Annotated in this window: 59 protein-coding genes and 1 tRNA gene (1 of these 60 only partly in view); 23 read left to right on the forward strand and 37 right to left on the reverse strand. The window is 65.1% G+C overall.

What is annotated here, in order from left to right:
• Positions 1–302: 302 nt before the first annotated feature.
• The 4 genes from DID96_RS28080 to DID96_RS28095 all read left to right on the forward strand — a co-directional run bounded on the left by DID96_RS28080 (position 303) and on the right by DID96_RS28095 (position 4118).
• Positions 303–1520, forward strand: a complete 1218-nt coding sequence (locus tag DID96_RS28080; protein WP_124602500.1) for a DUF2863 family protein — start codon at positions 303–305, stop codon at positions 1518–1520.
• Between the two features lie 197 nt (positions 1521–1717).
• Positions 1718–2554, forward strand: a complete 837-nt coding sequence (locus DID96_RS28085; RefSeq protein WP_124602501.1) for a response regulator transcription factor — start codon at positions 1718–1720, stop codon at positions 2552–2554.
• Between the two features lie 82 nt (positions 2555–2636).
• Positions 2637–3311: an energy-coupling factor ABC transporter permease gene (locus DID96_RS28090; protein WP_124602502.1), complete on the forward strand. Its 675-nt coding sequence runs from the start codon at positions 2637–2639 to the stop codon at positions 3309–3311.
• 150 nt (positions 3312–3461) lie between these two features.
• Complete coding sequence (locus DID96_RS28095; RefSeq protein WP_124602503.1) at positions 3462–4118, forward strand: BspC domain-containing protein; 657 nt, start codon at positions 3462–3464, stop codon at positions 4116–4118.
• 101 nt (positions 4119–4219) lie between these two features.
• Here the strand turns inward: DID96_RS28095 and DID96_RS28100 are convergent, their stop codons facing one another.
• Both DID96_RS28100 and yaaA read right to left on the reverse strand, forming a co-directional pair.
• A complete protein-coding gene (locus tag DID96_RS28100; protein WP_124602504.1) occupies positions 4220–5374 on the reverse strand; it encodes a M14-type cytosolic carboxypeptidase in 1155 nt (384 codons plus the stop codon).
• Positions 5375–5515: 141 nt separating this feature from the next.
• Complete coding sequence (yaaA, locus tag DID96_RS28105; protein WP_124602505.1) at positions 5516–6298, reverse strand: peroxide stress protein YaaA; 783 nt, start codon at positions 6296–6298, stop codon at positions 5516–5518.
• Between the two features lie 57 nt (positions 6299–6355).
• Between yaaA and DID96_RS28110 the strand changes: the two genes are divergently transcribed.
• Entirely contained in the window at positions 6356–6853 is a 498-nt protein-coding gene (locus tag DID96_RS28110; protein ID WP_124602506.1) for a putative toxin-antitoxin system toxin component, PIN family, read from the forward strand.
• Between the two features lie 33 nt (positions 6854–6886).
• Positions 6887–8059 (forward strand): pyridoxal phosphate-dependent aminotransferase, encoded by a 1173-nt coding sequence (locus DID96_RS28115; protein WP_124602507.1) that lies wholly within the window; start codon positions 6887–6889, stop codon positions 8057–8059.
• A 143-nt stretch (positions 8060–8202) separates the two neighbouring features.
• Here the strand turns inward: DID96_RS28115 and DID96_RS28120 are convergent, their stop codons facing one another.
• On the reverse strand, positions 8203–8859 hold the full coding sequence (locus DID96_RS28120) for a glutathione S-transferase (RefSeq protein ID WP_124602508.1): 657 nt from the start codon (positions 8857–8859) through the stop codon (positions 8203–8205).
• 205 nt (positions 8860–9064) lie between these two features.
• Between DID96_RS28120 and DID96_RS28125 the strand changes: the two genes are divergently transcribed.
• The 5 genes from DID96_RS28125 to DID96_RS28145 all read left to right on the forward strand — a co-directional run bounded on the left by DID96_RS28125 (position 9065) and on the right by DID96_RS28145 (position 13815).
• Positions 9065–9856 (forward strand): oxepin-CoA hydrolase, alternative type, encoded by a 792-nt coding sequence (locus tag DID96_RS28125; protein ID WP_124602509.1) that lies wholly within the window; start codon positions 9065–9067, stop codon positions 9854–9856.
• A 7-nt stretch (positions 9857–9863) separates the two neighbouring features.
• The gene (locus DID96_RS28130) at positions 9864–10580 is read left to right on the forward strand and encodes a histidine phosphatase family protein (protein WP_124602510.1); all 717 of its coding nucleotides are present in this window, start codon (positions 9864–9866) and stop codon (positions 10578–10580) included.
• A gap of 26 nt (positions 10581–10606) precedes the next feature.
• Entirely contained in the window at positions 10607–11716 is a 1110-nt protein-coding gene (locus tag DID96_RS28135) for a phosphotransferase (RefSeq protein WP_124602511.1), read from the forward strand.
• 75 nt (positions 11717–11791) lie between these two features.
• Positions 11792–13009, forward strand: coding sequence for an acyl-CoA dehydrogenase family protein (locus tag DID96_RS28140; RefSeq protein ID WP_124602512.1), 1218 nt, complete (start codon positions 11792–11794; stop codon positions 13007–13009).
• Positions 13010–13122: 113 nt separating this feature from the next.
• A complete protein-coding gene (locus DID96_RS28145; protein ID WP_124602513.1) occupies positions 13123–13815 on the forward strand; it encodes a glutathione binding-like protein in 693 nt (230 codons plus the stop codon).
• Positions 13816–13885: 70 nt separating this feature from the next.
• Here the strand turns inward: DID96_RS28145 and DID96_RS28150 are convergent, their stop codons facing one another.
• From DID96_RS28150 to DID96_RS28285, 28 genes are all read right to left on the reverse strand, one after another.
• Positions 13886–14380, reverse strand: coding sequence for a MaoC family dehydratase (locus DID96_RS28150; protein WP_124602514.1), 495 nt, complete (start codon positions 14378–14380; stop codon positions 13886–13888).
• Complete coding sequence (locus DID96_RS28155; protein ID WP_124602515.1) at positions 14377–14838, reverse strand: MaoC family dehydratase; 462 nt, start codon at positions 14836–14838, stop codon at positions 14377–14379. The genes DID96_RS28150 and DID96_RS28155 overlap by 4 nt, the downstream gene beginning before the upstream one ends.
• A 37-nt stretch (positions 14839–14875) precedes the next feature.
• Positions 14876–16009 carry an acyl-CoA dehydrogenase family protein gene (locus DID96_RS28160; RefSeq protein ID WP_124602516.1) on the reverse strand — a complete coding sequence of 378 codons (1134 nt, stop codon included), beginning with the start codon at positions 16007–16009 and terminating at the stop codon, positions 14876–14878.
• A 10-nt stretch (positions 16010–16019) separates the two neighbouring features.
• Positions 16020–17216, reverse strand: coding sequence for an acyl-CoA dehydrogenase family protein (locus tag DID96_RS28165; RefSeq protein ID WP_124602517.1), 1197 nt, complete (start codon positions 17214–17216; stop codon positions 16020–16022).
• Positions 17217–17271: 55 nt separating this feature from the next.
• Positions 17272–17694 (reverse strand): DUF1178 family protein, encoded by a 423-nt coding sequence (locus DID96_RS28170; RefSeq protein WP_124602518.1) that lies wholly within the window; start codon positions 17692–17694, stop codon positions 17272–17274.
• A gap of 133 nt (positions 17695–17827) precedes the next feature.
• Positions 17828–18418, reverse strand: coding sequence for an NUDIX domain-containing protein (locus DID96_RS28175; RefSeq protein ID WP_124602519.1), 591 nt, complete (start codon positions 18416–18418; stop codon positions 17828–17830).
• 50 nt (positions 18419–18468) lie between these two features.
• Complete coding sequence (locus DID96_RS28180; RefSeq protein WP_124602520.1) at positions 18469–18765, reverse strand: DUF2818 family protein; 297 nt, start codon at positions 18763–18765, stop codon at positions 18469–18471.
• Entirely contained in the window at positions 18765–20219 is a 1455-nt protein-coding gene (nuoN, locus tag DID96_RS28185) for an NADH-quinone oxidoreductase subunit NuoN (RefSeq protein ID WP_185732381.1), read from the reverse strand. Before nuoN ends, DID96_RS28180 begins: the two co-directional genes overlap by 1 nt.
• 39 nt (positions 20220–20258) lie before the next feature.
• Complete coding sequence (locus DID96_RS28190) at positions 20259–21749, reverse strand: NADH-quinone oxidoreductase subunit M (RefSeq protein WP_124602522.1); 1491 nt, start codon at positions 21747–21749, stop codon at positions 20259–20261.
• An 18-nt stretch (positions 21750–21767) separates the two neighbouring features.
• A complete protein-coding gene (gene nuoL / locus DID96_RS28195; protein WP_124602523.1) occupies positions 21768–23822 on the reverse strand; it encodes an NADH-quinone oxidoreductase subunit L in 2055 nt (684 codons plus the stop codon).
• Between the two features lie 17 nt (positions 23823–23839).
• Positions 23840–24145, reverse strand: coding sequence for an NADH-quinone oxidoreductase subunit NuoK (gene nuoK, locus DID96_RS28200; protein WP_004185739.1), 306 nt, complete (start codon positions 24143–24145; stop codon positions 23840–23842).
• 16 nt (positions 24146–24161) lie between these two features.
• On the reverse strand, positions 24162–24815 hold the full coding sequence (locus DID96_RS28205; RefSeq protein WP_124602524.1) for an NADH-quinone oxidoreductase subunit J: 654 nt from the start codon (positions 24813–24815) through the stop codon (positions 24162–24164).
• A gap of 115 nt (positions 24816–24930) precedes the next feature.
• Positions 24931–25419 carry an NADH-quinone oxidoreductase subunit NuoI gene (gene nuoI, locus DID96_RS28210; protein ID WP_010091199.1) on the reverse strand — a complete coding sequence of 163 codons (489 nt, stop codon included), beginning with the start codon at positions 25417–25419 and terminating at the stop codon, positions 24931–24933.
• Positions 25420–25434: 15 nt separating this feature from the next.
• Positions 25435–26499: an NADH-quinone oxidoreductase subunit NuoH gene (gene nuoH, locus DID96_RS28215; RefSeq protein WP_124602525.1), complete on the reverse strand. Its 1065-nt coding sequence runs from the start codon at positions 26497–26499 to the stop codon at positions 25435–25437.
• Positions 26500–28827, reverse strand: a complete 2328-nt coding sequence (gene nuoG / locus DID96_RS28220) for an NADH-quinone oxidoreductase subunit NuoG (RefSeq protein WP_124602526.1) — start codon at positions 28825–28827, stop codon at positions 26500–26502. It lies immediately after the preceding gene.
• An 83-nt stretch (positions 28828–28910) separates the two neighbouring features.
• A complete protein-coding gene (gene nuoF, locus DID96_RS28225) occupies positions 28911–30233 on the reverse strand; it encodes an NADH-quinone oxidoreductase subunit NuoF (protein WP_124602527.1) in 1323 nt (440 codons plus the stop codon).
• Positions 30230–30715, reverse strand: coding sequence for an NADH-quinone oxidoreductase subunit NuoE (gene nuoE / locus DID96_RS28230; protein ID WP_009694121.1), 486 nt, complete (start codon positions 30713–30715; stop codon positions 30230–30232). The genes nuoF and nuoE overlap by 4 nt, the downstream gene beginning before the upstream one ends.
• A gap of 183 nt (positions 30716–30898) precedes the next feature.
• Positions 30899–32152 carry an NADH-quinone oxidoreductase subunit D gene (locus DID96_RS28235; protein WP_059613076.1) on the reverse strand — a complete coding sequence of 418 codons (1254 nt, stop codon included), beginning with the start codon at positions 32150–32152 and terminating at the stop codon, positions 30899–30901.
• 9 nt (positions 32153–32161) lie between these two features.
• Positions 32162–32764, reverse strand: a complete 603-nt coding sequence (locus DID96_RS28240; protein WP_124602528.1) for an NADH-quinone oxidoreductase subunit C — start codon at positions 32762–32764, stop codon at positions 32162–32164.
• Between the two features lie 21 nt (positions 32765–32785).
• Entirely contained in the window at positions 32786–33265 is a 480-nt protein-coding gene (locus tag DID96_RS28245) for an NADH-quinone oxidoreductase subunit B family protein (RefSeq protein WP_006398799.1), read from the reverse strand.
• A gap of 62 nt (positions 33266–33327) precedes the next feature.
• Complete coding sequence (locus DID96_RS28250; protein WP_124602529.1) at positions 33328–33687, reverse strand: NADH-quinone oxidoreductase subunit A; 360 nt, start codon at positions 33685–33687, stop codon at positions 33328–33330.
• 154 nt (positions 33688–33841) lie between these two features.
• Positions 33842–33926, reverse strand: a tRNA-Leu gene (locus tag DID96_RS28255).
• Positions 33927–34037: 111 nt separating this feature from the next.
• On the reverse strand, positions 34038–34415 hold the full coding sequence (gene secG / locus DID96_RS28260) for a preprotein translocase subunit SecG (protein ID WP_124602530.1): 378 nt from the start codon (positions 34413–34415) through the stop codon (positions 34038–34040).
• Between the two features lie 73 nt (positions 34416–34488).
• Positions 34489–35244 carry a triose-phosphate isomerase gene (gene tpiA / locus DID96_RS28265; protein WP_124602531.1) on the reverse strand — a complete coding sequence of 252 codons (756 nt, stop codon included), beginning with the start codon at positions 35242–35244 and terminating at the stop codon, positions 34489–34491.
• A 117-nt stretch (positions 35245–35361) separates the two neighbouring features.
• Positions 35362–36381 (reverse strand): NAD(P)H-quinone oxidoreductase, encoded by a 1020-nt coding sequence (locus tag DID96_RS28270; protein ID WP_124602532.1) that lies wholly within the window; start codon positions 36379–36381, stop codon positions 35362–35364.
• Between the two features lie 174 nt (positions 36382–36555).
• Positions 36556–38703, reverse strand: a complete 2148-nt coding sequence (gene pnp / locus DID96_RS28275; RefSeq protein WP_124602533.1) for a polyribonucleotide nucleotidyltransferase — start codon at positions 38701–38703, stop codon at positions 36556–36558.
• 291 nt (positions 38704–38994) lie between these two features.
• Positions 38995–39264: a 30S ribosomal protein S15 gene (rpsO, locus tag DID96_RS28280; RefSeq protein WP_006398792.1), complete on the reverse strand. Its 270-nt coding sequence runs from the start codon at positions 39262–39264 to the stop codon at positions 38995–38997.
• A gap of 106 nt (positions 39265–39370) precedes the next feature.
• The gene (locus DID96_RS28285; RefSeq protein WP_124602534.1) at positions 39371–40630 is read right to left on the reverse strand and encodes a branched-chain amino acid ABC transporter substrate-binding protein; all 1260 of its coding nucleotides are present in this window, start codon (positions 40628–40630) and stop codon (positions 39371–39373) included.
• 174 nt (positions 40631–40804) lie between these two features.
• Here DID96_RS28285 and DID96_RS28290 point away from each other — a divergent pair, with 174 nt between their 5' ends.
• Positions 40805–41317 (forward strand): hypothetical protein, encoded by a 513-nt coding sequence (locus DID96_RS28290; RefSeq protein WP_124602535.1) that lies wholly within the window; start codon positions 40805–40807, stop codon positions 41315–41317.
• Between the two features lie 112 nt (positions 41318–41429).
• On the opposite strand, the gene DID96_RS28295 is transcribed toward DID96_RS28290, so the two are convergent.
• From DID96_RS28295 to DID96_RS28325, 6 genes are all read right to left on the reverse strand, one after another.
• Entirely contained in the window at positions 41430–42974 is a 1545-nt protein-coding gene (locus DID96_RS28295) for a 2-isopropylmalate synthase (protein ID WP_124602550.1), read from the reverse strand.
• Between the two features lie 345 nt (positions 42975–43319).
• Entirely contained in the window at positions 43320–44192 is an 873-nt protein-coding gene (gene pssA / locus DID96_RS28305; protein WP_124602536.1) for a CDP-diacylglycerol--serine O-phosphatidyltransferase, read from the reverse strand.
• A 15-nt stretch (positions 44193–44207) separates the two neighbouring features.
• Positions 44208–44852 (reverse strand): phosphatidylserine decarboxylase, encoded by a 645-nt coding sequence (locus tag DID96_RS28310; RefSeq protein ID WP_124602537.1) that lies wholly within the window; start codon positions 44850–44852, stop codon positions 44208–44210.
• A gap of 127 nt (positions 44853–44979) precedes the next feature.
• Positions 44980–45996, reverse strand: a complete 1017-nt coding sequence (gene ilvC / locus DID96_RS28315) for a ketol-acid reductoisomerase (RefSeq protein WP_124602538.1) — start codon at positions 45994–45996, stop codon at positions 44980–44982.
• Between the two features lie 95 nt (positions 45997–46091).
• Positions 46092–46583, reverse strand: coding sequence for an acetolactate synthase small subunit (gene ilvN / locus DID96_RS28320; RefSeq protein WP_006398781.1), 492 nt, complete (start codon positions 46581–46583; stop codon positions 46092–46094).
• A 109-nt stretch (positions 46584–46692) separates the two neighbouring features.
• The gene (locus DID96_RS28325; protein ID WP_124602539.1) at positions 46693–48456 is read right to left on the reverse strand and encodes an acetolactate synthase 3 catalytic subunit; all 1764 of its coding nucleotides are present in this window, start codon (positions 48454–48456) and stop codon (positions 46693–46695) included.
• A gap of 350 nt (positions 48457–48806) precedes the next feature.
• On the opposite strand from DID96_RS28325, the gene DID96_RS28330 reads away from it, so the two are divergent.
• The 11 genes from DID96_RS28330 to DID96_RS28380 all read left to right on the forward strand — a co-directional run.
• Complete coding sequence (locus tag DID96_RS28330; protein WP_124602551.1) at positions 48807–49370, forward strand: RNA polymerase sigma factor; 564 nt, start codon at positions 48807–48809, stop codon at positions 49368–49370.
• Positions 49367–49795, forward strand: coding sequence for a DUF3619 family protein (locus tag DID96_RS28335; protein ID WP_124602540.1), 429 nt, complete (start codon positions 49367–49369; stop codon positions 49793–49795). The genes DID96_RS28330 and DID96_RS28335 overlap by 4 nt, the downstream gene beginning before the upstream one ends.
• Positions 49796–49823: 28 nt before the next feature.
• A complete protein-coding gene (locus tag DID96_RS28340) occupies positions 49824–50576 on the forward strand; it encodes a DUF3106 domain-containing protein (RefSeq protein WP_124602541.1) in 753 nt (250 codons plus the stop codon).
• Positions 50577–50581: 5 nt separating this feature from the next.
• Complete coding sequence (locus DID96_RS28345) at positions 50582–51079, forward strand: RDD family protein (protein WP_124602542.1); 498 nt, start codon at positions 50582–50584, stop codon at positions 51077–51079.
• Positions 51080–51295: 216 nt separating this feature from the next.
• On the forward strand, positions 51296–52231 hold the full coding sequence (locus DID96_RS28350; protein WP_124602543.1) for a UDP-2,3-diacylglucosamine diphosphatase: 936 nt from the start codon (positions 51296–51298) through the stop codon (positions 52229–52231).
• Positions 52232–52257: 26 nt separating this feature from the next.
• Positions 52258–53292, forward strand: coding sequence for a glycosyltransferase family 1 protein (locus DID96_RS28355; RefSeq protein ID WP_124602544.1), 1035 nt, complete (start codon positions 52258–52260; stop codon positions 53290–53292).
• A complete protein-coding gene (locus tag DID96_RS28360) occupies positions 53289–53837 on the forward strand; it encodes a diacylglycerol kinase (protein ID WP_124602545.1) in 549 nt (182 codons plus the stop codon). Before DID96_RS28355 ends, DID96_RS28360 begins: the two co-directional genes overlap by 4 nt.
• Before the next feature lie 175 nt (positions 53838–54012).
• On the forward strand, positions 54013–54756 hold the full coding sequence (locus tag DID96_RS28365) for a TetR/AcrR family transcriptional regulator (RefSeq protein WP_124602546.1): 744 nt from the start codon (positions 54013–54015) through the stop codon (positions 54754–54756).
• Positions 54753–55334, forward strand: coding sequence for a TIGR00730 family Rossman fold protein (locus tag DID96_RS28370; RefSeq protein WP_124602547.1), 582 nt, complete (start codon positions 54753–54755; stop codon positions 55332–55334). The genes DID96_RS28365 and DID96_RS28370 overlap by 4 nt, the downstream gene beginning before the upstream one ends.
• A 16-nt stretch (positions 55335–55350) precedes the next feature.
• Complete coding sequence (locus DID96_RS28375; RefSeq protein WP_124602548.1) at positions 55351–56112, forward strand: SDR family oxidoreductase; 762 nt, start codon at positions 55351–55353, stop codon at positions 56110–56112.
• Between the two features lie 228 nt (positions 56113–56340).
• On the forward strand, positions 56341–56367 hold the 5' portion of the coding sequence (locus DID96_RS28380; RefSeq protein ID WP_124602549.1) for a glycosyltransferase family 39 protein. The gene runs 1866 nt beyond the window's last position; 27 of the gene's 1893 nt are visible here — the first part of the coding sequence; it begins with the start codon at positions 56341–56343; its stop codon lies beyond the right edge, outside the window.

Consider the following 56367-nt stretch of genomic DNA (forward strand, 5'->3'; position numbering starts at 1 on the left):
TCGCAGTTCGTCAACAACTTTCTTTACTACCTCGTTGCGACTGCGGGGTTCATCTTCCTTGGCCAGCCAAACGTCTAACAAGACATCCGGCCAACTTCGCTTCCCCTCTCCCGCGCCGCGTTGCCGTTAGCGCGAAAGAGGCGTGATTGTAGGCATCTGCCCCGACGTGTGCAAGGGGGTGACGCAGTTTTTCACATTGTTCAGCAAGCTGCCCGAACATCATGCTGCGGTGCGAGACCGCGTATAGCGCACAGAACGGACTAGAATAAGAGGTTCACCGCCCCTTTCTATACGTATTTAACATGCGCCAGCGAATCGCCAAACGTCTCCCTCCCGATGCCGACAAACTGGTCGGCCTGTCGCTTGCGCTCTTCGCATCCGGCAGCCGCATCGAGGACCGCTTCTGGGAAGCAAAGCTCGATGCGCTGCTCGCAAAGATCGTGCGCAACGGTAACCAGACCACGCTCGACGCGGCCCTTGATCATCTGCAGCAGAACCATCCCGACGCGTATGGCGCACTCGCCGACATGGCCGAGACGCACAGCGAGTCAATGGTGGTCGAGCACGACGGCCAGCCGTACGACGCGCTGCTGGTCGCGGTGCCCGTGCTGGCCTGGACGCGCTACATGATCCCGTCGGGTCCGCTCAAGGGCGATGTCGTCGATGCCCTGCGCACGCATCTGCAGGCGCACGTGCTCGCCAGCGGCACGCTCGTCGGGCTTGCTCCGTTCCTCTACAGCATCGACCAGTTGCCACGGCACCACGTCGAGACCTACCGGCTCGCGCAGCAGCTCGCGCACGCCGCGCTTGGCCAGCACGCCGCCAAGATCAATTACGGGGACCTGCCCGAAACGTCGCCGATCCTGGCAGACCCGCGCTTCCTGCTCGCGGTCGTGGCCGCTCCCGCGGGTGCGTCGCTGTTCCGCTGGCAGGAAGAAGAGCATGGCGCCCGAATCGAGCGAGGCCAATGCCTCGAACAATGGACAGCGCAAGGTGGCCCCAATCTCGCGCTCGCGTTGCCAGGGTGCGAGTTCGAATGCCTGCTTCCGGACGCGTACTATTCGGCGTGCCGCGATGCGGACGAACGCGTGCGTCCGCACACCGTGCGAACCGCCATTCGTTATCTTTTCGACACACTTGGTGCAGCACCGCAGGAACTGCGTGCGGTGGTCGCCGGATTCGGCGAGCGCCGGATCGACGAGTACCGGGTCGGATTCACGCGCCGCGGCAATAACGACGTGATCTATGGCGTCGTCTGGCCGCTTTACGGCCGCGAAAACGGCGATGTTGCAATCGACAACGCGACGCTCGAAAGCGACATGCCGATCGAAGGCCCGCTCGAGGAAATCGTGAGCCTGCTGAAGGAATGCGGTGTAACGGACGTCCGCCGGCATGCGGGCCGCTTCGAGCCCGAATACTGCGACGATTGCGGCGTTCCGCTGTACGCGGATCCGCTCGGCGAAATCGTCCACGCCGAAATGCCGGAAGACGCGTCGCCCGCGCAACCGCACTTCCACTGACACGCACGCACGGCCCAAACGGCCACCCGTCGCAAGCCGCTCCAGGTCACTGCCGGAGCGGCTTTTTTCTTGCCCACAAATCTTTCGGACTTATCCTAAGCCATTCAGCCAAGCAGACATCATGTAAGGTATTTGTCATCATCAAGCCCAAGGCATGACGCCGGCAGCTCAATGACTCACCCTTATGGAGGCTGAATATGCGGTTCCTGGTGCTCAACTCAGACGCGGAGCGGCGTGACGGACTGAAGGTCTTGTTGCGGCAGATCGATCGCCACGCCGGATACAACGAAGCGCCTGACGGCTTCCAGGCCCGTCGGGTATTGCGCAGTCAGCGTTTCGATCTGGTCGCGATCGACTGGCAGGACGTCGGCCGGCTCAGCGAACTTCAGGCGCTCTGCAGCGCCTGCGCCCCTGCCCCCGCCGCAGTGCTGATCGACGAGCCCACGCCGGAAGTCGTGCGGCGGCTCTTCAATTGCGGCGTCACTGGCGTGATCCCGCGCTCCACGCGGCCCTACCTGATCGTGCGCGCACTCGAGATGGTTCTGCTCGGCGGACATTACATCCCGCCGATCGCCCTCAACCTCCTGCCATCGTCGTTCGCGGCCCGCCATGACTCACATCTCGAGGAACTCGCCGGATCGATTCCCCGCCGCCCGCCATCCCGGATCCTGTCGCCACGGCAAGCGCAGATCATGCGTTTCGTCCACATGGGCAGCACCAACAAGATGATCGCCCGCACGCTCGGCATCAGCGAAGGCACGGTGAAAATTCATCTCGCGAGCATTTTCCAGCAGCTCGGCGCAGCCAATCGCGCCGCCGCGGTCGCGATCTACAACGGCTGGCTGTCCCCGCATCTCGAGGTGCTGTTGTCGAACCGCGACAGCACACGCCGGCCGTCGCTCGGCGAGCGCGGCCCGATGCCGCTGCGTGCAATGTGCGCCGACCGCAAGTACCCGTCGCCTGCTGCGAACGACGGCCTTCAGAACACTCCACAGGCCGCCGAGCCGCCGGCGCGGTTCCGCCGCGATCGCTAGCCGGACGGGACAGTCTCAATATTGCGACGGTCGATGCTCGTGTGGATTCCCACCTTTGATGTTCAACGAGTAATATGGACGCATGGGTTTCCTCTTCACACCGCTTCCGCTCTGGGTTGGCGTCGGTGGCTGGATCGCCGCCGTGGCGTTGCTCGCGCTGGCGATATGGAATCGCCCGTTCGTCCGGCTTCAGGACGCGACGCTTCAGCACGTCTGGCTTGCGCTCGTCACGGCGATCATGGTCCTCTGGGCGTCGAACGCCTGGCTCGAGGACGGGCTCGTCATGCACCTGCTCGGCGCGACCCTGCTCGTCACGTTGTTCGACTGGACGCTTGCGCTGATCGCGATGGGTGCCGTCACGGCGGTCGCCGCGATCATCTTCGACGCACCCTGGCAGGGCATCGGGCTGACATACCTGATCTACGGCGCGTTGCCGGTCGTGGTGTCGTCGTTGCTGCAGCGCGCCGCGATCGCGTGGTTGCCGCACAACCTGTCGTCGTTCATCACGGGCCAGGGGTTCCTGTCGCCGGCGATCACGATCGTCGTGGTGGCAGCGGCAGCAGCCGGCGTGCAGCTCGCGCTTGCGGACGGCGCCGCGATCGTGATCCCGTCCGGCTACCTGTTGAACACCACGTTGCTCGCCCTCGGCGAAGCCTGGTTCACCGGCCTCGCGACTGCACTCATCGCCGTCTATCGTCCGGCCTGGGTCACGACGTTCGACGTCCGCCGCTATCGCCTTGGCGGACCGCGCGCATAAGTCTCCGTCGGTCGGCGATCTGGCCGCGATGCCGTTGAGTGTCCCGACGCATCGCTTGCGCGGCACACGAGAGTGCCCCGTCTACTGCTGCACGATTTTTTTGCGCTAAGATTGAACTCCTGCTCTTCATCGGGCCTCTATACGTGCCCGATGTCTCATTCGCTCCTCACCAATAACCAGATGGACAGCTCACCCGCCTCGCTCCGGATTTTCAGAGCGTTCGGCAAGCTGGCAGCCTGTGTCGCGGGTCTGTCGCTTGCGCTCCCGGCGCCGGTACTCGCCGACCTACTCGACCAGCGCTCCGAACTGATCAACAAATTCGTCAACGACATGCACGCCGACCCGCTCGTCGCAGACTGCGCGGCACACGGCAGCTTCATCGCCAGCACGTCGTCGGCCTTCGATCGCGTCGATTTCCCGTCGAATGCATTCGACAACGGCAACGCAGCGATCACGCCATGGAACGACTCGTTCGATCAAGGCAAACAGCGCACCAAGGTCGACAATATCGTCACCGTCGACGGGCTCGGCATTCGCAAGGACGGCGGCGCCCCCACACCGTTGAAGTTCCGCTGCGGCTACGTCGGCCAGCAGATGCTCGCGTTCAGCTGGAACGACCCGGTTCCGCCGCTGAAACCGCGCGTCGAACGGCCTGCGCCGACGACGAAGAAATTCAAGGGCAAATCGGCCAAGGGCAAGGCCAAGGCAAAAGCGACGGGCCGCACCACCAGGCAGGCTGTCGCAATGAAGAAATCCACCGGCCAGAAGAAAGCCGTGAAGAAGAAATCGTCGGCGAAAAAGTCCTGACACGACCGACGACCGGTCGACAACGACAGACGCAAAAAAGTCGGGGCATCAAACGATGCCCCGACTTTTTTTCTTGCGTTCGACAGCTGCCGAGTATGCGCTTACGCGAAGGTTTCGACCTGACGCAGGATCGCAGCAAGCATCGCCGCGCCGAGCGCCGCGCTGCGTTCGCCGTTCCAGCCGACACGCTCGTCGGGCAGGTTCGCATTGTCCTTGAACGGCATCTCGAGCGTCAGCGACAGGCAGCCGAACTGATGCCCGATGTATTTCGACGCAAGCTTGAGCGCATCCTCCTTGTACTTGCTTGCCGCGTAGCCGTGCTCGTCCTGGAAATCAGGGCTCGCGACCTTGAACGCGTCGATGAAGGCCGTCTGCGCCTTCCCCTGCTGCTCGGTGAAGCTCGGCAGCATCTCCGAGCCCGCGACGAACACATAGGGCAGATCCTCGTCGCCGTGAATGTCGAAGAACATGTCGCAGCCGATCGCATGGATCGCATTGCGTACGACCAGCACTTCGGGGCTGCGCATCGCGTCCGGCTCCATCCATTCGCGGTTCAGGTTCGCGCCGGCCGCGTTGGTACGCAGGTTGCCATGCACGCTGCCATCCGGGTTCATGTTCGGCACGATATGGAACGTCACTTGGTCGTAGAGCTTGCGCGCGACCGGATCGCCCGCCCAGTCGCCCCACCCGGCCAGGCGCTTCACGAGCCCCTCGACGAACCATTCGGCCATCGTCTCGCCGGGATGCTGACGCGCGATGATCCACACGTTTTTCTTCGGCGCGCCGCCGGTCTCGGGCGTGCCGAGCGTCAGCAGCGACATCGGTCGCCCTTCGACGGTCCGGCCGAGCTCGGTCACGCTCGCGTGGGGCAATTGCTGGACCGCGCCGAGAAACGCTGCATGCCGCTCTTCCGAGTACGGCTCGAAGTACGCGTAATGGATGCTGTCGAATTCGGGCGTATGGTCGATCGTCATCGTCGTGCCGTCGAACGTCGTCGGCACACGGAACCAGTCGACGCGGTCGTAGCTCGCGACCGCGTGGTAATTGCGCCAGCCCGACGGGTACGCGCATTCGGCTGCGTTTTCGAACGTCATCACGCACCGCTCGCCGCGCGCGCCCGTCACGCGGTAGTAGAACCATTGCGCGAACTCGGCCTGGTTGTCGCCGCGCACGCGCAGACGGATCGCGTCCGGGCGCTCGCACGACACGACGTCGATCGCGCCAGCGTCGAAATTACTGGTGATTGAAAGGGTCATCATCTCTCCTTTGTCGACCAGAGTTAGCGCTTTAGCGCTTACTCTGATCCCATGCTTCGCGGTCGACCGGACTTCATGCTTCAGCACTTGCTCCGGCTCCATGCACAGCTGCCCCGGCAGTCTCGTGAATTGCCCGGGCGATCACTCGCCGACACGCCGGCGATATACGTAAGTTGAATCGTTCGACGCGGCGTCGTCGAACGCATAGCCTTCCACCGCGAAATCCTTCAGCGCCTGCGGCTCGGCGATGCGATTCTCGACGACATAACGCGCCATCAGGCCCCGCGCGCGTTTCGCGTGGAAGCTGATGATCTTGTAGCGGCCGCCCTTCCAGTCCTCGAACACCGGCGTGATGACGGGCGCGGTCAGCAGTTTCGGCTTGACCGACTTGAAGTATTCGGTCGACGCGCAATTGATCAGCACGCGCGATGCCCCGCTGCGCGTGTCCAGCTGCTCGTTCAGCGCCCGCGTGATCCGGTCGTCCCAGAACGCATAGAGATCCTTGCCGCGTGCGTTCGCGAAACGCGTGCCCATCTCGAGCCGGTAAGGCTGCAGCAGGTCGAGCGGGCGCAGCAGCCCGTACAGCCCCGACAGCACGCGCACGTGCCGCTGCGCGTAGTCGAGATCCGCGGCCGACAGCGATTTTGCGTCGAATCCCTCATAAACGTCGCCGTTGAACGCAAGCACGGCCTGCTTCGCGTTCGCCGTGGAAAAAACCGGCGACCAGTCCGCGTAGCGCTGGAAGTTCAGGCGCGCGAGCGGATCGGAAATGTCCATCAGCGTCGCGATGTCCTGCGGCGACAGCTTGCGCAGGCCGTCGATCAGCTCCGACGCGTCGTCGACGAACGCCGGCTCGGTGTAGGTCGGGACATGGGCGGGGGTGTCGTAGTCGAGGGATTTCGCGGGAGAGAGAACGATTATCATAGAGGCTCGCTGGCACGCCGTGCCGCGCGGTCAGACGAAAACCACCGATTGTAACGAATGCCCAGCTCCCTCGCCCCGCACGCCGAATGTCGCGTCGTGCTCGATTCGAACGTCTGGATCGATATTCTTGTCTTCGACGATCCCGCCACCCGCCCGATCCGGGCCGCACTGGAACGCGGCACGCTCGTCGCGATGATCGACGGCCGCTGCAGGACCGAACTCGAGCATGTGCTCGACTATCCGCAATTCCAGGCACGCGCGGTCGACAAGGCCGCCGCGCTCGCGACCGTCGCGCGTCTCGCACGTCATGTCGAGCCGCCCCCCGTCGATGCCGACGCGCCGCCGCTGCCGAAATGCAAGGACCGCGACGACCAGAAGTTTCTCGAACTGGCTCGCGCCGTGCAGGCCGATTGGCTCGTATCGAAGGACCGGGCGCTGCTGAAGCTTGCCAAACGCACCGCGCGCGACTTCGGTTTCCGGATTGCGCAGCCCGCGCCATTCGTCGACGCCTGCGCGCTCGACACGGCGACGGCCCGAACCGCAACGCCGGCCTGACCCGAGCCGCGCCCATTTCTTCCGACTGTCCCGATGAACGCTCCTTCCGACATGCCTACGACTCCCGTTTTTCCTTCGCGCCTGCCGAACGTCGGCACGACGATCTTCACGGTCATGAGCGCGCTCGCCGCCGAGAAAGGCGCCGTGAACCTCGGCCAGGGCTTTCCGGATTTCGATTGCGACCCGCGCATCGTCGATGCGGTCGCGGCCGCGATGCGCAGCGGCCATAACCAGTACCCGCCGATGGCCGGCGTCGCGCCGCTGCGCGAAGCGATCGCGGACAAGATCGCGCACGTCTACGGCCGCCGCTACGACCCGGCGACCGAGATCACGGTGACGGCCGGCGCGACACAGGCGCTGCTCACCGCGATCCTGTGCGCGGTGCATCCGGGCGATGAAGTGATCGTCGTCGAGCCGACCTACGACAGCTATCTGCCGTCGATCGAGCTCGCGGGCGGCAAGCCGGTATTCGTCACGCTCGAAGCGCCGGACTACGCGATCCCGTTCGATCGCGTCGCGGCCGCGATCACGCCGAAGACACGCATGATCCTGATCAACACGCCGCACAACCCGACCGGCACCACATGGCGCGAGGCGGACATGCGCAAGCTCGAGGAGATCGTGCGCGGCACCAACGTGCTGATCGTTTCCGACGAAGTGTACGAACACATGGTGTATGACGGCGCGCGCCACGAAAGCGTCGCGCGCTATCCGGAGCTGGCCGCGCGCAGCTTCATCGTGTCGAGCTTCGGCAAGACCTATCACGTGACGGGCTGGAAGGTCGGCTATGTCGCCGCGCCCGCCGCATTGACCGCGGAGTTCCGCAAGATCCACCAGTTCAACGTATTCACGGTGAATACGCCGATGCAGCTCGGGCTCGCCGACTACATGCGCGACCCGGCGCCCTACCTGACGCTCGCCGATTTCTATCAGAACAAGCGCGACTTTTTCCGCGCCGGCCTCGAGCGCACCCGCTTCAAGCTGCTGCCGTGCTCGGGCACGTATTTCCAGTGCGTCGACTATTCGGCGATCAGCGATCTGCCCGAAGCCGAGTTCTCGAAGTGGCTCACCGCGGAAGTCGGTGTCGCCGCGATTCCGGTGTCGGCGTTCTATCACGAGCCGCACGAGTCGGGCGTCGTGCGCTTCTGCTTCGCGAAGCAGGAAAGCACGCTCGCGACGGCGCTCGAACGGCTCTCGCGCCTGTAAGCGACAGCGTTTACCACATACGGGCGACGACGTGTCGCCCGCTTCCCGACTCGCGCGCGGCACCCTGCCGACGCCCATGCCCTGCGCATCGCGGGGCATGCGTTATAACGTCACTGCGACCGCCACTGCGCCCCGCACTGCGCTCACGGGCGCTTGCCGTTCGCCGCCGCGAGATACGCCTTGCGATCGTCGGCGACACGTTGCGCCGCCGGACGTTCGGCGACCTTCTGCGCGTGTGCCTTCCAGTCGATGCCGGCTTCGAGCAGGAAATCGCGGCCGAAGATCGCCTTCGTCGCCATCCCGATCACGGGCAGGTGGATCGATGCGGCGATGTCGGCCAATCCGAACGAGTCGCCGAGCACATACGGCGAGAACCGCGTCATCTTCTTGAATGCATCGATCGCGCGCGGCAGGCGCTTCTCGACGTGCGCCTTCATCCCGTCGCTGACTTTCCCGCCGAAGAATGCTTCCGTATAGACTTCGCGCGCGGTCCATTCGAGATACAGTTCGAGCGTCTCGACGAGTTCGCGCACCTTCGCGGCCGCAAACGGGTCGGACGGGAAAATCGGCTTGTCCGGATAGCGCGCCGCAAGATATTCAATGATCACCTGCGATTCGAACAGCGCGCCCTGTTCGGTCTTCAGGAACGGAATCTTGCCGAGCGGCGTATCGGCCAGCACGGCCGGGTCGACGATCGGCAGGCCGCACGTCGATTCCTCGAACGGAATACCGTACTCGAGCAGGACGAATTTCACCTTGTTGTAATAGTTGGACAACGGAATACCGCACAGCTGTAGCATCGGAGCCTCCTTCCTCGCTGGGACGCGGCCGGATCGACGCCTGGCACGCGGGGATTCGTCGCGCTGAAAAGCACGTTCGTGCTAGTCTAAAACAGTTTCGCGTCCGCCACGACGTCCATATATTCAAGGTAGCAGCATCGCCGGCTGCCGATACAACGGATTCGGCATCGCTCGCGACCGCGCCATCCGATGGAGACACACTCGCATGAGTGCTGAACTGCTGGCATCACGCCCACCCGAAAGCGAATCGACGCTTGTCCTCACGTTATCCAACCCCGGTACACGCAACGCACTTCACCCCGACATGTACGCAGCGGGCGTCGAAGCGCTCGCCACCGCCGAACGCGACCCCGCGATTCGCGCGGTCGTGCTCACGGGCGCCGACCGCTTCTTCTGCGCAGGCGGCAACCTGAACCGGCTGCTCGACAACCGTTCGAAGGATCCGGCGTACCAGGCCGACAGCATCGATCTGCTCGGTGCGTGGGTCGCCGCGATCCGCGCATCGACGAAGCCGGTCATCGCGGCGGTCGAAGGCGCCGCGGCCGGCGCTGGCTTCTCGCTCGCACTCGCCTGCGACCTGATCGTCGCCGCGCGCGACGCGAAGTTCGTGATGGCATATGCGCGCGTCGGCCTGACGCCGGACGGCGGCGGCTCGTGGTTCCTCGCCCGCGCGCTGCCGCGCGCACTCGCCGCGGAGATCCTGTTCGAAGGCAAACCCGTGATGGCCGAGCGCCTGCACGCGCTCGGCGTGGTCAATCGCGTCGCGGCACCCGGCGCCGCACTCGCCGATGCACTCGCATGGGCGGACACGCTTGCCGGCATCTCGCCGAACGCGCTGACACGCATCAAGGCGTTGCTCGACGACGCCGCCGCGCAACCGCTCGACGCACATCTCGTGACCGAGCGCGACCATTTCGTCGCGTCGCTGTATCACGCGGACGCGCACGAAGGCATCACCGCGTTTCTTGAAAAACGTCCGCCCGTCTACAAACGCTAAGCCCGCCATGTCACGTTACGAGCTGCCCCAACGCCGCCGCATCTACCTGATGCGGCACGGCGACGTCACCTATTTCGACGCTTCCGGACGCGCGATCGATCCCGACAGCGTGCCGCTCAACGCCCGCGGCCGCGATCAGGCGAGCGCCGCCGGCCGCGCGTTCGCCGAACAGGACATACGCTTCGACCGCGTGATCGCAAGCGGCCTGCCGCGCACGATCGAAACCGCGCAACGCGTGCTCGCGGAAACCGGGCAACGCATCGACATCGAGATCGAACCCGCGTGGCGCGAAATCCGTGGCGGGCATCTGGCAGAGATTCCGTCGGACCAGCATCGCGACGCATTCCTGCGCGTGCTCGACGGCATCGTGCCCGAAGACACGCGCTTTCTCGGCGGCGAAACGATCGGCGAACTGATCGACCGCGTGCTGCCGCCGCTCGACGCGCTGCGGGCCGACCCGACATGGGACACCGTGCTGCTCGTGCTGCACGGTGGCGTCAACTGCGCATTGCTGTCGCATGCGACGGTGCCCGGACAGCGGATCTTCATCGGCCACCTGTCGCAGTCGACCGGCTGCATCAACGCGCTCGACGTCGGCGACGCGCCGCACGACTGGGTGATCCGCCTGCTCAATTACTCGCCGCCGGAAGCGCTGCACCGGGACACGCGCAACACGACGATGGAAGTGCTGTATCAGCAGTACCAAGAGTTCGCGCAACCCTGATCGTCACATCGCCTGGAGGAGACACGATGGCGCATCCGAACGATAACGCGCCGCAAGGCACCGATTACGCGGCGTTCGTTGGCACCACACCGGTCGGCGAGCGGCAGCGCTTCGACACCGCCGCGCTGTCTCGCTGGCTTGCCGAGCACGTCGACGGCTTCGCGGGACCGCTCTGCGTCGAGCAGTTCAAGGGCGGCCAGTCGAACCCGACCTTCAAGCTCGTCACGCCATCGCGCAGCTACGTGATGCGTGCGAAACCCGCGCCCGCCGCGAAGCTGCTGCCGTCCGCGCACGCGATCGAGCGCGAATTCCGCGTGATGGCCGCGCTGGCCGGCACCGACGTGCCGGTCGCGCAGATGCACGCGTTATGCGAAGACGAACGCGTGATCGGCCGCGCGTTCTACGTAATGGCGTTCGTCGACGGGCGCGTGCTGTGGGACCCGTCTCTTCCCGGCATGTCGCCCGCCGCGCGGGCCGCGCATTTCGACGAGATGAATCGCGTGATCGCCGCGCTGCATGCGCTCGATCCGGCTACGATCGGGCTGGCGGACTACGGCAAGCCCGGCAACTACTTCGCGCGGCAGATCGGTCGCTGGAGCAAGCAGTATCTTGCGTCGGAGACCGAACCGATCGACGCGATGCATCGCCTGATCGGCTGGCTCCCGCTTCACATGCCGCCCGACACCGCGGACGAAAACCGTCCCGCTTCCGTCGTGCACGGCGACTATCGCCTCGACAACCTGATCTTCCACCCGGACGAGCCGCGCGTGCTCGCGGTGCTCGACTGGGAACTGTCGACGCTCGGCGATCCGCTCGCCGATTTCGCGTACCACTGCATGACGTGGCACGTCGATCCGCAGCAGTTCCGCGGCATCGCCGGACTCGACTGGCACGCGCTCGGCATCCCGGACGAAGCGCACTACGTCGCGCGGTACTGCGAACGCACCGGCCTGTCGATCCGGGCCGACTGGAATTTCTACCTGGCCTACAACATGTTTCGCATCGCGGCGATCCTGCAGGGGATCATGAAGCGCGTCGTCGACGGCACTGCATCGAGCGCGCAGGCGCTGGACGCCGGCCGGCGCGCGCGGCCGATGGCGGAACTGGCGTGGCAGTACGCGCTGAAGGTGCGCTGAACGTACGTAGAAGGTGCGCTGAAGCGCGAAGCGCACCGCCCCATTCCCCGACGTTTTCCGACAGCGAGGCCGACGATGCACTTCGACTATTCCCCGAAAGTCCAGGCGTTACGCGAGAAGCTGCTCGCGTTCTTCGAAACGCACATCTACCCGAACGAGCAGGCGTTCTACGACGAGATCGCCCGCAATCGCCGCGACGGCAACGCATGGCGTCCGGTCGAGCTGCTCGAGACGCTGAAGGCCGAAGCGCGCAACGCAGGCCTGTGGAACCTGTTCCTGCCCGATTCGGCACACGGCGCGGGCCTGACCAACGTCGAATACGCGCCGCTTTGCGAGATCATGGGACGTGTGCCGTGGGCGCCCGAAGTGTTCAACTGCAACGCGCCGGACACCGGCAACATGGAAACGCTCGAGCGTTACGGCAGCGACGAGCACAAGCGCACGTGGCTCGAGCCGCTGCTCGACGGGCGGATCCGCTCGGCATTCCTGATGACGGAACCTGAAGTCGCATCATCGGACGCGACGAACATCCGCACCCGCATCGAACGCGACGGCGACGAGTACGTGATCAACGGCCACAAGTGGTGGTCGTCCGGCGCGGGCGACCCGCGCTGCAAGCTGTACATCGTGATGGGCAAGACCGATCCGTCGGCGCCGCGCCACGCGCAGCAGTCGATGATCCTCGTGCCGTCCGACACGCCCGGCGTCACGGTGCGCCGGCCGCTGAACGTGTTCGGCTATGACGACGCACCGCACGGCCACATGGAAATCACGCTGAAGAACGTGCGCGTGCCGGCGTCGAACCTGCTGCTCGGCGAGGGACGTGGCTTCGAGATCGCACAGGGCCGCCTCGGGCCCGGCCGCATCCATCACTGCATGCGGCTCGTCGGGCTCGCCGAACGCGCACTCGAGCTGATGTGCAAGCGCGCGCTGAAGCGCGTCGCGTTCGGCAAGCCGATCGCCGACCGGACGGTCACGCAGGAGCGGATCGCCGAAGCGCGCTGCCTGATCGAGCAGGCGCGCCTGCTCACGCTGAAGACGGCCTACATGATGGATACCGTCGGCAACAAGGCCGCGCGCGGCGAGATCGCGATGATCAAGGTGGTCGCACCGAACATGGCGTGCCAGGTGATCGACTGGGCGATCCAGGCGCATGGCGGTGGCGGTGTCAGCGACGACTTCCCGCTCGCGTATGCGTACGCATCGGCGCGCACGCTGCGCTTCGCCGACGGCCCCGACGAAGTGCACCGCATCGCGATCGCGAAACTGGAGCTCGCGCGCTACGCCGGATAGCACGAAGCGGGCGTCTGCAGCGCGCGCCGATCCATGCTCTAATGACCGCCTGTCGCGGCGCCCGTGAGGCCCCCTGAGGTGCCGCTTTCGCGCATGCAACCATGGAGTTGACGATGATCGACGTCTACAGCTGGGCGACCCCGAACGGCCACAAGGTGCATATCCTGCTCGAGGAAACCGGCCTCGCGTATCGCGTGCACCCGATCGATATCGGCAAGGGCGACCAGTTCACGCCGGAGTTCCTGAATATCAGCCCGAACAACAAGATCCCCGCGATCGTCGACCCGGACGGCCCGGGCGGCAAGCCGATCGCGCTGTTCGAGTCCGGCGCGATCCTGATCTATCTCGCGGAAAAGACCGGCCGCTTCCTGCCGACGGACCCGGCCGCGCGCTACGCGACACTGCAATGGCTGATGTTCCAGATGGGCGGCATCGGCCCGATGCTCGGGCAAGCGCATCACTTCCGCCTCTACGCGCCCGAACAGATCGATTATGCGGTCAACCGCTACACGAACGAAGCGAAGCGCCTGTACAACGTGATGGAAAAGCGGCTCGGCGAAACCGCGTATCTCGCCGGCGACGAGTACACGATTGCAGACATTGCGACGTTCCCGTGGACGCGTTCGTGGCAAAACCAGGGGGTCGTGCTCGACGAATTGCCGAACGTGAAGCGCTGGCACGAAGCGATTGCCGCGCGTCCCGCCGTGCAGCGCGGCGTCGAGGTGCTGGCGTCGCTGCGCCAGCCGCTGCAGGACGACAAGGCGCGCGAAGTGCTGTTCGGTGCAACGCAGTACGCGAAGCACTGAGCGCCGCGCATGGGGCCGCGCATGGGGCCACACCTTGTGTCGCGCCCCCATGCGCGAACCCGAACGCGCGTCAGAAATAATGCAGCGTGATGAACTCCGCCGCGCACACGACTAGCGGCGTTTCGGCACTATCGGCACCATCGACGCGTTCGACCTGCATCGATACGGACCACGTGACCTGCACGCCACCCTGCGCGACGTCAGCGGTTTCCTTCACCGCGAACAGCGCGCGCACGCGCGCGCCGACCGGCACCGGCTTCAGGAAGCGCACGCGGTTCAGGCCGTAGTTCACCCCCATCCTCTGCTCGAAGCGCATCGCCTCGGCCATCAGCGCGGGAATCAGCGACAGCGTCAGGAAGCCATGCGCGATCGGGCCGCCGAACGGCGACTCGCGCCGCGCGCGCTCGGGATCGACGTGAATCCACTGATGGTCGCCCGTCGCGTCGGCGAACCCGTCGACGCGGTGCTGGTCGACCTCCATCCAGCCGCTCGCGAGCGGCGCTTCGCCGACGCGCGCGGCAAGTGCCTGCGCCGATGCGATCAGCGGCAGCGTAACTTCGGTCATGCGTTCCCTCCTGCCGGATCGCGCAGCCCGAAAATCACCTTCGAGCGCACGGTGATCACCGTCTCGCCGCTGCCGTTGACGCCGATCCATTCGGTCGACACGATGCCGCGATCGGGCTTGCTCCCGGATACGCGCTTGTCGTTGATCTTCTGGTACATCGTGATCGTGTCGCCGGCGCGCACGGGCTTGAGCCAGCGGATCTCGTCGATGCCGGGCGACCCCATGCCGGTCGAGCCCGGCAGCACATTGCGCACGAGCATGCCCATGAACACGGAACAGGTATGCCAGCCGCTCGCGATGAGCCCGCCGAACGGCGACGCCGCCGCAGCGACCTCGTCGACATGGAACGGCTGCGGGTCGTAGCGCTCCGCGAACGCCTTGATGTCGTCCGCCTCGAACGTATAGCGGCCGACTTCGGTGGTACTGCCCACTACCAGGTCTTCGTAACTGACGCCCATGTTGTCTCTCCTTGTGTGACGCGCAGGCGCGCTGCCGTCATGCGGCTTCGGCCTGCATGAAGTCGGGCAATGCCGCGATGCGGGCGAGATGATGATCGGTATCGCCGAGCGTCGTCTCGATGATCGCAAGCCGCTTGAACAGATGCGCGGCGGCGACCTCGTTGGTCACGCCCATTCCGCCGTGCAGCTGGACCGCCTGCTGGCCGACGAAGCGCGCAGCCTGGCCGACCCGCGCCTTCGCTGCGGACACGGCCTTGCGTCGCGCATTCGCGTCGTCGCTCGCATAACGCACCGCTGCCAGATAGGTCAGCGAACGCGCCTGCTCCGCGTGGATCAGCATGTCGACCATCCGGTGCTGCAACGCCTGGAAACGCGCGATCGGCACGCCGAACTGCTCGCGCGTCTTCGTATATTCGACCGTTGCGCGATTCAGTTCGTCGAGTGCGCCGATCGCTTCCGCGCACAGCAGCACGGTCGCATAGTCGGCGACCTGCTCGAGCGCCGCCGCGTCGCGTGCGCCGCCCGTCAGCAGGCGCGCGGGTGTGTCGTTGAAACGGATCGTGGCCGCGCGCTGCCCGTCGATCGTCCGATAGTCGACGACATCCGTGCCTGCCGCCGCCTGCTCGACGACCAGCAGGCCCACCGCGCCATCGTCGAGCCGCGCGGGCACGATCCACGCGCTGGCCTGCGCACCATGCTGCACGACCGATTTGGCGCCGGTCACGCGATATGTGCCATCCTGGCCCCGCGCATGCGTGTCGAGCGCGAACAGGTCGTAGCGCGCGTGCGGTTCGTGGAATGCGACAGCAACGCGCGCCTGCCCTTGCGCGACGCGTTCCAGCAGCGCGGCATCCTGAGCGCTTGCGGTCCCGGCGACGCGCAACGCCTCGACGCCGACCGCAGTCGCCCAGTACGGCTCGACGACGAGCGCGCGGCCGAGTTCCTGCATCACGACCAGCATGTCGACCGCGTTCCCGCCGAAACCGCCCTGCGCGTCCGGCACCGGCAGCGCCGTCAGGCCGAGCTCCGCGAACGCCTGCCATTGCGTGTCCGACACGCCGGCATCGCTGCGCACGATCGCCTGGCGCGCTTCGAAGCCATACTGTTCGCCGAGATAACGACGCAGCGCGTCGGCGAATTGCTGCTGCTCATCGGTAAAGGTGAAATCCATATACCGCTCCTCACAGTCCGAGAATCATCTGCGCGATGATGTTCTTCTGAATTTCGTTCGACCCGCCATAGATCGACGTCTTGCGGAAGTTAAAGTAGTACGCGGCGAGCGGCGCGGCATCATCGTCGCCGGCGGCGCTATGGTCGCGCTCGCCTTCGAGGAATCGCACGTCGAACGGCGCCGCGAGCGGGCCGATCGCTTCGAACATCAGCTCGGTGAGCGCCTGCTGCACCTCGGTGCCCTTGATCTTCAGCATCGACGCTTCGGGGCCCGGCCCCTTGCCGCTCGTCTCGCGGCTGACCACCCGCAGCACGGTCACCTCGAGCGCCATCAGCTCGACCTCGAGCGCCGCGACCTTCGCGGCGAACACCGGATCGGCGAGCAGCGGCTTGCCGTTCTTCTGCTGGTTCAGCGCCACCCGCTTCAGGAACGCGAGTTCGCGCTTCGACCCGCCGACACGGGCGATCCCCGTGCGTTCGTGCCCGAGCAGGTATTTCGCATAGGTCCAGCCGCGGTTCTCATCACCGACGAGGTTCTCGACCGGCACCTTCACGTCCTCGAAAAACACCTCGTTGACTTCGTGATCCTCGTCGAGCGTGATGATCGGCCGCACGGTGATGCCCGGCGTCTTCATGTCGATCAGCAGGAACGAGATGCCCTCCTGCTTCTTTGCGGCGGGATCGGTGCGCACGAGGCAGAACATCATGTCGGCGTGCTGGCCGAGCGTCGTCCAGGTCTTCTGTCCGTTGACGACGTAATGATCGCCGTGGCGCTCGGCCCGCGTGCGCAGCGACGCGAGATCCGAGCCGGAACCCGGCTCCGAGTAGCCCTGGCACCACCAGTCGGAACCGTCGAGTATGCGCGGCAGGTAGCGGCGCTTCTGCGCGTCGCTGCCGTACTTCATCAGCACCGGCGCGACCATCGACACGCCGAATGGCAGCACGGTCGGCGCACCGATCCATGCGCACTCCTCGTCCCAGATGTGCCGCTGCGTCGCGTTCCAGCCCGGGCCGCCATATTCGGCCGGCCACGCAGGCGCCGACCACCCGCGCTGGCCGAGAATCCGGTGCCAGCTCGCGTAGTCTTCGCGGTTGAGTCGTTTGTGATCGAGAACCTTGGCGCGCAGCGCGTGAGGCAGGTTGGCCTCGAGCCATGCGCGAATGTCGGCGCGGAACGCGTCGTCGGCGGGGGAATAATCCAGATCCATGCGAAGTGTCTCCTCGCCGCGGCCGACCGGCCCGGCAAGGACACGCTGCGCAGGCTTATTGCAGCGGTTCTTTCAGCGCGGCAGGAATCGGCAGCGGCATCACGTCGATGCCTTCTTCAACCAAGGCTTGCGCATCCTCGGGCGTCGTGACGCCCCGGATGCTGCGCGCCGGCGCTTCGTTGTAATGGATGCGCCGCGCTTCCTCGGCAAAGCGCTCGCCCACGTTCTCGGTCTTCTCCAGTACCTCGCGCAGCGCGCGCATCACCTGCGCCTGCAGCGCGCGCGGATCGGCCGGCTTCGCCTGCGTCGCGCCCGACAGGTTCAGGCGCGGCGCGGACGGCATGCGGCTGACCTCGGTCGCCCCGCACACCGGACATTCGACCAGCTTGCGGGACAACTGCGCTTCGAATTCATCGGCGGAAGCGAACCAGCCTTCGAACCGATGACCGTGCGGGCACTGTAAATCGAGGACCTTCATGCTGAATCAGGGCGTTTGACGAGTGTAGCGCAAAAAGCGATTTTGTGAACGATCGTGCTAAATCAGAATCCGACGGCGCCGCGGCGCCGTGTCATCAAATTGTAGCGCGGCGTTCCCGCGACCGCTGAAACCGTCAGGGCGTGACTGCCGGGCCGAGCGGCCAGGTGCCGGACAGTGCCTTTTCGAGCCACATCGTGCCGATGATCGTCTTCACGTCGGTGATCTGGCCGGTCCGCACCCATTCAAGCACGTCCGGCAGCGTCGCGGTGAAGGTCTCGAGGAATTCGCCGTCGTCGAGCTTGCGCTCGCCGGCCGTCAGGCCACGCGCGAGATACAGGTCGATGAACTCGGTCGAGTAGGAAATGATCGGGTGAATTCGCGCGAGGAACACGTATTCGCGCGCGGTATAGCCCGTTTCTTCGCGCAGCTCGCGCACCGCGCACGCGAGCGCCCCTTCGTTCGGGTCGAGCTTGCCGGCCGGGAATTCGGCCATCACCTTGCCGATCGGGTAGCGGTACTGGCTTTCCATCAGCACGCGGCCGTCGTCGAACAGCGGGATCACCATCACCGCGCCCGGGTGCTGCACGTATTCGCGCGTGGCGTGCTTGCCGTCGGGCAGGCGCACAGTGTCACGCTTGAGCTTGAGGAACGCGCCGTCGAAGATGGCCTCGCTTTCGAGACACGTTTCGGTCAGTGCGGCGTCGTGATTCGGCAATTCGGCCATCGGCGGCTCCAAGGTTGAGCGCGACGGCCAGGGAAACAGGCCCTGTGCCGTCAGCGTCGTTTGACGAGATACTGGAACGTGAAGCCGGGAAACGCGAACACGATGAAGAGACTGAACGTGATCGCGTAAAACTGCCAGCCTTGTTCAAAACGGTTGCCGGCGCGCGATTCGAGCCAGAAGCCGAGCGCGCCGACGACGAAGTACAGCACGATCAGCTCGCCGATCCGCACCCACGCGCTCTTCTTCGTCGCACCGAGCGGCACGACGGCGAAGAGGCGTTGGTTCAGGAACGGCAGGTTGGCGCCCGCGAGCGCCAACAGCACGATAAACCAGCCGGCTGCCGACATTAGAGCGGCAGCGTGTGACGAACTGCCTGCAGGCAGGCCGTCAGCAGCGGGCTCGGGATCAGGCCGAGCACGACGACCGCGACGCCGTTCAGCGCCAGGATCGTGCGCTTGCAGAAATCGCCGGTGATCGGCGTCGAATCCTGCGGTGCATCGAAGTACATCAGCTTGACGATGCGCAGGTAGTAGAACGCGCCGAACAGCGACGTGATCACCGCAAGCACGGCCAGCCACGTGAGGCCCGCGTTGACGGTCGCCTCGAGCACCGCGAGCTTCGCATAGAAGCCGACGGTCGGCGGGATGCCGGCCAGCGAGAACATCATCACCATCATCACGAACGCGAACACCGGGCTGCGCTTGTTCAGGCCCTTGAAGTCGTCGATCGTTTCCGCTTCGAAATCGCGGCGGGCGAGCAGCATGACCACACCGAACGAGCCGAGCGTCGTGATCAGGTACACGATCGCGTAGAACATCGCCGAGCTGTATGCGCTCGCCGGTGCCGTCGCGTCGCCCTTCACGATGCCCGCGAGCAGGCCGAGCAGCACGAAGCCCATGTTCGAGATCGCCGAGTACGCGAGCATCCGCTTGATGTTGCGCTGGACGATACCGGTGATGTTGCCGACGATCAGCGACAACGCGGCGAGGATCACGAGCGCCGTCTGCCAGTTCTGCGCGAGCGGCAGCAGGCCCATCACCAGGAAGCGCAGACCCCAGCCGAAAGCCGCGACCTTCGGGCCGCCGCCGACGAACAGCGTCATCGCGGTCGGTGCGCCCTGGTAGACGTCCGGCACCCACATGTGGAACGGCACGGCGCCGAGCTTGAACGCGACACCGGCGACGATGAAGATCACGCCGAACATCAGCACGGCCGGATCGGTGTTGCCTTCGACGGCCTTGTACACCTCGCCCAGCTCGAGCGAGCCGGTCGCGCCGTAGAGCATCGAGATGCCGTACAGCACGAAGCCCGACGCGAGCGCGCCCAGCACGTAGTACTTCATCGCGGCTTCGCTCGACTGCGCCGCATCGCGACGCAGTGCGATGACCGCGTACAGCGACAGCGACATCAGTTCCAGACCAAGATACAGCGTCAGGAAGTTGTTGCCCGACACCATGACCAGCTGGCCGAGCAGCGAGAACATGCCGAGCAGGAACACGTCGCCGCGGAACAGGTCGCGATCTTCGAGGTACTTGCGCGAATAGACGAGCGTCACCGCGAAGCCGAACGACACGACGGCCTTCATCAGACTCGCGAACGAGTCGACGACGATCATCTTCGAGAAGAAGTAGTACTGCTGCGGGTCGAGCGCCTGCACGGCGAACCAGACGCCGGCGACCACCGACGACACCACCGCGATCAGGTAGGTCAGGCGGCGGCCGGCCGCGCCGGTAAAGGTGTCGTTCAGCCATGCGACGACGATGGCGGCCATCACCAGCGCGTCAGGCAACAGGACATTCATAGGAGCGTTTTGCATGATCTTGATTTCCTCCGCTCGCGCTTACTGGGCCAGCGGCAGCTTCGACTGCGCGACGTGAGAGAGGAGGTTCTCCACGGAAACGTGCATCACGTCGGTGAAGGGCTTCGGATACAGGCCCATCAGCATCGTAAAGGCGGCGAGAATCGCCAGCATCGTGAACTCGCGGCGGTTGATGTCCTTGAGCTTCGCGACGTGATCGTTCGCAACCGCGCCGAAGTACACGCGCTTGTACATCCACAGCGTGTAGGCTGCGCCGAGGATCAGCGTGAACGCCGCGCCGAACGCGATCCAGAAGTTGTACTGGACCGACGCGAGGATCACCATGAACTCGCCGACGAAACCCGACGTACCCGGCAGGCCGCAGTTGGCCATCGAGAACAGCATCGCGAATGCCGCGAACTTCGGCATCACGTTCACGACGCCGCCGTAGGCCGAGATCTCGCGCGAGTGCACGCGGTCGTACAGCACGCCGATGCAGAGGAACATCGCGCCCGACACGAAGCCGTGCGAGATCATCTGCACGATCGCGCCTTCGACGCCGAGCTGGTTGAAGATGAAGAAGCCGAGCGTGACGAAGCCCATGTGCGCGATCGACGAATACGCGACCAGCTTCTTCATGTCGGCCTGCACCATCGCGACGAGGCCGATGTAGATCACCGCGATCAGCGACAGCGTGATCACGACGGGCGCCAGGAAGTGGCTTGCGTCAGGCGTGATCGGCAGCGAGAAGCGCAGGAAACCGTACGCGCCGAGCTTCAGCATGATCGCCGCCAGCACGACCGAGCCGCCCGTCGGCGCTTCCACGTGCGCGTCCGGCAGCCAGGTGTGCACCGGCCACATCGGCACCTTCACCGCGAACGCGAGGAAGAACGCAATGAACAGCATGATCTGCGGCGTCATCGCGATCTTCGCGTTCTGCCACGTCGCGAGGTCGAACGAGTGCGTTTCCGTGTACAGGTAGATCAGCGCGACCAGCATCAGCAGCGAGCCGGCGAGCGTGTACAGGAAGAACTTGAACGCCGCGTACACGCGGTTCGGGCCGCCCCACACCCCGATGATGATGTACATCGGGATCAGCGTCGCCTCGAAGAACACGTAGAACAGCAGGCCGTCGGCCGACGAGAACACGCCGACCATGATCCCCGACAAGATCAGGAATGCCGCCAGGTACTGCGCCACGTGCTCGGTGATCACTTCCCAGCCCGCGATCACGACGACCACGGTGATCAACGCGGTCAGCACGACGAACCACATCGAGATGCCGTCGACGCCGAGGTGATACGTGATGTTGAAGCGCTCGATCCACGTCGACTGCTCGACGAACTGCAGCGCGGCCGTGCTGGCATCGAAGCCGGTGACGAGCGGAATCGTCACCGCGAGCCCGAGCAGCGAGCCGATCAACGCGAGCCAGCGTGCCGGCCCCGGATTTTTATCGTTACCCACCGCGAGCACGAGGAGGCCGAAGACGATCGGCAACCAGATCGCGGTACTGAGAATCGGAAAAGCGTGCATTGTTCTTGTCCCCCCGCCTTATTTGCCGCCGAGCGTTACAAACAGGGTCAGGAGCCCCAGCATGCCGATGATCATGGCGAACGCGTAGTGATAGATGTAACCGGATTGGAGGAAGCGGATCACACCGGCGAACCAGCCGATGAACCGGGCGCTGCCATTGACGAGGCCGTCGATCACGACGACGTCGCCCTCCTTCCACAGGCCGCGGCCGATCGCTACCGAACCGCGGGCGAACACCACTTCGTTGATCTTGTCCATGTAGTACTTGTTGTCCAGCAGCGTGTAGATCGGACCGAACGCGCGACGGATCGACGCCGGCAGTTCCGGACGCTTCAGGTACAGGAACCATGCGACGACGACGCCGGCGAGCGCGAGGTACACCGGCAGGCCGGACACCGAGTGCAGGCCCATCGACCACCAGTTGGTGAACTCATGGCCCATTTCCTCGAGCGCCGGGTGGTTTTCGCCGATGAAGATCACCTTCTCGAACGCCACGCCATGCTGGAAGAAGTCGCCGAACAGCATCGGGCCGACCGCAAACGCACCGATGATCACCGACGGAATCGCGAGCAGGACCAGCGGCACCCACACGACCCACGGGGTCTCGTGCGGCTCGTGCGCGTGGTCGTCGTGACCGTGGCCGTGGCCGTGATCGTCATGACCGTGCGCGGCCGCCGCGCCCATCGGCGATTCCGGATGCTTCGGCTTGCGGAAGCGCTCCTCACCGTGGAACACGAGGAAGTACATGCGGAACGAGTACAGCGCCGTGACGAACACGCTCGCGACGACTGCGAAGTACGCGAAGCCCGAACCCGGCAGGTGCGACAGCTTCACCGCGTCGATGATCGAGTCCTTCGAGTAGAAGCCCGAGAAGAACGGCGTGCCGATCAGCGCGAGCGAACCGACGAGCGACGTGATCCACGTGATCGGCATGTACTTGCGCAGGCCACCCATGTTGCGCATGTCCTGGTCATGGTGCATGCCGATGATCACCGAACCCGCGCCGAGGAACAGCAGCGCCTTGAAGAACGCGTGCGTCATCAGGTGGAACACGGCGACCGGGTAAGCGGACACGCCGAGCGCAACCGTCATGTAGCCGAGCTGCGACAGCGTCGAATACGCGACGACGCGCTTGATGTCGTTCTGGACGATGCCGAGGAAGCCCATGAACAGCGCCGTGATCGCGCCGATCACCGTGATGAACGACAGCGCGGTGTCCGACAGCTCGAACAGCGGCGACATGCGCGTGACCATGAAGATGCCGGCCGTCACCATCGTCGCCGCGTGAATCAGCGCCGAGATCGGGGTCGGGCCTTCCATCGAGTCCGGCAGCCACACGTGCAGCGGGAACTGTGCCGACTTGCCCATCGCGCCGATGAACAGGCAGATGCAGGCGACGGTCAGCAGGCCCCAGTCGGTGCCCGGGAAGTGCAGGCTCGCGAGTTCCGCGCGCTTCGCGAACACTTCGCCGTAATTCATCGAACCCGCGAACGCGAGCAGCAGGCCGATGCCGAGCAGGAAGCCGAAGTCGCCGACGCGGTTCACGAGGAACGCCTTCATGTTCGCGTAGATCGCGCTCTCACGCGTGAAGTAGAAGCCGATCAGCAGGTACGACACCAGACCCACCGCTTCCCAGCCGAAGAACAGCTGCAGGAAGTTGTTGCTCATCACGAGCATCAGCATCGAGAACGTGAACAGCGAGATGTACGAGAAGAAGCGCTGGTAGCCGTCCTCTTCCGACATGTAGCCGATCGTGTAGATGTGCACCATCAGCGAGACGAAGGTCACGACGACCATCATCATCGCGGTCAGCGAATCGACGAGGAAGCCGACTTCCATCTTCAGCGAGCCGACGTTCATCCATTCGTAGACGGTCGCGTTGAAGCTCGCGCCGCCCATCACGTCGACGAAGACTATCGCCGACAGGAGGAACGCGATCATTACGCCGAGGATCGTGATCCGGTGTGCGCCCTTGCGCCCGACTGCGTTCCCGAACAGCCCCGCAATCAGCGAGCCGGCCAGCGGAGCGAGCGGAATCGCCAGCAGCAGGTTTTCATTGAGTGTCGTTGACATAACAGCGTTGCCTGAAATTAACCTTTGAGCTGATCGAGATCCTCGACATTGATCGTGTCGAGCTTGCGGAACAGGGTCACCAGAATCGCGAGACCGATCGCGGCTTCCGCTGCGGCGACGGTCAGCACGAAGAACACGAAGATCTGGCCGTGCACGTCGCCGAGGTAGTGCGAGAACGCGACGAAGTTGGTGTTCACCGCGAGCAGCATCAGTTCGATCGCCATCAGGATGATGATGATGTTGCGGCGGTTCAGGAAGATCCCGACGATGGCGATCGCAAACAGGATCGCGCCGAGCACGAGGTAATGAGCAAGAGTCAACATTTTTCCTATCCTCCGCTTAGCTGTTGGCGCTCGTGCCGGCTTCGCTCTGGGCCGTTTCGGGCTGCGGCTTGTCCGCTTCCATCTTCACGAGGCGCACGCGGTCGTTGCGACGCACCTTGACCTGATCCGACACGCGCTGGCGCTTGCTGTCCTTGCCCTTGCGCTCGGTCAGCGCGACTGCGGCGATGATCGCGACGAGCAGCACGAGGCCCGCAATTTCGAACGCGAAGATGTAGTCGGTGTAGATGATCTTGCCGATCAGGCGCGTGTTCGCCCAGCCGGTGTACGCGCCCGACGCCATCGCATGGACCGGCGCTTCCGTCGCGCCGTAGCCGCGCCACAGGATCAGCGCGGTCTCGACGACGATGATCGCGCCGACGACGGTCGCCATCGGCACGAACTTCTTGAAGTCGCGCCGCAGGAAGTCGATGTTGATGTCGAGCATCATCACGACGAACAGGAACAGCACCATCACGGCGCCCACGTAGACCAGCACCAGCAGGATCGCGAGGAACTCCGCTTCCAGCAGCATCCAGATCGCAGCGGCGTTGAAGAACGCCAGCACAAGGAAAAGCGCAGACGCCACCGGGTTGCGCGAAGTGATCACCTTCAGCCCTGATACCACCAGGAGCAGCGCGAAGATGTAGAACAGTACGGTCGTGAATTCCATGATTACCGGTTCATCGTTAGGCCATAGTCAGGCGCGGCTTGCGAAACGCAGGTCGCGTGCCGCACCCGTCGCGGCGGCTCGGCCCGCACGTGTCGGGCCGGCACTCCATACACAATCAACGATACGGCGCGTCGGCAGCCTTTGCCGCTGCGATGTCCTTCTCGTAGCGATCGCCCACCGCGAGCAGCATTTCCTTCGTGAAGTAGAGATCGCCGCGCTTTTCGCCGTGGTACTCGAGAATCTGCGTCTCGACGATCGAGTCGACCGGGCAGCTCTCTTCGCAGAAACCGCAGAAGATGCACTTCGTCAGGTCGATGTCGTAGCGCGTCGTGCGGCGCGTGTTGTCCGCGCGCGTTTCCGATTCGATCGTGATCGCCATCGCCGGGCACACGGCTTCGCAGAGCTTGCACGCGATGCAGCGCTCTTCGCCGTTCTCGTAGCGGCGCAGCGCGTGCAGCCCGCGGAAACGCGGCGAAATCGGCGTCTTCTCTTCCGGGAACTGCACGGTGAACTTGCGTCGGAACGCGTAACGCCCGGTCAGCGCGAGCCCCTTCAGCAGCTCGGTCAGGAAGAAGGTCTTAAAGAAATGTTGGATTGCCGTCATGATTTCGTCCGACCTTTATTTCCAGATGTTGAGCGGCGACATGATCCAGAAGCCGACCACGACCACCCAGATCACGGTCACCGGCAGGAACACCTTCCAGCCCAGACGCATGATCTGGTCGTAACGGTAACGCGGGAACGTCGCACGGACCCAGATGAACACCGACAGCAGCGCGAAGACTTTCAGCACCAGCCAGAAGATGCCCGGGATGAACGACAGAAATTCGAACGGAGCGTCCCAGCCGCCGAGGAACAGCGTCGCGGTCAGTGCCGAGATCACGATCATGTTGATGTACTCGGCGAGGAAGAACAGCGCGAACGCCATGCCCGAGTAATCGATCATGTGACCGGCAACGATTTCCGACTCCCCTTCCACCACGTCGAACGGGTGGCGGTTCGTTTCGGCGATGCCCGAGATGAAGTAGACGACGCACGCCGGCAGCAGCGGCAGCCAGTTCCACGACAGGAAGTTGACGCCGTGGCCTGCGAAGAAGCCGTGCTGCTGCGAGCCGACGATCTCCGACAGGTTCAGGCTGCCGGCCGTCATCAGCACGAGCACCAGCGCGAAACCCATCGAGATTTCGTACGACACCATCTGTGCCGCCGCGCGCATCGCGCCGAGGAACGCGTACTTCGAGTTCGACGCCCAGCCGGCGAGAATCACCGCATACACGCCGACCGACGAGATCGCCATCGCGTACAGCAGGCCTGCGTTGATGTTCGCGAGCACCGCTTCGGCCTGGAACGGGATCACCGCCCACACCGCGAATGCGGGCACCACGGTCATCACCGGTGCGATCAGGTACAGCCAGCGGCTTGCGGCGGTCGGCTGGATCACTTCCTTCAGCAGCAGCTTCAGCACGTCGGCGATCGGCTGCAGCAGGCCGGCGGGGCCGACGCGGTTCGGGCCGAGACGCACGTGGATCCAGCCGATCAGCTTGCGTTCCCACAGAATCAGGTACGCAACGCACAGCAGGATCACGACGGCGACGACGAGGATGCGCACGAGCGCCCACACCGTCGGCCATGCGACGCCGAGAAGCTGGGCTCCGCCCGAGTTGATCGTATCGAACAAGCTCATTTACGCCTTCTCCACCACCAGTTCACCGGACAGGCTGCCGAGCGCCGCGCCGGCAGGCGTTGCCGCCGACACGCGAACGACCGTCTCCGCAAGATTTTCGTCACGCACGGCCGGCAACTGCACCGTACGATCACCCTGGCGCACGCGCACCGCGTCGCCATCCTTCAGGCCCAGCTTGTCGAACAGCGCAGCCGGCAGGCCTGCGGCGTTCGCCAACTTCGCGGCCGCCGTCAGGTGCAGCGCACCCGCGCGGCGCACGAGTGCGTCGGCGTGATAGATCGGCACGTCGGCGAGGCGCTCGAAGCTGCCGTTCGCCGGCAGCGCAGCACGCGACGGTGCGGTTGCCGTCTTGTTCGACAGCCGGCCCGCGACGCCCGCGTCGCCGAGTGCGGCCACGCGCACTTCTTCAGCGGTTTCGTATTCGAAGTTCGGCAGGCCGAGCAGGCTGCCCAGCACGCGCAGCACCTTCCAGGCCGGACGCGTGTCGCCGAGCGGGCGCACGACGCCATTGAAGCTCTGCACCGTGCCTTCCGCGTTGACGAACGTGCCGGACGTCTCGGTGAACGGCGCGATCGGCAGCAGCACGTCCGCATAGTCGAGGCCATGCTTGAACGGCGACATCACGACGACCATTTCCGCCTGGTTCAGTGCGGCGAGCGCCTGCGCCGGATCGACGGTGTCGAATTCCGGTTCCACGTTCAGCAGCACGTAGCCCTTGCGCGGCTGCGCGAACGCTTCGCGCGCGTTCAGGCCGCCTTCGCCCGGCAGCGCGTTGACGACGTGCGCGCCGACCGTGTTCGCCGCTTCGGTCAGGAAACCGAACGTCGCACCGGTGTTGTCGGCGATCCACTGTGCGATCGCGTGGAGCTTCGCGAATTCCGGGTGACGGACCGCCGCGTTGCCGAGAAGCACCGCGCGGCGCTCGCCGTTCGCGAGCGATTGCGCGACAGCCTGGGCGGCCGGCGATGCCGTGACGCCCGCGAGCGTGTCGGGCAGCGCGACGCCGCGCAGTTGCGCGACGGCTGCGGCCACGCCGGCCAGTTCGTCGAGCCATGCCGACGGCGCGGCAACGATGCGTTGCGCGGTCGGGATCAGTGCGTCGTCGCCGGTCGCGTGCAGGAAGTGCAGCTTCGCACCGCTCTTCGCGGCCTGACGCAGGCGCGCGGCAAACAGCGGATGGTCGCGGCGCAGCATCGAACCGACGACGAATGCGGCGTTCAGGTTCGACAGGTCGGCGATCGGCATGCCGAGCCACGGCGCGCCCTGGACCGGTGCCGAGAAATCCTGCTGGCGCAGACGGAAATCGACGTTCGGCGTCTTCAGTTCATTCGCGAGCTGCTTCACGAGGAACAGCTCTTCAGCAGTGCTGTGCGCGCTCGCGAGCATCGCCAGCGCATTTGCGCCGTGATCCGCGGCGATGCCCTTCAGGCCCTTCGCGACGTATTCGAGCGCGGTCTGCCAGTCGGTCTCGATCCACTGGCCGCCCTGCTTCAGCATCGGCTTGGTCAGGCGCTCTTCGCTGTTGAGGCCTTCGTACGAGAAACGGTCCTTGTCCGAGATCCAGCACTCGTTGATCGCTTCGTTCTCGAACGGCAGCACGCGCATCACGCGGTTGTTCTTCACCTGTACGACGAGGTTCGCGCCGACGGAATCGTGCGGGCTCACCGACTTGCGGCGCGACAGTTCCCACGTACGGGCGCTGTAGCGGAACGGCTTGCTGGTCAGCGCGCCGACCGGGCACAGGTCGATCATGTTGCCCGACAGCTCGGAATCGACCGTCTTGCCGACGAACGTCGTGATTTCCGAGTGCTCGCCGCGGCCCAGCATGCCGAACTCCATCACGCCGGCGATTTCCTGGCCGAAGCGGACGCAGCGCGTGCAGTGGATGCAGCGCGACATCTCTTCCATCGAGATCAGCGGGCCCACGTTCTTGTGGAACACCACGCGCTTCTCTTCGCTGTAGCGCGACGACGACTTGCCGTAGCCGACCGCGAGATCCTGCAGCTGGCATTCGCCGCCCTGGTCGCAGATCGGGCAATCGAGCGGGTGGTTGATGAGGAGGAATTCCATCACCGACTGCTGCGCCTTCACCGCCTTGTCGGACTGGGTGTGGACGATCATGCCGGCCGACACGGGGGTCGCGCAGGCAGGCACGGCCTTCGGCATCTTCTCGACTTCGACGAGACACATCCGGCAGTTGGCCGCAACCGACAGTTTCTTGTGATAGCAGAAGTGAGGAATGTACTTGTCCGCCTTGTGCGCAGCCTGGATCACCATGCTGCCTTCGGGCACCTCGACCTTCTTGCCGTCTATTTCAAGTTCAACCATGATGGTGAATGGTCCTTAACCTATTTCCGCTCGTTCGCGCATTCGCTCGACCGCGCGCTCAAATTCCGCAACCGGGTATCGCTTCAGGCAGCCGCCGCGGCCGTTGCCGCGTGCGTGTGACCGCCGACCATGCAGTGCTTGTGCTCGACGTGGTACGCGAATTCGTCCCAGTAGTGCTTGAGCATCCCGCGCACCGGCATCGCCGCCGCATCGCCGAGCGCGCAGATCGTGCGGCCCATGATGTTCTCGGCCACCGAATTCAGCAGGTCCAGGTCTTCCTGGCGGCCTTCGCCATGCTCGATGCGATTCACGACGCGATACAGCCAGCCCGTGCCTTCGCGGCACGGCGTGCACTGGCCGCACGATTCCTCGTAGTAGAAGTACGACAGGCGCAGCAGCGAGCGCACCATGCAGCGCGTCTCGTCCATCACGATCACCGCACCCGAACCGAGCATCGAACCCGCCTTCGCTATCGAGTCGTAGTCGAGGTCGGTCTGCATCATGATGTCGCCCGGGATCACCGGCGCGGACGAGCCGCCCGGAATCACGGCCTTGATCTTCTTGCCGCCGCGCATCCCGCCGGCGAGCTCCATCAGCGTCGCGAACGGCGTGCCGAGCGGCACTTCGTAGTTGCCCGGACGCTCGACGTCGCCCGACACCGAGAAGATCTTCGTGCCGCCGTTGTTCGGCTTGCCGATCTCGAGGTAGTTCTGCGGGCCGATGGTCAGCAGGAACGGCACCGCGGCGAACGTCTCGGTGTTGTTGATCGTGGTCGGCTTGCCGTACACGCCGAAGCTCGCCGGGAACGGCGGCTTGAAGCGCGGCTGGCCCTTCTTGCCTTCGAGCGACTCGAGCAGCGCCGTTTCCTCGCCGCAGATGTACGCGCCGTAACCGTGGTGCGCGTGCAGCTGGAACGAGAATTCCGAGCCCATGATGTTGTCGCCCAGGAAGCCCGCCTTGCGCGCTTCCTCGAGCGCGGCCTCGAAGCGTCGATACACTTCGAAGATCTCGCCGTGGATGTAGTTGTAGCCGACGGTGATGCCCATCGCGTACGCGCCGATGGCCATGCCTTCGATCAGCGCGTGCGGGTTCCAGCGCAGGATGTCGCGATCCTTGAACGTGCCCGGCTCGCCTTCGTCCGAGTTGCAGACGAGGTACTTCTGCCCCGGGAACTGACGCGGCATGAAGCTCCACTTCAGGCCGGTCGGGAAGCCCGCGCCGCCGCGGCCGCGCAGGCCCGACGCCTTGACGTCGGCGATCACCTGCTCGGGCGGGATTTTTTCTTCGAGAATGCGGCGCAGCTGCTTGTAGCCGCCGCGCGCAACGTAATCTTCGAGATGCCAGTTCTCGCCGTTCAGACCAGCGAGGATCAGCGGTTTGATGTGACGGTCGTGGAGGGACGTCATTTCGAGAGCTCCTCAAGCAGCTGGTCGATCTTCTCGCGGCTCATGAAGCTGCACATTCTGTGATTGTTCACCAGCAGCACCGGTGCATCGCCGCACGAGCCCATGCATTCGCCTTCCTTCAGCGTGAACTTGCCGTCCGGCGTGGTTTCGCCGAAGTCGATGCCGAGCTTCTGTTTCAGGTAATCGGCAGTCGCTTCCGCGCCGCCGTGCGGACCGAGCTGGCACGGCAGGTTCGTGCAGAGCGTGATCTTGTGCTTGCCGACAGGCTTGAGCTCGTACATCGTGTAGAACGTCGCGACTTCCTGCACGGCGACGGCCGGCATGCCGAGATAGTCCGCGACGAACTGCATCAGTTCGGGCGACAGCCAGCCATGCTCTTCCTGAGCAACGGCCAACGCCGACATCACGGCGGACTGTTTCTGATCGGCGGGATACTTCGTCAACGCTCGATCGATTTCCTTCAGGCCTTCAGCTGAGATCATTTTCAGACACGACTCTTTCAATTCCTACCGAACGAACAACCTGCCGCACACTGGGGTGCATGGACGGCAGACCTGGCGCTCACTCTGTTGACAGCTTGCGAAGCCGCGCCGGTTCAGCGCATACCGCATGTGACTTCGCGTGTGACTTGCTGCTCGCCGCCCGCGTCGCGGGCGGCGCAACCATTAGCGATCGATTTCGCCGAACACGATGTCCTGCGTACCGATGATCGTGACGGCGTCAGCAATCATGTGGCCGCGCGCCATTTCGTCGAGCGACGCGAGATGCGCGAAGCCCGGTGCGCGGATCTTCAGGCGGTACGGCTTGTTCGCGCCGTCCGACACCAGATAGATGCCGAATTCGCCCTTCGGATGCTCGACCGCCGCATACGCTTCGCCTTCCGGCACGTGAAAACCTTCGGTGAAGAGCTTGAAATGGTGGATCAGGTCCTCCATGTTCGTCTTCATGCCGACGCGCGACGGCGGCGCAACCTTGTGATTGTCCGTCATCACGGGGCCCGGATTCTTGCGGAGCCACTCAATACATTGTTTCGCGATACGCACCGACTGACGCATTTCCTCGACACGCACCAGATAGCGGTCGTAGCAGTCGCCGTTCACGCCGACCGGCACGTCGAAGTCCATGCGATCGTACACTTCGTACGGCTGCTTCTTGCGCAGGTCCCACGCGATGCCCGAGCCGCGCAGCATCGGGCCCGTCAGGCCCATCTGCAGCGCACGTTCCGGGCTGACGACGCCGATGCCGACGAGACGCTGCTTCCAGATCCGGTTGTCGGTCAAGAGCGTTTCGTATTCGTCGACGCACTTCGGGAAGCGCGTGAAGAAATCGTCGATGAAGTCGAGCACCGAACCCTGGCGCGCCTCGTTCATCTTCGCGAGCGCCTTCTCGTTGCGAATCTTGGACGCCTTGTATTGCGGCATTGCGTCAGGCAGATCGCGATAGACGCCGCCCGGGCGGTAGTAGGCCGCGTGCATCCGGGCGCCGGACACCGCTTCGTACACGTCCATCAGGTCTTCGCGCTCGCGGAACGCGTAGAGGAACACAGCCATCGCGCCGACGTCGAGCGCGTGCGCGCCGATCCACATCAGGTGGTTCAGCACGCGCGTGATTTCGTCGAATAGCACGCGGATGTACTGCGCGCGCTCCGGCACATCGATGCCGAGCAGCTTCTCGATCGCGAGCACGTAGCCGTGCTCGTTGACCATCATCGACACATAGTCGAGACGGTCCATGTACGGCACGGACTGGATGAAGGTCTTGGATTCCGCGAGCTTTTCGGTCGCGCGGTGCAGCAGGCCGATGTGCGGATCGGCACGCTGGATGACTTCGCCGTCGAGCTCGAGCACGAGGCGCAGCACGCCGTGCGCTGCCGGGTGCTGCGGGCCGAAGTTGAGCGTGTAGTTCTTGATGTCTGCCATGACGCCCTCTTAATGTTTCAGACCGCCATAGCGATCCTCGCGGATCACGCGCGGCGTGATTTCGCGCGGCTCGATGGTCACCGGCTGGTAGACGACCCGCTTCTCTTCCGGGTCGTAGCGCATTTCGACGTAGCCCGACACCGGGAAGTCCTTGCGGAACGGGTGGCCGATGAAGCCGTAGTCGGTCAGGAGGCGGCGCAGGTCCGGGTGGCCTTCGAACACGAGGCCGTACAGGTCGAACGCTTCGCGCTCGTACCAGTTCGCGGAGGTCCAGATGTCGACGACCGACGGCACGATCGGCAGATCATCGTCCGGTGCGAACACGCGCACGCGCAGGCGCCAGTTGTTCGTCACCGACAGCAGGTGCGACACGGCCGCGAAGCGCGGGCCGTCGTATGCACCGTCGCCGTACGTCTGGTAGTCGATGCCGCACAGGTCGATCAGCTGCTCGAAACGGAGCTTCGGATCGTCGCGCAGCGTCTTTGCGACTTCGAGGTAATCGCTCGCCTTCACGACGAGCGTCAGTTCACCGACTGCTTCGGTGAGGCTCACCACGCGCGCGCCGAGCGCGGCTTCGAGGTTCGCCTTGAGGGTCTCGATTTTGCTTGCCATATTGAGGGGACGCTCGGGGCTTTATTGACGGGCGATGGTGTTGGTGCGGCGAATCTTCGCCTGCAGCTGGATCACGCCGTAGACCAGCGCCTCGGCCGTCGGCGGACAGCCCGGCACGTAGACGTCGACCGGCACGATTCGATCGCAGCCGCGCACCACCGAATACGAGTAGTGGTAGTAGCCGCCGCCGTTCGCGCACGACCCCATCGAGATCACCCAGCGCGGCTCGGCCATCTGGTCGTAGACGCGGCGCAGCGCGGGCGCCATCTTGTTGCAGAGCGTGCCGGCGACGATCATCACGTCCGACTGGCGCGGGCTCGGACGGAACACGACCCCGAACCGGTCCAGATCGTAGCGGGCCGCGCCCGCATGCATCATCTCGACGGCGCAACACGCGAGCCCGAACGTCATCGGCCACAGCGAGCCCGTGCGCGTCCAGTTGATCAGCTTGTCAGCCGTAGTGGTGACAAACCCTTCCTTCAAGACCCCTTCGATACTCATTTGCTTTCCACTCCAGACGGGCGACCGAGCGTGGCCACCCATGCAAACCGGCGATTAACCCATCACTCCCAGTCGAGGCCGCCTTTCTTCCAGATGTAGGCAAAGCCCAGCAGGAATTCGAGCAGAAAAATCATCATTGCGATGAAACCGGGCCAGCCAATATCGCGCAGCGCGACGCCCCACGGAAACAGGAACGCGGTTTCGAGATCGAAGATGATGAACAGGATGGCGACGAGGTAGTACCGGACATCGAACTTCATCCGCGCATCCTCGAAGGCTTCAAAGCCGCATTCGTATGGCGCGTTTTTTTCGACGTCGGGCCTGCTGGGACCGAGAAGCTTGCCGATACTGACCAGCGCTATACCTAAACCAGTGCCCACAAGGAGGAACAACAAGACGGGGTAATAGGCTGCGAGGTTCAAGGCAATCCTCTATCGGTTGGTTCTGAGCGTCCGGAGAATAACACTATCCGGCGGAAGGAATCATTTCGGACTACCTGCGATCGCAAGACAACCGCAAGCGTACCCCACAAATGAAAAATGCCAGCCACGTGAAGCGGCTGGCATTGAGTAACTTTGGTGCCGACGGCGAGACTCGAACTCGCACAGCTTTCGCCACTACCCCCTCAAGATAGCGTGTCTACCAATTTCACCACGTCGGCACTGCATGCAACTCGGGTTGTAACTGCTGTTTCCCGCGAATCGCTTCAAGAATTAAATTCTAACCTGACCGCCAGAATTGTTCAACGCACAAACGCAAAAATTTTAAATTTTTATTTCGGGACGTCCTGGCCCGGCGCACGTGCAGCCGAACCCGCAGCCGCGGATGCCGCAACGGCCGGCGCGGACGCTGCCGATGCCGGTGCCGGCGCGGTTGCCGCAGCGCCGAGCACGCCAACGGACGGCTGCGACTTGTACGAACCGAGGTAGGTCAGCGCGAGCGTCGCAACGAAGAAGAGCGTCGCCAGCACGGCGGTCGTGCGCGACAGGAAGTTCGCGGAGCCCGTCGCACCGAACAGGCTGCCCGACGCGCCGCTGCCGAATGCAGCCCCCATATCGGCACCCTTGCCGTGCTGCAGCAGCACGAGACCAATCACACCAAGTGCAGACAGCACCTGCACCACAATAATCAGCGTTTTCAAATACAGCATCACACCCACCCGAATGGATCAGGCGACCCGCTTGCGCGGGCCGCCGTCATGGTTCAATTCGATCCCGGCCCGCTCAGCGCGCGGCCCGGCAGATCGCCAGAAAATCTTCCGCCTTCAGCGACGCGCCGCCGATCAGGCCGCCGTCGATGTCCGGCTGCGCGAACAGCTCTTCCGCGTTGTCCGGCTTCACGCTGCCACCATACAGCACCGACACGTCGGCCGCGCCCTTCGCCGCGAGCCGGGCGCGCAGGAACGCGTGCACCTGCTGCGCCTGCGCCGACGTCGCGCTCTTGCCCGTACCGATCGCCCAGACCGGTTCGTACGCGACGACGATGCGCGCGGCCTCGTCGGTCGACAGCACGGCCAGCACCGCGTCGAGCTGCGCGCCGACGACCTGCTCGGTCGCCCCCGCCTCACGCTCGCCGAGCGTCTCGCCGACGCACACGACCGGCGTCAGGCCGGCCGCGAGCGCACGCTGCGTCTTCGCGGCGACCGCTTCGTTGCGCTCGCCGTGATACGCGCGGCGCTCCGAGTGACCGACGATCGCATAGCGCGCACCGAATTCCGCGATCATCGCCGCGGCGACCTCGCCCGTATATGCGCCCTGCTCGTGTGCGGATACGTCCTGCGCGCCCCACGCGATGCGGCCGCCGTCGAGCTGGCCCTGAACCTGCGCGAGATACGGGAACGGCACGCACACGCCGATCGCCGTTTCTGCCGGCACCGATTCCGCGCCCAGCACCACTTCGTTCAGCAATGCCTGGTTGCCGGCCAGCCGGCCGTGCATCTTCCAGTTGCCGATCACACGCTTTGTTCTCTGTTTCGACATCGTTTGTCCCGTCATCGACGGGCCGGTAACCGGCCGTCAGGTTTGATCTGGCGAAGCAAACCGGCGATTTTACTGCGGCGCGCTTGAACCGGTCAAACCGCGCATGTCAAGTACCGATCAACTGTTCGCGCCCCAATCGAGCACGATCTTGCCGATATGTTCGCCGCTTTCCATCAGCGCATGCGCCTGCGCGGCCTCCGCGGCAGGCAGCACGCGGTAGATCACGGGCTTGATGCGACCGTCGGCGAGCAGCGGCCACACGCGCGCCTTCAGTTGCGCGGCGATGCGCGCCTTGAACTCGACCGGGCGCGGCCGCAGCGTCGAGCCGGTCACCGTCAGCCGGCGACGCAGGATCTCGTTCAGGTTGATCTCGGCCTTCGCGCCGCCGAGCAGTGCGATCAGCACGAGACGGCCGCCGTCCGCAAGCGCGGAGAGCTCGCGCGGCACATACGCGCCCGCGACCATGTCGAGAATCACGTCGACGCCGCGATCGTGCGTCAGCGACTTCACGACTTCGACGAAATCCTCGGTCTTGTAGTTGATTGCGCGCTCGGCACCCAGCGCCTCGCACGCGCGGCACTTGTCGGCATTGCCGGCCGTCGCGAGCACGCGGAAGCCGAGCGCGTGCGCGATCTGGATCGCCGTCACGCCGATGCCGCTCGAGCCGCCCTGCACGAGCAGCGTTTCCTGCGCGCCGCCCTCGCCCGCGCCGAGCTGCGCGCGGTCGAACACGTTGCTCCACACAGTGAAATACGTCTCCGGCAGCGACGCGGCCTCGATGTCGGTCAACCCATCCGGCACCGGCAGGCATTGCGGCAGCGGCGCGACCGCGTATTCCGCGTAGCCGCCGCCCGCGAGCAGCGCACAGACGCGATCGCCGAGTTTCAGGCCGAACGGATTGAGCGCAGGATCGGACAGGTCGCCGCCGACGATCTCGCCCGCGACCTCGAGGCCCGGCAGGTCCGACGCACCCGGCGGCGGCGCATATGCGCCCTTGCGCTGGAACACGTCCGGACGGTTGATGCCGGACGCCGCCACCTTGATCAGCACTTCGCCGCGCTGCGGCTCGGGGCGCGGACGCTCGGCGAGCTTCAGGACTTCGGGGGCGCCGAATTCGGTGATTTCGATGGCTTTCATGTACGTCGCTCCAGGATCGGGTTCGAATTGCGCGCCCCGCCCGCAGGCATGGGACGCATCGCAGGCGCCGCTATGCGTGCCTGCTGCATGACGGGCCTGCTGCACGCGCACGATCCTACAGAAAAAACGGCCGGCGCGCTTTCGCGCAGCCGGCCGTTCGAACCCGCCGTCCGCTTACTGCTGCGGCGGCGTATCCGCTTGCGACGCTGCCGCCGCTTCGTTCAGGAGCGCCTTGGCCGACAGACGCACGCGACCCTTCTCGTCCGTCTGGATGACCTTGACCTTCACGTGCTGGCCTTCCTTCAGGTAGTCGTTGATGTCCTTCACACGCTCGTTGACGATTTCCGAGATGTGCAGCAGGCCATCCTTGCCCGGCAGCAGGTTCACGATCGCACCGAAATCGAGCAGCTTCAGCACCGTGCCTTCGTACACCTGGCCGACTTCGATCTCGGCCGTGATGTTCTCGATGCGCTTCTTCGCTTCGGCCATGCCTTCGCTGTTCGTGCTCGCGATCGTCACGACGCCGTCATCCGAGATGTCGATCGTCGTGCCCGTTTCTTCGGTCAGCGCGCGGATCACCGAACCGCCCTTGCCGATCACGTCGCGGATCTTTTCCGGGTTGATCTTGATCGTGATCATGCGCGGCGCAAATTCCGACAGCTGCGTGTTCGCACCCGAGACCGCTTCCGTCATCTTGCCGAGGATGTGCATGCGGCCTTCCTTCGCCTGCGCGAGCGCGACCTGCATGATTTCCTTCGTGATGCCCTGGATCTTGATGTCCATCTGCAGCGCGGTCACACCTTGCTCCGTACCGGCCACCTTGAAGTCCATGTCGCCGAGGTGATCTTCGTCGCCGAGGATGTCGGTCAGCACGGCAAACTTGTTGCCCTCGAGGATCAGGCCCATCGCGATGCCCGCGACGTGCGCCTTCATCGGCACGCCGGCATCCATCAGCGCGAGGCAGCCGCCGCACACCGACGCCATCGACGACGAACCGTTCGACTCGGTGATTTCCGACACGACGCGGATCGAGTAGCCGAATTCGTCGGCGCTCGGCAGGCACGCGACGAGCGCGCGCTTGGCGAGGCGGCCGTGGCCGATTTCGCGGCGCTTCGGCGAGCCGACGCGCCCCGTTTCGCCGGTCGCGAACGGGGGCATGTTGTAGTGGAGCATGAAGCGGTCGCGGTATTCGCCTTCGAGCGCGTCGATGATCTGCTCGTCACCCTTCGTGCCGAGCGTCGCGACGACCAGCGCCTGCGTTTCGCCGCGCGTGAACAGCGCCGAACCGTGGGTGCGCGGCAGCACGCCCGTGCGGATCTCGATCGGACGCACGGTGCGCGTGTCGCGGCCGTCGATGCGCGGTTCGCCGTTCAGGATCTGCGACCGGACGATCTTTGCCTCGATGTCGAACAGGACGTTGCCGACGGTGGCCTTGTCGGCCGCGACCGTACCGGCCGCCTGAGCGTCTTCCTCGAGCTTCGCCGAAGTCGCCGAGTAGACTTCCTTCAGCTTCGCCGAGCGGGCTTGCTTGTCGCGGAGCTGGTAAGCGGCGAGCAGGTCGTTCTGCGCCAGTTCGGTCACGCGCGCAATCAGCGCCTCGTTCTTCGGCGCCGGCTGCCAGTCCCACTCTGCCTTGCCGCCTTCGCGCACGAGTTCGTGGATCGCGTCGATCGCCGTCTGCATCTGCTCGTGGCCGAACACGACCGCGCCCAGCATCACGTCTTCCGGCAGCTGGTCGGCTTCCGATTCGACCATCAGCACCGCGCGTTCCGTACCGGCGACGACGAGGTCCATGCTCGACGCCTTGATCTGCTCGCGCGTCGGGTTCAGCACGTATTCGCTATTGATATAGGCGACGCGCGCAGCGCCGACCGGGCCGTTGAACGGCAGGCCCGAAATGGCGAGCGCAGCCGATGCGCCGATCAGTGCGGGGATGTCCGCCGGGATTTCCGGGTTCACGGACAGCACGTGGATCACGACCTGCACTTCGTTGTAGAAGCCTTCCGGGAACAGCGGGCGCAGCGGACGGTCGATCAGGCGCGACGTCAGCGTCTCGTGCTCCGACGGACGGCCTTCGCGACGGAAGAAGCCGCCCGGAATCTTGCCGGCCGAGTAGGTCTTCTCGATGTAGTCGACGGTCAGCGGGAAGAAATCCTGGCCCGGCTTCGCCGACTTCGCGCCGACGACGGTCGCGAGCACGACGGTGTCTTCGACGTCGACGATCACGGCGCCGCTTGCCTGGCGCGCGACTTCACCGGTTTCGAGGCGCACCTTGTGCTGGCCCCACTGGAATTCCTTCACGACCTTGTTGAACATGGACATGGTTGCTCCTTTCGATTCGTTCATAACATTCGCCGCGCCGGCAAACCGATGCGGCGGCGTCCCGGCCGAATCACCCGGAGCAAGGTGTGTTTTTTATGCCATTCCAGCGTGGCGCTTGCGCAGCACCGCGCTGGAATGACACAAATCCCGACCCCGGTATCGGCCGTTCGGGCGGCCCGGCAGCAAACGGCCGGACAGCCCGCGGTGCGTGTGACGCTACGCACCGCGCAAAAACAAAATGCCTGTATCAGCGCACTGACACAGGCATCTTGCTGACGGCAATCGCGCCGCTTACTTACGCAGACCCAGCTTCTCGATCAGTGCGCGGTAACGGTCGGCATCCTTGCCCTTGAGGTAGTCGAGCAGCTTGCGGCGGCGGCTCACCATGCGCAGCAGGCCGCGGCGGCTGTGGTGATCCTTCGCGTGGGTCTTGAAGTGACCCGTCAGTTCCACGATGCGCGCGGTCAGCAGTGCGACCTGGACTTCGGGCGAACCCGTGTCATTGGTGCCACGTGCGAACTGAGCAACGACTTCCGACTTCTTGATATCTGCGACAGACATTTGATTTCCTTTCTGACTGAACAGGCGGACACGGAAGAATGGCCGTGCCGTGATTTACAACCGGCGGGCATTGTAACACAAGTCTTCACCGCGCCGAACCGGTTTGTCATGGCCGCGTCATCGAGCACGTGGACGGCATCTCCGTGCGCTGCGCCGGCACCGCCAGCACCGTGCGAAAGCCGTAGCCCGAGCCCTCGTTGTCGAAGCGCACGCCCGGCGTGCCGACCCTGTCCATGTCCATCACATAAAGGGGCTGAATCAGTTGGTGATCCTGCGCGCGCATCGTCGACGCATGAAAGCCGTTGTCGAACGACAGCCCCTCGAGCGCACGCGCGACGGCTACCGGATCGGCGGAGCCCGCGCGGTTCATCGCGGCCGCCAGCATCTCGATCATCAGGCTCATCCGCAGCACCGGGTAGTCGTCCTGCACGGCCGGGAAACGGGTCCGGAACGCACGATAGAACGCATCCGACTTCGTGCCACCCGCGTTCGGATGCCAGTCCGCGACGGCGACCACGCGCCCGACGCCTGCGTCGCCAAGCGCCGCCGGCGCACCGAGGCTGTTGCCATAGAACGTGTAGAACTTCGCGTTCAGCCCCTGCTCGCGCGCGGCCTTCACGAGCAGCGTCAGGTCGTTGCCCCAGTTGCCGGTGACGACCGCGTCCGCGCCGCTTGCGCGGATCTTCGCGACGTACGGCGCGAAATCCTTGATCCGCCCGATCGGATGGAACTCGTCGCCGACCACCGCGACGTCTGGCCGCCGTGCGGCGAGCGCCTGCCGCGCGAGCGTGCTGACGTCGTGGCCGAAGCTGTAGTCCTGGTTCAGCAGGTAGACCTTGCGCAGCGCGCGGTCGCGCGCGATCACGTCGGCGAGCGCCGCCATCCGCATCCCCGCGTGCGCGTCGAAGCGGAAATGCCAGAAGCTGCAGCGTGCGCCGGTCAGCGCCGGGTCATCGGCCGAGTAGTTGACGAACAGCATCCGGGCGTCCGGATTGCGCGCGTTCTGCTTGTCCAGCGCAGCCACGAGCGCGGCCGCGACCGCCGAGCTGTTGCCCTGCGCGACGAAGCCGATGTGCCGGTCCTCCGCCGCACGCAGTTGCACGAGCGCCTCTTCCGGGCTGCCCTTGCTGTCGAGCACGACGAGTTCGAGCGGATGCGCGCCGTCGCGCAGCTTCACGCCGCCGGCCGCATTGACCTGCTCGACGCCGAACCGCAGGTTGCGCTCGACCGCGGCACCCGCGTTCGCGAACGGGCCGGACATGCCCTCGATCAGCGCGACCCGCACGGGCTCGCCAGCCGCGAACGCGGACGTCGCGACCAGCCATCCTGCGCTCCATGCGAGCGCGCAACGCTTCCAGACCTGCATCGGTTTCCTGCCCCCCCCCGAATCCGAACGAGAAGCGCGGATCATAGGCCCGCCGGGCCGGCGACGGCAAGCGCGGACGCCGGCCGGTGATCCCGCACCGATTTTCCCCGACGGTGTGCCGGTGTGCGCGGTCCGTGATACAACAGCCCTATTCCCGTGTTTCTGGAGAACCCCATGCGTATTCGCATTCCCGCGCGTCTGCCGGTGCTGCTCGCCTGCACTGTGGCGCTCTTCGCCGGTTGCGCGCAGCCGTGGCAGCAATATCAGGCTGGCCAGGACCAGTCGGCGATCGTCGCGCGCATGGGCCCGCCGCGCGAGATCTACGACCTGCCCGGCGGCGGCAAACGCCTGATGTGGCCGACCCAGCCGATGGGCGAGGTCACCGTCGCGGCCGACGTCGACGGCGCCGGCAAGATCGTCAGCGTGCGCCAGGTGCTGCAGCCGAACGAGTTCTACCGGGCGGAAATCGGCAAGTGGACCAAGACCGACGTGCTCGTCAATTTCGGCCGCCCGGTCGAGACGTCGTACTTCCCGCTGATGAAGCGCGAGGCGTGGACCTACCGTTATCTGGAGGACAACGTCTGGTACATGATGTACAGCTTCTATTTCGACAGCCAGGGCATCCTGCGGCTCACGCAGAAAACGCCCGACCCGCTGCACGACCCCGACCGCCGCAATCTCTTCTGATCGCGCGGCGGTGATCGTCGACGTGACACGCGCCGGCCGCCGAGTGAGCGCCCAATGAAAACGCCCCGGCGGCACACGGCCGCACGGGGCGTTTCGATCACGCGCGACGCGCTTACGAGCGCTGCGGATTGACCTTGTCGTCCTTCGCTTGCAGCTTGTTGAGCGCCGAGATGTAGGCCTTCGCGGACGCCGCGACGATATCCGGATCGGTGCCGACGCCATTGACGATCCGCCCGCTCTTCGACAGGCGCACGGTCACTTCGCCCTGCGCCTGCGTGCCGGTCGTGATCGCGTTGACCGAGTACAGCAGCAGCTCGGAGCCGCTGCCGACCTCGCCCTCGATCGCATTGAACGTCGCGTCGACCGGGCCGTTGCCGCGCGCTTCGCCGGTCACTTCCTTCCCCTCGACCGCAAACACGATCTTCGCGTGCGGCTGCTCGCCCGTCTCCGAATGCTGCGCGAGCGACACGAACTTGAAGTGCTCCTGCTCGGCGGCTTGCGCGGCCTCCTCGGACACGATCGCGATGATGTCCTCGTCGAAGATCTCCGCCTTGCGGTCGGCCAGATCCTTGAAGCGCATGAACGCGGCGTTCAGGTCGGCTTCGCTGTCGAGCGCGATGCCGAGCTCCTGCAGACGCTGCTTGAACGCGTTGCGGCCCGACAGCTTGCCGAGCACGATCTTGTTCGCGGTCCAGCCCACATCTTCCGCGCGCATGATCTCGTAGGTGTCGCGCGCCTTCAGCACGCCGTCCTGGTGGATGCCCGACGCATGCGCGAACGCGTTCGCGCCGACCACCGCCTTGTTCGGCTGTACGACGAAGCCGGTGATCTGCGACACGAGCTTCGACGTCGGCACGATCTGCGTCGTGTCGATGCCGACGTCGAGACCGAAATAGTCCTTGCGGGTCTTCACCGCCATCACGATTTCCTCGAGCGACGTATTGCCCGCGCGCTCGCCGAGACCGTTGATCGTGCATTCGACCTGGCGCGCACCGCCGATCTTCACGCCGGCGAGCGAGTTCGCGACCGCCATGCCGAGGTCGTTATGGCAGTGCACCGAGAAGATCGCCTTGTCCGAGTTCGGAATGCGCTCGCGCAGCGTCTTCACGAGATTGCCGTACAGCTCCGGCACGCCGTAGCCGACCGTGTCGGCGATGTTGATCGTCGTCGCCCCTTCGGCGATCACGGCTTCCAGCACGCGGCACAGGAAATCCATGTCCGAGCGGCTGCCGTCTTCCGGCGAGAACTCGACGTTGTCGGTGAACTTGCGCGCGAAGCGCACCGCGAGGCGCGCCTGCTCGAACACCTGGTCCGGCGTCATGCGCAGCTTCTTTTCCATGTGCAGCGGCGACGTCGCGATGAACGTGTGGATCCGGAAGCTGCTGGCCGGCTTCAGCGCGTCGGCCGCACGCTGGATGTCCTTGTCGTTCGCCCGCGCCAGCGAGCAGATCGTGCTGTCCTTCACGAGGCCCGCGATCGTATGGATCGCGTCGAAGTCGCCGTTCGAGCTGGCGGCGAAGCCGGCCTCGATCACGTCGACCTTCATCCGTTCAAGGTGCTTCGCGATCCGGATCTTCTCTTCCTTCGTCATCGACGCGCCGGGCGACTGCTCGCCGTCACGCAACGTCGTATCGAAAATGATCAGCTTGTCTGTCATGGGGGGCTCCAAGGCTCTTTGTTCGGGGGTACAACGAGATGGATTCGCGCCACCGTTGGCGACGCTGAACAGCAGACGAGCCTGGACGGGGGGCGAAAACGGTCAGCGCGGCAGGCGCGCTAGCGCTAGCGCGCGTAGCGGCGCACCGGCTAGAAGAAGGGAGAGGCGGGAAAATGCGGTCATGCCGACGACTATAGCGACATTCCGCGGGGCGCGCAATCGGACTGCACCCGGACCGCACCCGAAGCGCGCCGAAAAAGGGGCACTCAAAAAAACGGCGGCCCGCAGACCGCCGCTTCGGCGCATATAGATGCGTATAAGTACGTATGGGCGCGTGCTTGCGCGTCAGTGCTCGCGCTGCGACGAGCGCGCCGGATTCGGGCGCCCGCGCACCGCCATGTACGCCCAGAACACGTAGCCGGACAGGCCGTACAGCACGAACAGGCAGAACAGCATCAGCGGCGGATCAGACGACACGAGCACGAACGCGACGACGACGAGCAGGGTCGCCGCGAACGGCACGCGGTGCCGCACGTCGAGCGCCTTGCCGCTGTAGAACGGCGCGTTCGACACCATCGTCACACCCGCATAGATCGTCAGCACGAACGCGACCCACGGCAGCCAGCCGAGCTTCATCGGCACGCGGTTGTCGGTCGCGAGCCACACGAAACCGGCGATCAGCGCCGCGGCGGCCGGGCTCGGCAGCCCCTGGAAGAAGCGCTTGTCGACGACACCGATGTTCGTGTTGAAGCGCGCGAGACGCAGCGCGGCGCCCGAGCAGTAGACGAACGCGGCGAGCCAGCCCCAGCGGCCGAGATCCTTCAGCACCCATTCGTACATCACGAGCGCCGGCGCGACGCCGAACGACACCATGTCGGACAGGCTGTCGAACTGCTCGCCGAATGCGCTCTGCGTATGCGTCATGCGCGCGACACGCCCGTCCATCCCGTCGAGCACCATCGCCGCGAAGATCGCGATCGCGGCGATCTCGAAGCGGACGTTCATTGCCTGCACCACCGCGAAGAACCCGCAGAACAGCGCGGCCGTGGTGAACGAATTCGGCAGCAGGTAGATGCCGCGCGTCTTCAGGAACTGCTGGCGCTTGGCGCGGCGGCTTTCGATCGGCGCCGGATCGGGCGTGATCGACTTGTTGCGGCGGAACGGGCGCGGCACCTGCGTATTGCCGTTGCGCGGCCGGCGCGGTTTGAATGCGGCCATCGTGTGCTCCGCCGCTTATTGTTCCAGTTCGGCGAGGATCGTCGACGACGCGTAGACTTTCTCGCCGATCGACACCTTCGCGCGGCTGCCGATCGGCAGGTACACGTCGACGCGCGAACCGAAGCGGATGAAACCGTAGCGCTGGCCGCGCGACAGCGGCTCGCCGGCGCGCACGTAGCACAGGATGCGGCGTGCGACGAGGCCCGCGATCTGCACCGCGGTGACAGTCTTGCCGCTCGCCGTCTGGATCACGACCGCGTTGCGCTCGTTCTCGGTCGATGCCTTGTCGATCGCCGCGTTCAGGAACGCGCCCGGGAAATACTCGACCTTGGTCACCGCACCGTCGACCGGCGAACGCTGCGAGTGGACATTGAAGACATTCATGAACACGCTGATCTTCAGCGCTTCGCGGTTCGCGTACGGGTCCTGCGTCGTTTCGACCGCGACGATGCGACCGTCGGCCGGGCACAGCACGGCGTTCGGCTGCGCGGGAATCGGGCGCTGCGGATCACGGAAGAACTGGACGACGAAGACGACCAGCAGCCAGAACGGCCACGCGAAGCCGAAGCCCCCGACGGCATGGATCAACAGCGCGACGGCGGCCGCGATCGCGATGAACGGCCAGCCTTCGCGCGCGATGATCGGATGAGGATAGTTCATGGATTCGTTCTGTGTTCGGTGAATTGCAAAGCCCGTAGGATAGCAAAAGCCGCCCGGGGCACTGCTGCCTTCGGGCGGCTTTTTGATGCCGACCCTCCACTCGAAGGGCCGGAAGCGCAGATCCTGCTTAGTTCTTCGACTGGTCGACGAGCTTGTTCTTCGCGATCCACGGCATCATCGCGCGCAGCTTCGCACCGACCTGCTCGATCTGGTGCTCGGCCGTCAGGCGGCGGCGCGACTGCAGCGTCGGCGCACCGGCCTTGTTCTCGAGGATGAAGCTCTTTGCGTACTCGCCCGTCTGGATGTCGGTCAGGCACTGCTTCATCGCCTTCTTCGTCTCTTCCGTGACGACGCGCGGGCCCGTCACGTACTCGCCGTATTCGGCGTTGTTCGAGATCGAGTAGTTCATGTTCGCGATGCCGCCTTCGTAGATCAGGTCGACGATCAGCTTCAGTTCGTGCAGGCACTCGAAGTACGCCATTTCCGGCGCGTAGCCTGCTTCGACCAGCGTCTCGAAACCAGCCTTGATCAGCTCGACGGTACCGCCGCACAGTACGGCCTGCTCGCCGAACAGGTCGGTTTCCGTCTCTTCACGGAAGTTGGTCTCGATGATGCCGGCACGGCCGCCGCCGTTCGCTGCCGCGTACGACAGCGCGATGTCGCGCGCCGCGCCCGACTTGTTCTGCGCAACCGCGATCAGGTGCGGCACGCCGCCACCCTGCGAGTACGTGCCGCGCACCGTGTGGCCCGGCGCCTTCGGCGCGATCATGATCACGTCGAGGTCGGCACGCGGGATCACCGCGCCGTAGTGGACGTTGAAGCCGTGCGCGAATGCCAGCGCCGCGCCTTCCTTGATGTTCGCGTGCACTTCCTTCGCGTACACGTCGGCGATCTGCTCGTCCGGCAGCAGCATCATCACGACGTCGGCGCCCTTCACGGCTTCCGCGACTTCCTTCACCGCGAGGCCGGCGTTCTCGGCCTTGCTCCACGACGCGCCGCCCTTGCGCAGGCCGACCGTCACGTTTACGCCGCTGTCCTTCAGGTTCAGCGCGTGCGCATGGCCTTGCGAGCCGTAGCCGATGATCGTGACTTGCTTGCCCTTGATGAGGGAGAGGTCGGCGTCTTTGTCGTAGAAAACGTTCATGATGGTTCCTTCGCTAATTCAAAAATTCAACAATTCGTTCAGATGGAGTACTGCGGGCCGGGACATGACGGCGCACCCGGCGTGCCTGTTCGGCATCACACCTTCAGGATGCGCTCGCCGCGTCCGATGCCGGAGCTGCCGGTGCGCACGGTCTCGAGGATCGCGCCCGCGTCCAGCCCCTGGATGAATGCGTCGAGCTTGTCGCTCGCGCCCGTCAATTCGATCGTGTAGGTCTTCTCGGTCACGTCGATGATGCGGCCCCGGAAAATATCCGACATCCGCTTCATCTCTTCGCGCTCCTTGCCCACTGCCCGTACCTTGATCAGCATCAGCTCGCGTTCGATGTGTGCACCGTCGGTCAGGTCCACCACTTTCACCACCTCGATCAGGCGGTTCAGATGCTTCGTGATCTGTTCGATCACGTCGTCGGAGCCGATGGAAACGATGGTGAGCCGCGACAGCGATTGGTCTTCGGTCGGCGCCACTGTCAAGGTTTCGATGTTGTAGCCGCGTGCGGAAAACAGACCGACCACGCGCGACAGCGCGCCCGGTTCGTTCTCCAGCAGGACGGAAATGATGTGTCTCATGTTCGCTTCTTCCAGAATGTGTCCGTGTCGATTGGCCCGCGCCGCGCACTGCCGCGTGCCGTGCCGCCCTTCGTGAAGGCGGCCGCCCGCGGCCAGGCGCGTCGCGCCGTTACAGATCTTCCGATCCGAGCAGCATCTCGGTGATGCCCTTGCCGGCCTGGACCATCGGCCAGACGTTTTCGGTCGGATCGGTCTGGAAGTCGAGAAACACGGTGCGGTCCTTCAGGCGCAGCGCTTCCTTCAGCGCCGGCTCGACGTCCGCCGTCTTTTCGATGCGCATGCCGACATGGCCGTACGCTTCGGCGAGCTTCACGAAATCCGGCAGCGCATCCATGTACGAATGCGAATAGCGCTTGCTGTATTCGATCTGCTGCCACTGGCGGACCATGCCGAGGTAGCGGTTGTTCAGCGAAATGATCTTCACGGGCGTGTCGTACTGCAGGCAGGTCGACAGTTCCTGGATGCACATCTGGATCGAGCCTTCGCCCGTGATGCACAGCACGTCGTCGTCCGGGTGCGCCATCTTGACGCCCATCGCTGCCGGCAGGCCGAAGCCCATCGTGCCGAGGCCGCCCGAATTGATCCAGCGGCGTGGCTTGTTGAAGCGGTAGAACTGCGCGGCCCACATCTGGTGCTGGCCGACGTCGGAACACACGAACGCGTTGCCGTCCGTCAGCTCCCACGCCTTCTCGACCACGTACTGCGGCTTGATGATCTGGCTTTCGCGGTCGTACTTCAGGCAGTCCTTCGCGCGCCATTCCTCGATGTCCTTCCACCATTGCGCGAGCGCTTCGGTGTCGGGGCCATGCTCGGCCGTCTGCAGCTGCTCGATCAGCTCCTTCAGCACTTCCTTCACGTCGCCGACGATCGGGATGTCGACCTTCACGCGCTTCGAGATCGACGACGGGTCGATATCGATATGGATGATCTTGCGCGGCCGCGACGCGAAGTGCGCCGGATCGCCGATCACGCGGTCGTCGAAGCGCGCGCCGATCGCGATCAGCACGTCGCAGTGCTGCATCGCCATGTTCGCTTCGTACGTGCCGTGCATGCCGAGCATGCCGAGGAACTTCTTGTCCGACGCGCGATAGCCGCCGAGGCCCATCAGCGTGTTGGTGACCGGGTAGCCGAGCAGGTCCGCGAACTGGTTCAGCTCGCGCGACGCGTCGGCGAGGATGATGCCGCCGCCCGTGTAGATGTACGGGCGCTTTGCCGACAGCAGCAGCGACACGGCCTTGCGGATCTGGCCCGAGTGGCCCTTCGTGACGGGGTTGTACGAACGCAGCGACACGCTCTTGACCGGCTCGTACTGGCACGGCGTCTTCGAGATGTCCTTCGGGATGTCGATCAGCACGGGGCCGGGACGGCCGGTGCGGGCGATGTAGAACGCCTTCTTGACGGTTTCCGCGAGGTCGCGCACGTCCTTCACGAGGAAGTTGTGCTTCACGCACGGACGCGTGATGCCGACCGTGTCGCATTCCTGGAATGCGTCCTGGCCGATCGCGGCAGTCGGCACCTGGCCGCTGATCACGACCATCGGGATCGAATCCATGTAGGCCGTCGCGATGCCGGTCACCGCGTTGGTGACGCCGGGGCCGGACGTCACGAGACAGACGCCGACGTTGCCGGTGGAACGCGCATACGCGTCGGCTGCGTGCACGGCCGCCTGTTCGTGGCGCACCAGCACGTGCTGAATCTTGTCCTGCTTGTAAAGCTCGTCGTAGATGTAGAGTACCGAGCCGCCGGGGTAGCCCCAGATGAATTCGACGTTTTCGTCGGCCAGTGCCTTCATGAGCACGGTGGCGCCGATGGAGTCGCTATCGGGAGGGGAAAGGGGTTCCGACGTGGAGAATTCCGCGCTGGGCATGTTCATTTTGACCTTTCGAATTTTCGGCAAAAAATTGATCGGGTGCTCTCTGCCGGGCTTGTGGCTCGGGTTCAAGCGGCGCGTCCAGTTGAAGGGCGGGCTTCTTGGGCCAGCCTCAAATGAGACCATCACTCATGTTGCGAACGGACGACGATAGCTGGTCATGCGGACGCAGTCAAGCAAAATATCCCGCAGTGCATCATCGCCGGCCGCGGGCGGCCCTGCGCCGCGGTTCGCGCACAACGCGCGGCCCCCAACGCGGTGCCAAGCATCGCGAAAATTTGTTAGCATCCGCGGGTTTTACGAAATTTTTCGACCCTCTTCACGCAGCAGCCCGCAGCGCATACCTTCACGGAATGGCATCAGACAAGGAACTCGCCGACTTTCTGGCGGGCGTCGAAAGGCGCGCGTTCAAGCAGGCTGCGTACGCGGTCCGCGACGACGATGCGTCGCTCGACATCGTGCAGGACGCGATGATCAAGCTGGCGGAGAAATACGGCGACCGCCCGCCCGCCGAACTGCCGCTGCTGTTCCAGCGGATCCTGCAGAACGCGATCCACGACTGGTTCCGCCGCCAGAAAGTCCGCAACACCTGGGTCACACTCTTTTCGTCGCTCAACAATACGGACGACGACGACTTCGACCCTCTCGAGACGCTCGAATCGGCGGACCAGACGCCGGGCGTCGAGAGCAGCGAGCACCAGCTCGAACGGGAGCAGGTTCTGGCCCTGATCGACGAGGAAATCCAGAAGCTCCCGGCGCGTCAACGGGAAGCGTTCCTGATGCGTTATTGGGAAGATATGGATGTCGCCGAGACTGCCGCCGCAATGGGGTGCTCCGAAGGCAGCGTCAAGACGCACTGCTCGCGAGCCACCCACACCCTGGCGCAAGCGCTCAAGGCCAAAGGAATCACGCTATGAGCTCCGCTCCCGAAAACCGAGAACTCGAATTCGCGCTGAAGGTGCGCCGCGCGCTCGATGAGCGTACCGCCGCCCTGCCCGCCGCCACCACCGACCGCCTGGCCGCCGCCCGCCAGGCCGCGCTCGCGCGCAAGAAACCCGAGCCCGCGACGGCGCCGGTGTTCGTGCCCGCACTGGCCGGCGCCGGCGGCGCATATGGGCCGCCCGTCACGAGCGCCCGAGCGCCGACGTCGTTCGCGCGCCGCCTGCTGCGCGCGTGGCCGCTCGCGCTGCTGCTCGCCGGCCTCGTCGGCATCGCGTACTGGGAAGACATGCAGCGCACCGCCGAGCTGGCCGACATCGACGCGGCGATGCTCAGCGACGATCTGCCACTCAACGCATATCTCGATCACGGGTTCAACGCGTATCTTTCGCACGCCCATTAAACCAACACGCAACGAGGGGACCGCACGGGTGAGTCAGAAACACGGCCTGGCCGTATTCTTCGGATGCGTGATTGCGATCGCCGTCGCCTACGTCGCCACGTATTCACGCTTTCACCCGGAACCCGCAGCCGTCGCCGCCGCGACTGGCGCGCCCGCCATCGCGTCGGCCGCCATTGCACTCACCACCGACCTCGCGCCGCTGCCCGCGGCGAGCGGCCCGCTGTCGTGGGCACGCCTGTCGCCCGCGCAGCACGTCGCGCTTGCGCCGTTCGCCAGCCAGTGGGATTCGTTCAGCGACGCCCGCAAGCGGAAATGGCTGAAGATCGCGGCGCGCTTCCCGAAGATGACGCCCGACGCGCAGAAGCGCCTGCAGGAGCGCATGACCGAGTGGGTCGGAATGACGCCTGACGAGCGCCGCGTCGCGCGCGAGAACTACCAGGTCGCGAAGGGCCTGTCCGCGCAGGCGCGCGAGCGCGCGTGGAGGGCCTACCAGCAGTTGCCCGAGGAGCAGAAGGAGCGCCTCGCGGCCGCCGAGCGCCGCCGCCGGCCGTCCGTCGTCAGCGCGCCGCCGACCGGCAAGGGCGACCGCGACGTCCGCCGCCTCGTCAACACGCACGAGCATCCGGCCAGCACGCCGAACGTCGTGCCGCCGCAGCCCGCATCGAGCGGCCCCGCCGTGCCGGCCGTCGCGTCGTCCACTGCCGGCAGCGCACCGACGACGCCGGCCGCACCGACGCCCGTGTCGCCCGCCGACGCGCCGTCGCTGTTCAAGGGATCCTGAGCGGCGTGCCGCACGCTGTCGCGCCGCCGTCCGCGCCGTCCATCCGGCGGCGCCTCGCCGCGATGCTGTACGAGGGCGTGCTGCTGTTCGGCATCGTGTTCTTCGCCGGCCTCGCGTTCAGCCTCGCGACGCAACAGCGCAACGGCCTCGTCCACCACAACCTCCTCGCCGCGTGGATCGCACTCGTCGTCGGCGCGTATTTCGTCTGGTTCTGGACCCACGGCGGCCAGACGCTGCCGATGAAAACCTGGCGCTTGCGGATCGAGTCGGCCACCGGCCGGCCGCTCACCGCCAGCCATGCGCTCGCCCGCTATGCGCTCGGCTGGCTGTGGTTCCTGCCGCCGCTCGCGCTGCATCCGCTCGCGGGCCTGTCGGTGCCCGTCACGCTGGCGGTCACGGGCGCGTGGATCGCCGTCTGGGCCGGCGCCGCACGGTTGCACGCGGGACGCCAGTTCCCGCACGATCGCCTCGCGCGCACACGTGTTGTCGCGCTGCCACGCTGACGATCGCGCGCGACGACCGTGCCGCGGCGGGTGCCCGAAGCCGCTCGGCGGCCGCCAGCCACGCTGCCAATCAGTCAAAACCCGGCCGGAAACCGGGCCTGACGATTCACTTCTGAACCGACCCCGCATGCCGTAATAAGAACGTCTCGTGACTGTCACGGCACAGTCACGCCCGCATGGCGGAATGCCGGTAATGTCAATCGGCGCGAGTCATGCATGGGCCAGAAAACGTCCGCGACCCCCCTGTTTCGTCACCCTCTCGGCGCCCGCGCCGCCACTGCCTTCCTGTCCGGCTCGGCCGCGGCCGACGCCCTCGCCGCGCAAGACCCGCCTGCCGCACACGCCAGGCAGTACGACGACCACGAACCGTCCGCCCATCGCTACCGCACGATCTGGCTGTCCGACATCCACCTCGGCTCGAGCGGCTGCCAGGCGACGTACCTGCTCGACTTCCTGCGCCACAACGAGTCGGAATACCTGTACCTCGTCGGCGACATCATCGACGGCTGGCAGCTGAAGAAGGGCTGGTACTGGCCGCAGGCGCACAACGATGTCGTGCAGAAAATCCTGCGCAAGGCGCGCAAGGGCACGCAGGTCGTCTACATCCCCGGCAACCACGATGAAGGCGCGCGGCAGTTCTGCGACCTCGCGTTCGGCGACATCCAGGTGCGCGGCGAGGCGTTCCACACGACGCTCGCGGGCAAACGTTTGTGGATCGTGCACGGCGACCTGTTCGACGGCGTGATCCAGCATGCGAAGTGGCTCGCGTATCTCGGCGACACGCTCTACACGCTGATCCTCGTGCTGAACCGCTGGTTCAACCGGATCCGCAGCCGGCTCGGCTTCCAGTACTGGTCGCTGTCGCAATACCTGAAGCACCAGGTGAAGAACGCGGTCAACTTCATCTCGCAATTCGAGACCGTGATGACCGACGAAGCGCGCCGCCGCGGCTGCGACGGCGTCGTCTGCGGGCACATCCACAAGGCGGAGATCCGCGACATCGACGGCGTGTTGTACTGCAACGACGGCGATTGGGTCGAAAGCCTGTCCGCACTTGTCGAAACGATGGAAGGCGAACTGAAAGTCGTCTACTGGACGGTGATGCGCACGCCGTCCGAATCCGCATCGCGCAAGACCAAAGCCACTGCCTGACTTACCCTTACAGGACACATGCCGCGATGAAGATCATGATCGTCACCGACGCGTGGGAACCGCAGGTCAACGGCGTCGTGCGCACGCTGAAGAGCACGTCCCGCGAACTCACCGCACTCGGCCACCGCGTCGAAATGCTGACGCCGCTCGAGTTCCGCACGGTGCCCTGCCCGACCTACCCGGAAATCCGCCTGTCGATCCTGCCGTACCGCAAGCTGCGCGCGCGGATCGACGCATTCGCGCCCGACGCGCTGCACATTGCGACCGAAGGCCCGCTCGGCCTCGCCGCGCGCCGCTATGCGCGCGCGCGCAAGCTGCCGTTCACGACCGCGTATCACACGCGCTTCCCGGAATACGTGCAGGCGCGCTTCGGCATCCCGCTTGCCGCGACCTACCGCTTCCTGAACTGGTTCCACGGCCCGTCGCGCGCGGTGATGGCGCCGACGCCCGTCGTCCGGGACGATCTCGAGAAATACGGCTTCACGAACGTCGTGCTGTGGACACGCGGCGTGGATCTCGATATCTTCCGACCCATGGAATCCAAGGTCCTCAACACTGCCCGGCCGATCTTCCTGTACGTCGGGCGCGTCGCGATCGAAAAGAACGTCGAGGCGTTCCTGCGGCTCGACCTGCCCGGCTCGAAATGGGTCGCCGGCGAAGGCCCCGCGCTCGCGGAACTGAAGTCGCGCTATCCGGAAGCGAACTATCTCGGCGTGCTGTCGCAGGCCGAGCTCGCGAAGGTGTACGCGGCCGCGGACGTGTTCGTGTTCCCGAGCCGCACCGACACGTTCGGCCTCGTGCTGCTCGAGGCGCTCGCATGCGGCACGCCGGTTGCCGCGTACCCGGTCACCGGCCCGATCGACGTGCTCGGCGGCGGGACGGCCGGCGCGATGCACGAGGACCTGCAGGAAGCCTGTCTCGAAGCGCTGAAGATCGAGCGCGCGACCGCCCGCGACTGGGCCGAGCGCTTCTCATGGCGCGCCGCGTCCGAGCAGTTCGCATCGCATCTGCAGCCGCTGCCGAAAGACGCCTACTCGCCCCCAGAAGGTGCCGCCGTTTGAAACGCGACCCGCACGACCAGACACTGCCCGGCGGCGCGCCACTGCAGCACCACGCGCCATTCGACGAAGAAGATCCGCCAGGCAGCGATCCGCATCACGCCGAGCCGGGCTCGCACGAGCCGCTCGGCACCGACGATCCGCTCGCACCGCTGCCGCCGAATCCGTACAAGCGCAATCGCGGCCTCACGCGTGCCTGGTATGCACTCAAGCATTCGCTGAACGGATTCAAGGTGGCGATCCGCGAGGAAAGCGCATTCCGCCAGGAGCTGACGCTCGCCGCGCTGATGCTGCCGATCGGCGCGTTCGCACCGGTGCCGGCCGCATCGCGCGCGCTGCTGATCGCGACGGTGCTGCTCGTGCTGATCGTCGAGCTGCTGAACTCGAGCGTCGAGGCCGCGATCGACCGCATCTCGCTCGAACGCCACGAACTGTCGAAGCGTGCGAAGGATCTCGGCAGCGCGGCCGTGACGGTTGCGCTGTTCGCGTGCGTGACGACGTGGGGCTTCGTGCTCGGCCCGGTCGTCGCACGCTGGCTGGGCTTCTAGCGCGCGATGCGGCAGCGCATCATCGCCGGGTATGCCCCGATGAGGAAATGCACCCGGGCCGGCGAAACCCCGGTTTATAATCGTCCGCTAGACTTAGAACAGTAACCCGCGCCGGACGAATCACGCAGCATCGATTGCAGCGCCCGCCAGTCCGGCATACACAGGGCCGGACGACATGGAAGCGAAACCTCCCCGCCGCACGCGCGAACGGATTCTCGAGTTGTCGTTGAAACTCTTCAACGAGATCGGCGAACCGAACGTCACCACGACGACGATCGCCGAGGAAATGGAAATCAGTCCAGGCAACCTGTACTACCATTTCCGCAACAAGGACGACATCATCAACAGCATCTTCGCGCAGTTCGAGCAGGCGATCGAAAAGCGCCTGCGCTTTCCCGAAGATCACCGTCCGACGATCGACGAGACATGGTCGTACCTGCAGTACATGGCCGACTTCATGTGGACGTATCGTTTCCTGTATCGCGACCTCAACGACCTGCTCGCGCGCAACCGCACGCTCGAGACGCACTTCAAGCAGATCATCAGCCACAAGGTGCGCTTCGCGCGCGACATGTGCGAGCTGCTCGTCTCCGATGCCGAGATGGTCGCGACGCCCGCCGAGATCGAGGTGATCGCAACCAACATGGCGGTGATCTCGACCTACTGGCTGTCGTACCAGTACGTGATGCACCCGCGCAAGTACAACGACCAGGACGCGATCCGCGAGGAGCTGCACCAGGTCAGCATGCACGTGATTTCCGTGATGGCGCCGTACCTGCGCGGCCGCTCGCGGGAGATCTTCGACGATCTCGCGTCCGGCAAGCTGCCGAAGCGCGAGTTCTACGACTACCTGCCGCCGCGCGACGGTTCGCCGCGCGTAGCAAGTGGGCCGTCCGTTGCAAGGGACGCAAAGCAATGAAGGCCGTGTGCGTCTATTGCGGGTCGTCGCCCGGCGTGCGGCCCGTGTATGCGGATGCCGCGCGCGCATTCGGCCGCGCGCTCGTCGATGCGGGGCTCACGCTCGTCTACGGCGGCGGCCGCGTCGGGCTGATGGGCACGATCGCCGACGAGGTGATGGCGGCCGGTGGCCGCGCGGTCGGCGTGATCCCCGAACTGCTCGTCGACAAGGAAGTCGGCCACACGGGCCTGTCGGAACTGCACGTCGTGCCCGACATGCATCATCGCAAGAAGATGATGGCCGACCTCGCCGACGCATTCGTCGCGATGCCCGGCGGCGCAGGCACGCTCGAGGAGTTCTTCGAGGTCTACACGTGGGCGCAGCTCGGCTATCACCGCAAGCCCGTCGCGCTCTACAACATCGATTCGTTCTACGATCCGCTGATCTCGCTGCTGAAGCACACGGTCGACGAAGGCTTCATGCGGCCCGCCTATTTCGATGCGCTGTGCATCGATGCGGACCCGGCCGCGCTGATCGACCGCCTGCGCCACTACCAGGCGCCCGTGCGCGACAAGTGGGCGCCCGACGAAACGGAATGACCGACACCTGAGCGCGATGACCGAACCCTCCGAACGCAAAGTCGTCCTGATCACCGGCGCGAGCCGCGGCATCGGCCGCGCGACCGCCGTGCTCGCGGCCGCACGCGGCTGGGACGTCGGCATCAACTACGCGCGCGACGCGGCAGCGGCGAACGCCACCGCCGACGCGGTGCGCAACGCAGGCGGCCGCGCGTGCGTCGCGGCCGGCGACGTGTCGAACGAAGCGGACGTCATCGCGATGTTCGATACCGTCATCGCGACGCTCGGCAGGCTCGACGCACTCGTCAACAACGCGGGCATCGTCGCGCCGTCGCTGCCGCTCGCCGACATGCCGCTCGAGCGGCTGCAGCGGATGTTCGACACGAACGTGCTCGGCGCGTACCTGTGCGCGCGGGAAGCCGCGCGCCGCCTGTCGACCGATCGCGGCGGCCGCGGCGGCGCGATCGTCAACGTGTCGTCGATCGCCGCACGGCTCGGCTCGCCGAACGAATACGTCGACTATGCGGGCTCGAAGGGGGCCGTCGATTCGCTGACGATCGGCCTCGCGAAGGAACTCGGCCCGCACGGCGTGCGCGTCAACGCGGTGCGACCGGGGCTGATCGAGACCGAGATCCATGCGAGCGGCGGCCAGCCGGGGCGCGCTGCCCGCCTCGGGACGCAGACGCCGCTCGGCCGCGCAGGCGAAGCGCATGAAATCGCCGAGGCGATCGTCTGGCTGCTCAGCGACGCCGCGTCGTACACCACGGGCACGCTCCTCGACGTCGGCGGCGGCCGATAGCGGCTTCGGCTTCGGCCCCAATTGTTGCGGCCGCACAACACAAAATCAGGCCGCCACAAATCTCCACAATTCCTCGACAGAATTCGTAAACATCCGTAACAAATTCGTGATCTACTAGCGGCCATCGTCCGTGACAGCCGGCGCCGCCGCTTGTCCCCCCTGCCGCCGAAGGGCGGCCCTTATCGGCCCGGCCCATGTCGCCTGGCCGGCGCGACCAGAGATCTTTCCATGCAGGGAACCGCAGCGCCCGGCCGG

It is taken from the genome of Burkholderia sp. Bp8963, from assembly GCF_003854275.1.
Taxonomy (GTDB): domain Bacteria; phylum Pseudomonadota; class Gammaproteobacteria; order Burkholderiales; family Burkholderiaceae; genus Burkholderia.

Coding starts and splice junctions, on each gene's coding strand:
- DID96_RS28080 (WP_124602500.1), top strand. CDS start 303: ATGCGCCAGCGAATCGCCAAACGTCTCCCTCCCGATGCCGACAAACTG.
- DID96_RS28085 (WP_124602501.1), top strand. CDS start 1,718: ATGCGGTTCCTGGTGCTCAACTCAGACGCGGAGCGGCGTGACGGACTG.
- DID96_RS28090 (WP_124602502.1), top strand. CDS start 2,637: ATGGGTTTCCTCTTCACACCGCTTCCGCTCTGGGTTGGCGTCGGTGGC.
- DID96_RS28095 (WP_124602503.1), top strand. CDS start 3,462: ATGTCTCATTCGCTCCTCACCAATAACCAGATGGACAGCTCACCCGCC.
- DID96_RS28100 (WP_124602504.1), bottom strand. CDS start 5,374: ATGACCCTTTCAATCACCAGTAATTTCGACGCTGGCGCGATCGACGTC.
- yaaA (WP_124602505.1), bottom strand. CDS start 6,298: ATGATAATCGTTCTCTCTCCCGCGAAATCCCTCGACTACGACACCCCC.
- DID96_RS28110 (WP_124602506.1), top strand. CDS start 6,356: ATGCCCAGCTCCCTCGCCCCGCACGCCGAATGTCGCGTCGTGCTCGAT.
- DID96_RS28115 (WP_124602507.1), top strand. CDS start 6,887: ATGAACGCTCCTTCCGACATGCCTACGACTCCCGTTTTTCCTTCGCGC.
- DID96_RS28120 (WP_124602508.1), bottom strand. CDS start 8,859: ATGCTACAGCTGTGCGGTATTCCGTTGTCCAACTATTACAACAAGGTG.
- DID96_RS28125 (WP_124602509.1), top strand. CDS start 9,065: ATGAGTGCTGAACTGCTGGCATCACGCCCACCCGAAAGCGAATCGACG.
- DID96_RS28130 (WP_124602510.1), top strand. CDS start 9,864: ATGTCACGTTACGAGCTGCCCCAACGCCGCCGCATCTACCTGATGCGG.
- DID96_RS28135 (WP_124602511.1), top strand. CDS start 10,607: ATGGCGCATCCGAACGATAACGCGCCGCAAGGCACCGATTACGCGGCG.
- DID96_RS28140 (WP_124602512.1), top strand. CDS start 11,792: ATGCACTTCGACTATTCCCCGAAAGTCCAGGCGTTACGCGAGAAGCTG.
- DID96_RS28145 (WP_124602513.1), top strand. CDS start 13,123: ATGATCGACGTCTACAGCTGGGCGACCCCGAACGGCCACAAGGTGCAT.
- DID96_RS28150 (WP_124602514.1), bottom strand. CDS start 14,380: ATGACCGAAGTTACGCTGCCGCTGATCGCATCGGCGCAGGCACTTGCC.
- DID96_RS28155 (WP_124602515.1), bottom strand. CDS start 14,838: ATGGGCGTCAGTTACGAAGACCTGGTAGTGGGCAGTACCACCGAAGTC.
- DID96_RS28160 (WP_124602516.1), bottom strand. CDS start 16,009: ATGGATTTCACCTTTACCGATGAGCAGCAGCAATTCGCCGACGCGCTG.
- DID96_RS28165 (WP_124602517.1), bottom strand. CDS start 17,216: ATGGATCTGGATTATTCCCCCGCCGACGACGCGTTCCGCGCCGACATT.
- DID96_RS28170 (WP_124602518.1), bottom strand. CDS start 17,694: ATGAAGGTCCTCGATTTACAGTGCCCGCACGGTCATCGGTTCGAAGGC.
- DID96_RS28175 (WP_124602519.1), bottom strand. CDS start 18,418: ATGGCCGAATTGCCGAATCACGACGCCGCACTGACCGAAACGTGTCTC.
- DID96_RS28180 (WP_124602520.1), bottom strand. CDS start 18,765: ATGTCGGCAGCCGGCTGGTTTATCGTGCTGTTGGCGCTCGCGGGCGCC.
- nuoN (WP_185732381.1), bottom strand. CDS start 20,219: ATGAATGTCCTGTTGCCTGACGCGCTGGTGATGGCCGCCATCGTCGTC.
- DID96_RS28190 (WP_124602522.1), bottom strand. CDS start 21,749: ATGCACGCTTTTCCGATTCTCAGTACCGCGATCTGGTTGCCGATCGTC.
- nuoL (WP_124602523.1), bottom strand. CDS start 23,822: ATGTCAACGACACTCAATGAAAACCTGCTGCTGGCGATTCCGCTCGCT.
- nuoK (WP_004185739.1), bottom strand. CDS start 24,145: ATGTTGACTCTTGCTCATTACCTCGTGCTCGGCGCGATCCTGTTTGCG.
- DID96_RS28205 (WP_124602524.1), bottom strand. CDS start 24,815: ATGGAATTCACGACCGTACTGTTCTACATCTTCGCGCTGCTCCTGGTG.
- nuoI (WP_010091199.1), bottom strand. CDS start 25,419: ATGACGGCAATCCAACATTTCTTTAAGACCTTCTTCCTGACCGAGCTG.
- nuoH (WP_124602525.1), bottom strand. CDS start 26,499: ATGAGCTTGTTCGATACGATCAACTCGGGCGGAGCCCAGCTTCTCGGC.
- nuoG (WP_124602526.1), bottom strand. CDS start 28,827: ATGGTTGAACTTGAAATAGACGGCAAGAAGGTCGAGGTGCCCGAAGGC.
- nuoF (WP_124602527.1), bottom strand. CDS start 30,233: ATGACGTCCCTCCACGACCGTCACATCAAACCGCTGATCCTCGCTGGT.
- nuoE (WP_009694121.1), bottom strand. CDS start 30,715: ATGATCTCAGCTGAAGGCCTGAAGGAAATCGATCGAGCGTTGACGAAG.
- DID96_RS28235 (WP_059613076.1), bottom strand. CDS start 32,152: ATGGCAGACATCAAGAACTACACGCTCAACTTCGGCCCGCAGCACCCG.
- DID96_RS28240 (WP_124602528.1), bottom strand. CDS start 32,764: ATGGCAAGCAAAATCGAGACCCTCAAGGCGAACCTCGAAGCCGCGCTC.
- DID96_RS28245 (WP_006398799.1), bottom strand. CDS start 33,265: ATGAGTATCGAAGGGGTCTTGAAGGAAGGGTTTGTCACCACTACGGCT.
- secG (WP_124602530.1), bottom strand. CDS start 34,415: ATGCTGTATTTGAAAACGCTGATTATTGTGGTGCAGGTGCTGTCTGCA.
- tpiA (WP_124602531.1), bottom strand. CDS start 35,244: ATGTCGAAACAGAGAACAAAGCGTGTGATCGGCAACTGGAAGATGCAC.
- DID96_RS28270 (WP_124602532.1), bottom strand. CDS start 36,381: ATGAAAGCCATCGAAATCACCGAATTCGGCGCCCCCGAAGTCCTGAAG.
- pnp (WP_124602533.1), bottom strand. CDS start 38,703: ATGTCCATGTTCAACAAGGTCGTGAAGGAATTCCAGTGGGGCCAGCAC.
- rpsO (WP_006398792.1), bottom strand. CDS start 39,264: ATGTCTGTCGCAGATATCAAGAAGTCGGAAGTCGTTGCTCAGTTCGCA.
- DID96_RS28285 (WP_124602534.1), bottom strand. CDS start 40,630: ATGCAGGTCTGGAAGCGTTGCGCGCTCGCATGGAGCGCAGGATGGCTG.
- DID96_RS28290 (WP_124602535.1), top strand. CDS start 40,805: ATGCGTATTCGCATTCCCGCGCGTCTGCCGGTGCTGCTCGCCTGCACT.
- DID96_RS28295 (WP_124602550.1), bottom strand. CDS start 42,974: ATGACAGACAAGCTGATCATTTTCGATACGACGTTGCGTGACGGCGAG.
- pssA (WP_124602536.1), bottom strand. CDS start 44,192: ATGGCCGCATTCAAACCGCGCCGGCCGCGCAACGGCAATACGCAGGTG.
- DID96_RS28310 (WP_124602537.1), bottom strand. CDS start 44,852: ATGAACTATCCTCATCCGATCATCGCGCGCGAAGGCTGGCCGTTCATC.
- ilvC (WP_124602538.1), bottom strand. CDS start 45,996: ATGAACGTTTTCTACGACAAAGACGCCGACCTCTCCCTCATCAAGGGC.
- ilvN (WP_006398781.1), bottom strand. CDS start 46,583: ATGAGACACATCATTTCCGTCCTGCTGGAGAACGAACCGGGCGCGCTG.
- DID96_RS28325 (WP_124602539.1), bottom strand. CDS start 48,456: ATGAACATGCCCAGCGCGGAATTCTCCACGTCGGAACCCCTTTCCCCT.
- DID96_RS28330 (WP_124602551.1), top strand. CDS start 48,807: ATGGCATCAGACAAGGAACTCGCCGACTTTCTGGCGGGCGTCGAAAGG.
- DID96_RS28335 (WP_124602540.1), top strand. CDS start 49,367: ATGAGCTCCGCTCCCGAAAACCGAGAACTCGAATTCGCGCTGAAGGTG.
- DID96_RS28350 (WP_124602543.1), top strand. CDS start 51,296: ATGGGCCAGAAAACGTCCGCGACCCCCCTGTTTCGTCACCCTCTCGGC.
- DID96_RS28355 (WP_124602544.1), top strand. CDS start 52,258: ATGAAGATCATGATCGTCACCGACGCGTGGGAACCGCAGGTCAACGGC.
- DID96_RS28365 (WP_124602546.1), top strand. CDS start 54,013: ATGGAAGCGAAACCTCCCCGCCGCACGCGCGAACGGATTCTCGAGTTG.
- DID96_RS28370 (WP_124602547.1), top strand. CDS start 54,753: ATGAAGGCCGTGTGCGTCTATTGCGGGTCGTCGCCCGGCGTGCGGCCC.
- DID96_RS28375 (WP_124602548.1), top strand. CDS start 55,351: ATGACCGAACCCTCCGAACGCAAAGTCGTCCTGATCACCGGCGCGAGC.